General features: G+C 69.0%; 47 protein-coding genes. 29 read left to right on the top strand and 18 right to left on the bottom strand.

Features of this window, described 5'->3' with window-relative positions; translation table 11 throughout:
- Window positions 1-304: 304 nt before the first annotated feature.
- A complete protein-coding gene (locus IF29_RS0138495; RefSeq protein ID WP_030266141.1) occupies window positions 305-1252 on the bottom strand; it encodes an NADP-dependent oxidoreductase in 948 nt (315 codons plus the stop codon).
- A 237-nt stretch (window positions 1253-1489) separates the two neighbouring features.
- On the bottom strand, window positions 1490-2509 hold the full coding sequence (locus tag IF29_RS0138490; protein ID WP_063757713.1) for a LysR family transcriptional regulator: 1020 nt from the start codon (window positions 2507-2509) through the stop codon (window positions 1490-1492).
- Between the two features lie 105 nt (window positions 2510-2614).
- On the opposite strand from IF29_RS0138490, the gene IF29_RS0138485 reads away from it, so the two are divergent.
- Window positions 2615-3022: a carboxymuconolactone decarboxylase family protein gene (locus IF29_RS0138485; protein WP_030266136.1), complete on the top strand. Its 408-nt coding sequence runs from the start codon at window positions 2615-2617 to the stop codon at window positions 3020-3022.
- 22 nt (window positions 3023-3044) lie between these two features.
- On the opposite strand, the gene IF29_RS0138480 is transcribed toward IF29_RS0138485, so the two are convergent.
- A complete protein-coding gene (locus IF29_RS0138480) occupies window positions 3045-3548 on the bottom strand; it encodes a hypothetical protein (RefSeq protein ID WP_030266134.1) in 504 nt (167 codons plus the stop codon).
- Window positions 3549-3716: 168 nt separating this feature from the next.
- Window positions 3717-4319 (bottom strand): TetR/AcrR family transcriptional regulator, encoded by a 603-nt coding sequence (locus IF29_RS0138475; RefSeq protein WP_063757715.1) that lies wholly within the window; start codon window positions 4317-4319, stop codon window positions 3717-3719.
- Between the two features lie 227 nt (window positions 4320-4546).
- Between IF29_RS0138475 and IF29_RS0138470 the strand changes: the two genes are divergently transcribed.
- The 5 genes from IF29_RS0138470 to IF29_RS0138450 are packed head-to-tail and all read left to right on the top strand — an operon-like array spanning window position 4547 to window position 12669.
- Window positions 4547-7213: a glycoside hydrolase family 2 protein gene (locus IF29_RS0138470; RefSeq protein WP_051726591.1), complete on the top strand. Its 2667-nt coding sequence runs from the start codon at window positions 4547-4549 to the stop codon at window positions 7211-7213.
- A gap of 37 nt (window positions 7214-7250) precedes the next feature.
- Complete coding sequence (locus IF29_RS0138465; protein ID WP_051726590.1) at window positions 7251-8789, top strand: ABC transporter substrate-binding protein; 1539 nt, start codon at window positions 7251-7253, stop codon at window positions 8787-8789.
- A gap of 6 nt (window positions 8790-8795) precedes the next feature.
- A complete protein-coding gene (locus tag IF29_RS0138460; RefSeq protein ID WP_030266126.1) occupies window positions 8796-9740 on the top strand; it encodes an ABC transporter permease in 945 nt (314 codons plus the stop codon).
- Window positions 9737-11644, top strand: a complete 1908-nt coding sequence (locus IF29_RS0138455; protein WP_051726589.1) for a dipeptide/oligopeptide/nickel ABC transporter permease/ATP-binding protein — start codon at window positions 9737-9739, stop codon at window positions 11642-11644. Before IF29_RS0138460 ends, IF29_RS0138455 begins: the two co-directional genes overlap by 4 nt.
- On the top strand, window positions 11641-12669 hold the full coding sequence (locus IF29_RS0138450) for an ABC transporter ATP-binding protein (protein WP_051726588.1): 1029 nt from the start codon (window positions 11641-11643) through the stop codon (window positions 12667-12669). Before IF29_RS0138455 ends, IF29_RS0138450 begins: the two co-directional genes overlap by 4 nt.
- Window positions 12670-12724: 55 nt before the next feature.
- Here the strand turns inward: IF29_RS0138450 and IF29_RS0138445 are convergent, their stop codons facing one another.
- A complete protein-coding gene (locus tag IF29_RS0138445; RefSeq protein WP_037598278.1) occupies window positions 12725-13198 on the bottom strand; it encodes a MarR family winged helix-turn-helix transcriptional regulator in 474 nt (157 codons plus the stop codon).
- Window positions 13199-13264: 66 nt separating this feature from the next.
- On the opposite strand from IF29_RS0138445, the gene IF29_RS0138440 reads away from it, so the two are divergent.
- The 3 genes from IF29_RS0138440 to IF29_RS42845 all read left to right on the top strand — a co-directional run bounded on the left by IF29_RS0138440 (window position 13265) and on the right by IF29_RS42845 (window position 16114).
- Window positions 13265-13807 (top strand): YceI family protein, encoded by a 543-nt coding sequence (locus IF29_RS0138440; RefSeq protein WP_084715485.1) that lies wholly within the window; start codon window positions 13265-13267, stop codon window positions 13805-13807.
- Window positions 13808-13940: 133 nt separating this feature from the next.
- Window positions 13941-14966: an alpha/beta hydrolase gene (locus IF29_RS0138435; protein ID WP_030266115.1), complete on the top strand. Its 1026-nt coding sequence runs from the start codon at window positions 13941-13943 to the stop codon at window positions 14964-14966.
- A 680-nt stretch (window positions 14967-15646) separates the two neighbouring features.
- Window positions 15647-16114: a MarR family winged helix-turn-helix transcriptional regulator gene (locus tag IF29_RS42845; RefSeq protein WP_198037672.1), complete on the top strand. Its 468-nt coding sequence runs from the start codon at window positions 15647-15649 to the stop codon at window positions 16112-16114.
- Between the two features lie 430 nt (window positions 16115-16544).
- Here the strand turns inward: IF29_RS42845 and IF29_RS0138420 are convergent, their stop codons facing one another.
- Window positions 16545-17144, bottom strand: a complete 600-nt coding sequence (locus tag IF29_RS0138420; protein ID WP_030266110.1) for a TetR/AcrR family transcriptional regulator — start codon at window positions 17142-17144, stop codon at window positions 16545-16547.
- Between the two features lie 142 nt (window positions 17145-17286).
- Between IF29_RS0138420 and IF29_RS0138415 the strand changes: the two genes are divergently transcribed.
- Window positions 17287-18096, top strand: coding sequence for a class II aldolase/adducin family protein (locus tag IF29_RS0138415; RefSeq protein ID WP_030266108.1), 810 nt, complete (start codon window positions 17287-17289; stop codon window positions 18094-18096).
- A 23-nt stretch (window positions 18097-18119) separates the two neighbouring features.
- Entirely contained in the window at window positions 18120-19157 is a 1038-nt protein-coding gene (locus tag IF29_RS0138410) for a 2-dehydropantoate 2-reductase (protein ID WP_232242811.1), read from the top strand.
- A 54-nt stretch (window positions 19158-19211) separates the two neighbouring features.
- Here the strand turns inward: IF29_RS0138410 and IF29_RS44175 are convergent, their stop codons facing one another.
- Both IF29_RS44175 and IF29_RS0138400 read right to left on the bottom strand, forming a co-directional pair.
- Window positions 19212-20267, bottom strand: a complete 1056-nt coding sequence (locus IF29_RS44175) for a DUF4365 domain-containing protein (protein WP_198037671.1) — start codon at window positions 20265-20267, stop codon at window positions 19212-19214.
- 111 nt (window positions 20268-20378) lie between these two features.
- Window positions 20379-22622, bottom strand: coding sequence for an MMPL family transporter (locus IF29_RS0138400; RefSeq protein ID WP_030266099.1), 2244 nt, complete (start codon window positions 22620-22622; stop codon window positions 20379-20381).
- Between the two features lie 219 nt (window positions 22623-22841).
- Between IF29_RS0138400 and IF29_RS0138395 the strand changes: the two genes are divergently transcribed.
- The gene (locus tag IF29_RS0138395) at window positions 22842-23852 is read left to right on the top strand and encodes an AraC family transcriptional regulator (protein WP_030266095.1); all 1011 of its coding nucleotides are present in this window, start codon (window positions 22842-22844) and stop codon (window positions 23850-23852) included.
- Between the two features lie 88 nt (window positions 23853-23940).
- Here the strand turns inward: IF29_RS0138395 and IF29_RS0138390 are convergent, their stop codons facing one another.
- Window positions 23941-25167, bottom strand: coding sequence for an acyl-CoA dehydrogenase family protein (locus tag IF29_RS0138390; RefSeq protein ID WP_030266092.1), 1227 nt, complete (start codon window positions 25165-25167; stop codon window positions 23941-23943).
- 60 nt (window positions 25168-25227) lie between these two features.
- Between IF29_RS0138390 and IF29_RS0138385 the strand changes: the two genes are divergently transcribed.
- The gene (locus tag IF29_RS0138385) at window positions 25228-26076 is read left to right on the top strand and encodes an SDR family oxidoreductase (protein WP_037598272.1); all 849 of its coding nucleotides are present in this window, start codon (window positions 25228-25230) and stop codon (window positions 26074-26076) included.
- Window positions 26077-26103: 27 nt separating this feature from the next.
- On the opposite strand, the gene IF29_RS0138380 is transcribed toward IF29_RS0138385, so the two are convergent.
- Together IF29_RS0138380 and IF29_RS0138375 are read right to left on the bottom strand one after the other, a co-directional pair.
- Window positions 26104-26940, bottom strand: coding sequence for a MurR/RpiR family transcriptional regulator (locus IF29_RS0138380; RefSeq protein WP_030266089.1), 837 nt, complete (start codon window positions 26938-26940; stop codon window positions 26104-26106).
- 40 nt (window positions 26941-26980) lie between these two features.
- Complete coding sequence (locus IF29_RS0138375; RefSeq protein WP_030266087.1) at window positions 26981-27283, bottom strand: antibiotic biosynthesis monooxygenase family protein; 303 nt, start codon at window positions 27281-27283, stop codon at window positions 26981-26983.
- 94 nt (window positions 27284-27377) lie between these two features.
- Here IF29_RS0138375 and IF29_RS0138370 point away from each other — a divergent pair, with 94 nt between their 5' ends.
- A complete protein-coding gene (locus IF29_RS0138370) occupies window positions 27378-28613 on the top strand; it encodes a metal-dependent hydrolase family protein (protein ID WP_030266084.1) in 1236 nt (411 codons plus the stop codon).
- Entirely contained in the window at window positions 28613-29686 is a 1074-nt protein-coding gene (locus IF29_RS0138365) for an SMP-30/gluconolactonase/LRE family protein (RefSeq protein WP_084715484.1), read from the top strand. The genes IF29_RS0138370 and IF29_RS0138365 overlap by 1 nt, the downstream gene beginning before the upstream one ends.
- Window positions 29687-29823: 137 nt before the next feature.
- Here IF29_RS0138365 and IF29_RS0138360 read toward each other — a convergent pair whose 3' ends face one another.
- The 4 genes from IF29_RS0138360 to IF29_RS0138345 all read right to left on the bottom strand — a co-directional run bounded on the left by IF29_RS0138360 (window position 29824) and on the right by IF29_RS0138345 (window position 33546).
- A complete protein-coding gene (locus IF29_RS0138360; protein ID WP_051726585.1) occupies window positions 29824-30450 on the bottom strand; it encodes a TetR/AcrR family transcriptional regulator in 627 nt (208 codons plus the stop codon).
- A 211-nt stretch (window positions 30451-30661) separates the two neighbouring features.
- Window positions 30662-31231 (bottom strand): hypothetical protein, encoded by a 570-nt coding sequence (locus IF29_RS0138355; protein ID WP_051726584.1) that lies wholly within the window; start codon window positions 31229-31231, stop codon window positions 30662-30664.
- Between the two features lie 67 nt (window positions 31232-31298).
- A complete protein-coding gene (locus IF29_RS0138350; RefSeq protein WP_030266070.1) occupies window positions 31299-32582 on the bottom strand; it encodes an NAD(P)/FAD-dependent oxidoreductase in 1284 nt (427 codons plus the stop codon).
- A 43-nt stretch (window positions 32583-32625) separates the two neighbouring features.
- Complete coding sequence (locus IF29_RS0138345) at window positions 32626-33546, bottom strand: ornithine cyclodeaminase family protein (RefSeq protein WP_030266067.1); 921 nt, start codon at window positions 33544-33546, stop codon at window positions 32626-32628.
- 108 nt (window positions 33547-33654) lie between these two features.
- Here IF29_RS0138345 and IF29_RS0138340 point away from each other — a divergent pair, with 108 nt between their 5' ends.
- The 7 genes from IF29_RS0138340 (at window position 33655) to IF29_RS0138310 (ending at window position 42349) form a co-directional block, all read left to right on the top strand.
- Window positions 33655-34347 (top strand): GntR family transcriptional regulator, encoded by a 693-nt coding sequence (locus IF29_RS0138340; protein WP_030266063.1) that lies wholly within the window; start codon window positions 33655-33657, stop codon window positions 34345-34347.
- Window positions 34348-34371: 24 nt separating this feature from the next.
- Window positions 34372-34674: a sugar diacid recognition domain-containing protein gene (locus tag IF29_RS0138335; protein ID WP_084715482.1), complete on the top strand. Its 303-nt coding sequence runs from the start codon at window positions 34372-34374 to the stop codon at window positions 34672-34674.
- A 337-nt stretch (window positions 34675-35011) separates the two neighbouring features.
- Window positions 35012-36022, top strand: coding sequence for a dipeptidase (locus IF29_RS0138330; protein ID WP_030266057.1), 1011 nt, complete (start codon window positions 35012-35014; stop codon window positions 36020-36022).
- Window positions 36023-36461: 439 nt separating this feature from the next.
- Window positions 36462-38558: an MFS transporter gene (locus IF29_RS0138325; protein WP_030266055.1), complete on the top strand. Its 2097-nt coding sequence runs from the start codon at window positions 36462-36464 to the stop codon at window positions 38556-38558.
- A gap of 424 nt (window positions 38559-38982) precedes the next feature.
- A complete protein-coding gene (locus IF29_RS0138320) occupies window positions 38983-39993 on the top strand; it encodes a dipeptidase (RefSeq protein ID WP_030266053.1) in 1011 nt (336 codons plus the stop codon).
- 117 nt (window positions 39994-40110) lie between these two features.
- Window positions 40111-40917, top strand: a complete 807-nt coding sequence (gene dapB, locus IF29_RS0138315; protein WP_030266052.1) for a 4-hydroxy-tetrahydrodipicolinate reductase — start codon at window positions 40111-40113, stop codon at window positions 40915-40917.
- 148 nt (window positions 40918-41065) lie between these two features.
- Window positions 41066-42349 carry a YhgE/Pip domain-containing protein gene (locus IF29_RS0138310; protein ID WP_051726583.1) on the top strand — a complete coding sequence of 428 codons (1284 nt, stop codon included), beginning with the start codon at window positions 41066-41068 and terminating at the stop codon, window positions 42347-42349.
- A 362-nt stretch (window positions 42350-42711) separates the two neighbouring features.
- On the opposite strand, the gene IF29_RS0138305 is transcribed toward IF29_RS0138310, so the two are convergent.
- The gene (locus tag IF29_RS0138305; RefSeq protein WP_030266047.1) at window positions 42712-44358 is read right to left on the bottom strand and encodes a PucR family transcriptional regulator; all 1647 of its coding nucleotides are present in this window, start codon (window positions 44356-44358) and stop codon (window positions 42712-42714) included.
- Window positions 44359-44484: 126 nt separating this feature from the next.
- Between IF29_RS0138305 and IF29_RS42840 the strand changes: the two genes are divergently transcribed.
- The 4 genes from IF29_RS42840 (at window position 44485) to IF29_RS0138285 (ending at window position 48961) form a co-directional block, all read left to right on the top strand.
- Window positions 44485-45291 (top strand): GNAT family N-acetyltransferase, encoded by an 807-nt coding sequence (locus IF29_RS42840; protein WP_051726581.1) that lies wholly within the window; start codon window positions 44485-44487, stop codon window positions 45289-45291.
- 6 nt (window positions 45292-45297) lie between these two features.
- Entirely contained in the window at window positions 45298-46440 is a 1143-nt protein-coding gene (gene menC / locus IF29_RS0138295; RefSeq protein ID WP_030266042.1) for an o-succinylbenzoate synthase, read from the top strand.
- A gap of 94 nt (window positions 46441-46534) precedes the next feature.
- Window positions 46535-47572 carry a zinc-dependent alcohol dehydrogenase family protein gene (locus tag IF29_RS0138290; protein ID WP_030266039.1) on the top strand — a complete coding sequence of 346 codons (1038 nt, stop codon included), beginning with the start codon at window positions 46535-46537 and terminating at the stop codon, window positions 47570-47572.
- A gap of 318 nt (window positions 47573-47890) precedes the next feature.
- Complete coding sequence (locus IF29_RS0138285) at window positions 47891-48961, top strand: NAD-dependent epimerase/dehydratase family protein (protein ID WP_037598269.1); 1071 nt, start codon at window positions 47891-47893, stop codon at window positions 48959-48961.
- A 73-nt stretch (window positions 48962-49034) separates the two neighbouring features.
- Here IF29_RS0138285 and IF29_RS0138280 read toward each other — a convergent pair whose 3' ends face one another.
- Window positions 49035-50138, bottom strand: a complete 1104-nt coding sequence (locus tag IF29_RS0138280) for an Lrp/AsnC family transcriptional regulator (protein WP_063757712.1) — start codon at window positions 50136-50138, stop codon at window positions 49035-49037.
- A 143-nt stretch (window positions 50139-50281) separates the two neighbouring features.
- Between IF29_RS0138280 and IF29_RS0138275 the strand changes: the two genes are divergently transcribed.
- Together IF29_RS0138275 and IF29_RS0138270 are read left to right on the top strand one after the other, a co-directional pair.
- Window positions 50282-51712, top strand: coding sequence for a type III PLP-dependent enzyme domain-containing protein (locus tag IF29_RS0138275; protein WP_037598267.1), 1431 nt, complete (start codon window positions 50282-50284; stop codon window positions 51710-51712).
- 92 nt (window positions 51713-51804) lie between these two features.
- On the top strand, window positions 51805-53349 hold the full coding sequence (locus IF29_RS0138270) for an N-acyl-D-amino-acid deacylase family protein (protein ID WP_030266025.1): 1545 nt from the start codon (window positions 51805-51807) through the stop codon (window positions 53347-53349).
- Window positions 53350-53683: 334 nt separating this feature from the next.
- Here the strand turns inward: IF29_RS0138270 and IF29_RS42835 are convergent, their stop codons facing one another.
- A complete protein-coding gene (locus IF29_RS42835) occupies window positions 53684-54196 on the bottom strand; it encodes a GlcG/HbpS family heme-binding protein (RefSeq protein ID WP_198037670.1) in 513 nt (170 codons plus the stop codon).
- 273 nt (window positions 54197-54469) lie between these two features.
- Here IF29_RS42835 and IF29_RS0138260 point away from each other — a divergent pair, with 273 nt between their 5' ends.
- Window positions 54470-54949: a MarR family winged helix-turn-helix transcriptional regulator gene (locus IF29_RS0138260; RefSeq protein WP_030266017.1), complete on the top strand. Its 480-nt coding sequence runs from the start codon at window positions 54470-54472 to the stop codon at window positions 54947-54949.
- Window positions 54950-55362 lie beyond the last annotated feature (413 nt).

Genomic DNA, 55362 nt, shown 5'->3' with positions numbered 1-55362 from the left:
GACACAGCCCAAGCCCCACCGGGCACTCCTGGATGACGGACAGCCCCACGAACGAGCGACGCCAAACCATCAAGAACGGGACTTAACGCCCTCTCAGAAGGTCACAGCGCCATAGCGTTTCCCTGACGACCGAGCAGGCACTGCTACCCGGGGCCGCCGTGAATCAGCAGGCACGACAGCCAGCGGACAAGTAGCGCACCGCGGACGTCGGCCCTCGCAGGCCCGTGGTGCAAGCCCCCGACGATCCGGCAACCGGCGAGGCGGTGGCCACCTCAAGCGTCATTTTGATCGGAGTCCTTAGGGCTCAGATGCGTACCGTCGTCTTGCCGCGTGCGCCGCCCGCAGCGTTCCGGGCCAGTGCTTCGGGAGTCTGGTCCAGCGTGACGGTCTGCTGGACAGGGACGGTGATCCTGCCCGACGCGACCTCGGCGGTGATCCGGGCGAGAAGGTCCGGCTTGTCCTGCATCATGAAGTTGCTCACGGCAATCCGCTCGGAGGCGAGTAGTTCCGGCGCCGCGGTGAGGGTCACGGACGCAGCCGCGCCACCGTCGCGGACCAGCCCGGTGTACGCACTGAAGCGGTCCGGATCACGAGTTAGGTCGAGCAGGGCGTCGACCCCGCCGGGGTGGGATTTGCGGACCTGCTCGGCAATGTCGCTGGCGGTGTAGTCGGTTGTCTGAGCGGCACCCAGCTGCCGGATCCACCGGTCGGCATCGGGCCTGGCAGTCGCAATGACCTCCGCGCCCCGGGCAGCCGCAAGCTGGACGGCGAAAACACCCACTCCACCGGTGGCGCCAAGGATCAGGACCGACTGCCCGGCTGTCACACCCATGGCCTCGAGCACACCGAGCGCGGTCATACCTGCGGTCGGCAGCGCGGCCGCGGTATCAGCGGGCATACCGTCCGGGACCATCTGAAGCGCCCCGTTGTCCGGGAATTCGGTGACCACCGTGTAGTCGGCGAACGTGCCGTGCCCCAAGGGCGTGCGGAAGAACTGGCCATGCAGCATGTCGCCGCGCTTGAACCCGCGCACCGCTTCCCCCACCTCCACGACGCGGCCCACGCCGTCCACGCCCAGGACAAGCGGGTACACGCTCGGCATGGACATCCGGCCCTGGGCAATACCTGCGTCAATCGGGTTCACCGACGCCGCCACCAGTTCAAGCAGGACTTCTCCCCGCGCCGGGCTGGGCACAGGAAGCTCCATCAGTTCGGGTGTGCCACCTGGCGTGTGCACTGCGATCGCACGCATCGCGCATCTCCTGTTCGTCGGCTGGTCTGCTGCCCCGCCCAAGGCAACCACCCATATCGGGCAATGCCGGACAGCGGCTGGCGTCAGCCAGTCAACTCCGCATGGCGGTCGACCAGAAGGACCGATCCGATCACCGTTGATACCCGGCAGGTATGAATGAGCGGCAGTGGTGGGCGCAGGCGACCGCGGCGGCCCAGCCGCAGGGTCACCTGCCGGGCAGAGGGCATGTCAATTGCCTCAGGACGCCGTTCCGTGTCCCCGGCCCATCAGCGACCCCGCGCCGCTGTGATTGTCCGGAGTGAGGTGGGTGTTGTCCGTGTTGTCCTGTGTCTCTCGTGGGGCGGCGGCAGCGACGGTGGCGGCCGCGCGAACGAAGGCGGCGACCGCTGGCGAGTGTGAGGTCTGGGGCCAGGCGACGGCCAGCGTGGCCGGCGCCAGGTCGTCGACCGGCAGGTAGGCGACTTCGGGCCGTGCGTAGCGCCGGGTGACCGAGACTGGGAGGAAGCAAACGATTCGGCTGAGTTCGACCAGCCGGAGGATCTGCGGCAGGTCCGAGGCGTCTTGCACGGTGCCAGGCGTGGGTGTGTGGCCCCGAACCGGATCGGATAGCTGATCGCGTACTGCGGTCCGGCTGTGCGACCTGTGGGCGGGGCCTTCCTCAGCAGGAGATCCGTCGGGAAGGGTGCGGCCCGCCAGGTCAGCCAAGCGCAGGGAGAGTCGGGCGGCCAGCGGATCAGTCGCGGCTAGGGCAATCAGGAACGGCTCGGTGAGAAGCGATTCGTAGTCCAGCCCGTGCTGGTCGACAGGGTCGAGCAGGAGCGCGGCGTCGGCGCGGCCGTCGTACAGGGCCGGTGCTTGATCGCCGAACGGGCCGAGGACCAGTTCGACCGCCAGGGCCGCCTCATCGTGAGCATAGGTGTCAAGGATCTGTGCCAGCAGGCCGCCGTCGATGTCGGCCTTGAGCGCCAGGCGTAGGCGCGGTTCGGGTTCTCCGGCGTGCTGGGCGCGTCGACCGGCTGCGCTGATCGCGTCGAGCACATTCCGGGCGTCACCCAGCAGGACCTGCCCGGCCGGCGTGAGCGCGACCTGGCGCGTGGTGCGCTTGAGCAGCGCGACGCCGAGTTGGTGTTCCAGTTCGCGGATCGCCCGGGACAGCGGCGGCTGTGCCATGCCGAGGCGTTCGGCGGCGCGTCCGAAATGGAGTTCTTCCGCCACCGCGACGAAGTATCGGAGCTGTCGAGTCTCCAGCTCATTCATACTTCCACGGTATCAGTGGCCACCGGATCGGTCCTTCAGGTCGACCGCCGCGCGGGGTTGACTGGTGGTGATTGCCCCAACCAGCGCTACCGCAAGGAGAACACCGTGCCTGCCAACGCCGTAGACCCGAACGAGACCACGGCTACCCGGCGGCAGCGGGGTGAGAGGATCGCCGCGGAACTGAGCGGGGACCCGAACCCGGCCCTGCTGGAGTCGCTCGACCGGGACTTCCCCTTCCTGGCCAATGCCCTCACCTCCTATGCCGTCGGTGAGATCCTCGCCCGCACGGTGCTCGATGTGCGCACCCGCCAACTCGCGCTCGTCGCCGCGTTCGCGGCACTCGGCCTCGGCGACTTCATCAAGATCCACGGCGGCTATGCCCTGAACGCCGGGGTCACCGAGGACGAACTGAAGGAGATCGTCTACCTCACCACCATCCCTGCAGGCTTCGCCCGGGCGGTCCAGGCCTCGCAGGCGGTGACCGAGCTCCTCGCCTCCCGCCGACAGGCCTGAAGGTCGTTGCTTGCCGGATTCTTCAGCCGATGGGGTTGTTGATGTTCTCGGAGACGCCGAGTTCGGGGACACCCCCGGTGCTGGGCGACCAGATCGTGCACGCGGCGGCGACCACCCCCTTGGGCGGGGTGTCCGGGATTACCGCGGTGCACTGTCCGAGGACCGCGGGCTCGTTGGTCGTCCCGTCGCTGGCCTTCGCATGGAGGTAGAAGGTCACACTCGCCGTTCCGGACACGCTGCCCTCGTTCACAGACGTCCCGCTCAATGGGCAGCTGGTCTCGCCGCACGGTCCGGTGGCCTGCCATCCCCCTGACAGGGCGAAGTACGCCATGCCGCAATGGTCCAGGATCTTCTGAACGGGGCTGCACGTCGGGCTGACCGCAGCGGCTGGGGTTGCGGTGGGGGCACCGCCGAGCGCGGCCTTCAGCTCCGAGAAGTTGTGGATCCCGAAGAACGCGGCGACCGCGAGCCCCGCGCCGATCGTCCCCACCCAGCCCCAGTCCTTCTTCTTGTCCACGTCAGCCATCGCTCCCCCAGCCATCTCCACTTAAAGTCTGGGCTGGAAAGGCTACTCAAAGGCGGTGTCCGCCGTCTGCCGCCTCAGGAATGTGCCTGGGGAGGACCTCGGCTGCTGCCATCGTCCGGTATGCGCGCAAGAGTGGACGCGCTTCGCGCAGGCATGCCGGAGCCTGGTCTACTCGGCTCCCTGGTCGGTGGGCCGGCCGGCGTTTTCTCGCTGCCGCAAGGCGGGTAGCACCAAGGCCTCGTGGAGGCGTCGCATGTCCTCGACGACGTCGAGGCTCGGATCGCGGAGCCATTGCAGTTGCAGGCCCTCCAGGGTGGCCACGAGGGTGCGGGGCAGCCAACCGTCCGCTCCGGCCTCGCCGAGCAGTGACCGAAGCCGTGCTTGGAGCCGGGCGTTGCGGGCGTTCATGAACGCGTGCGCGGGATGGCCGGTGTTGGCCGAGGCAACAAGCATGTCGACGTAGAGCTTGACTTCGCCCGGCGTCTCGTAGGTGTGCTTGAGCGCCCTGTAGTTCCCCTCCCAGGTGTCCATGTCGAAGAGTTCACGGGCCACCTCGTCTCGCATGGCAAGTACCGACAGGAGCATGTCGTCCTTGCTGTCGAAGTAGTGCAGAACGCCGGCCTCCGTCAGCCCGACGGCATCGGCGATCTGCTTGAGCGAGGGCGCCTGCTGCTGGTCGGCCTCGCCGTAGAGGCGAAGGGCCGCGCGCAGGATCTCCGCGCGCTTGGCGACGCCCTTGGGATACGAGCCACGCTGCTCTTCACGTGCCATGAGGTCGCCACCTGTCGGGGTCGGGATCCGGTCTTCGACGAAAAACCTAGTGTCACTCGGAAACATACGCAAGAAACCTAGTCATCCTCGGGTTTTAGTTCTAGTGTCGCCGTCACGACAGCACCCCGAGCCGTCACCGCGCCCAACGGCCGCCAAGGCCAACCCCCGACCATAAAACCTAGTACTCCTTAGTTTGTTCATCCTGGCGCTCTTCCGAGGAGACACCCATGCCTGATCTCCGCACCCGAAGCTCCGCTCGGGCCAGTTGGCCGGTCGGCACGTTCGAGCTGGCCGGCACTGATCTGACGGTCACCGCACCGAGCCAACTGCCCGCCGACCTGACCTGGCGCCCAGCCGTGGTTCCCGGCGGAGTCCACGAATCCCTGATCGCGTCCGGAGAACTCGCCCACCCCTTTCTGGACGAGAACGAGGTGACGGCGGCCTGGATCGAGGAGCGCGCCTGGTGGTACCGAACCGAGTTCACGCTGTCCGACCGGGCCCGGGAGGCCGACCGGCTCCAACTGGTCTTCCACGGGCTGGACACAGTGGCCTCGATCTGGCTCAACGGCACCCTGCTGGGAACCCACGAGAACGCCTTCCGCCCCGCCGCCTTCGACCTCACCGGAACCGGCGAGCAACGGAACACTCTCGTTGTCCGTTTCGCACCGCCGCTGGTCGGGATCACGGCTCCTGCCGAGATCGCCCGGGTCGCCGAACTGCGCCGGCAGGGCCTGCTGGCCATGCGGACGGGAGACGACGCCGACCCCGAGCGAAGTGCGATGCCACCGGGCGTGCTGTCCACCGGCCCCGAACTCACACTGCGCCGCAAGCCCACCTTCTCCTGGGGCTGGGACTTCGCCCCGCGGCTCCCCTCCATCGGCATCCACGCGCCGGTCGAAATCGTGGCCGAGAGCCGCGCCACCATCACCGCCCACCACGCCTACGCCCGCTCGGTGGACCCGGTCCGGCGGCGCGCCGTCGTCCAGGTCGACGTCGAGGCCGAGACTGCCGTCCCCCGTCCCGAGACTGCCGTCCCCCGTCCCGAGACCGGCGGCCGCGTCTCCGCGACCGCGGTGCTGACCGCGCCGGACGGCCGCCTCTTCACCACCGCAATCCCCATGGCATTGACACCCGAGGGCACCGCGCGGGGAACGGCCCAGGTCACCGTCGAGGACGCCCAACTCTGGTGGACGCACGACCTCGGCGAGCAGCCGCTGTACACCCTGACCATTGCGCTGACCGGCAGCGAGGGGCCCATCGACCAAGTCACCGACCGAATCGGCCTGAGGACCATGACCCTGGACCGCTCAGCCGATACCGCCGCGGGCGGCCGGCTGTTCCGCTTCCTGCTGAACGGCACGCCCATCTACGCACGCGGCGCGAACTGGATCCCCGCTTCGATGTTCATCGGATCGATCCCCGAGAGCACGTATCGGAACCTCGTGGAACTGGCCCGCCACAGCAACATGAACATGCTCCGGGTCTGGGGCGGCGGCACCTATGAGCACGAGTCCTTCTACGACGCCTGCGACGAGCTGGGAATCCTCGTCTGGCAGGACTTCATGTTCGCCTGCACGGACTACCCGAGCGAAGACCCCGGCCTTCACTCCGAAGTGGCCCAGGAGGCGACCTTCCAGGTAAGGCGTCTCCGCAATCACCCGAGCCTGGCGCTGTGGTGCGGCAACAACGAGATCGAAGGCATGCACGCCCTGGTCACCCGCTCCGTCGCACCCGGCAACTGGGGCTGGCACTTCTTCCACAAGATGTTCCCCGAGACCGTAGCGCGGGACTGCCCCTCGGTGCCGTACTGGCCGGGCAGCCCATGGGCCGATGTACCGCTGCAGATCAACGGCGTGACCCAGGGCGATCGTCATGCCTGGGAGGTCTGGCACGGCGCCGACATCGGCGCAGGCGGCCCGACCGAGTTCCCCTCCCCCGGTGCGAAGGTGCACTGGGACCGCTACCGGTACGACCACGGCAAATTCATCAGCGAGTTCGGCATCCACGCCGCACCCGAGCTGGCCACGCTTCAGCGCTGGACCGCCGCAGAAGCGCCGAGCCTGGGCTCGGCCGGCCTGCTGCAGCGGATCAAGGACGTGCCCAAGAACAAGGGCGAGGCGCTCATGTCCTACGAGACGGGGACGCCCAGCAGCATCGAACAGTTCGTCGACTTCTCCATGGCCTGCCAGGCGGAGGGCCTGAAGTTCGGGGTCGAGCACTACCGCCGCCTCCAGCCTTCCAACAACGGGGCCCTGGTCTGGCAGTTCAACGACTGCTGGCCCGGGATGAGCTGGTCGGTCATCGACTACGACCTGGTGCCCAAGGCCGGGTACTTCGCCCTCCAACGCGCCTTCGCCCCAGTCCTGGCGAGCTTCCGGCACACCGACGACGGCGGACTCCAGCTGTGGGTCACCAACAGCACGCCCGGCCCGGTCTGGACGACGGCACGGATCGAATTGGCCGAGTTCGCCGGAGCCCGCCTGTGGGACGAACTGGTCCCGGTGAACCTCGGAGCGATGGAGTCGCGGCAGGTCTGGCACGGCCAGGCACCGGGGTCGCAGGCATACGCCTGGGTCTCGGCCGACGACGGGTGCTTCCCCGCCAACCGGCTGTTCTTCGACCGCCTGAAGAACATCGACCTCAGTGCGGGCCGCCTGAAGGCAGCCGTCGAACGCACCGGCCGGACCACCGCGGCAGTGACCCTCGCCTCCGAGGGCTTCACGTACCTGGCCAGGGTCTCCACCGGCGCACCCGGCTGCCGCTACAGCACCAACTACCTCGACCTGCGCGACGGCGACCAGCACACGATCGAAATCACCGGCCTGCCCGCGGACTTCGACCTGCGCGATCTCCACATCGCCTGCTACGGCCCGAGACCCACCATCCAGTCCTGACCCCGGCCCACCCGTCAATGACGAAGGGAGCCTTCGAATGTTCGCCAAGCGTGCAGCACTCTGCGCAGCGATAGCCGCCCTGACCGCCACCGCCGTGGCAGCCTGCGGCGGCCCGTCCTCCACCCCCACATCCACCTCCGGCAGCGGCGGAACCCGCGCCATAGCGATCGGCCTGCAGTTCGCCACGATCAACTTCAACCCGTGGCTCGTCCCCAACGGCCCGAACTACAGCCTCAACTACACCTCCGCCGTCTACGACTCGCTGACGACGCTGACCGGACCCGACAAGGTGGGCCCCGGCATCGCCACCTCCTGGACCGAGCCGAACCCCACCACCCTTGAGATGACACTGCGTCCGGGGATCGCCTTCGCCGACGGGACACCCCTGGACGCGGCCGCGGTCAAAGCCAACTTCGACTACGCCAGGACCGCTTCACCGGCCGGCAGCCTCGTCACGTACATCAAGAACCTCACCACGACAGTGGTGAATGCGACCACCGTCCGCTTCACCTCGACGGTGCCGGTCACGGACCTGCCCTTCGACTTCGCCACCGGAGCCGGGTTCATCGTGAGCCCGAAGGCCCTGGCCCACCCTTCGAGCCTGAACGACCAACCGGACGGTTCGGGCCCCTACACCCTGGACGCCTCCGGCACGACCTCCGGCCAGCAGTACACCTTCACCCGACGCGCGACCTACTGGAACAAAGCGGCCTTCCCCTACGGCAAGGTCACGTTGCGGGTCTACAGCTCCCAGCAGGCCCTCGACTCGGCCGTCCGGTCCGGCCAGGTGCAAGTGGCGCAGGGCGCCGCGCAGACCAACGCCGCCGACAAGGCCGCCGGTCTGACGGTCGTGCCCGCCCCTCAGATCACCACGGCCGGCATCTGGATCAACGACGAAGCCGGCGCGGCAGTCAAGCCGTTGGGGGACGTCCGGGTCCGGCAGGCGCTGAACTACGCCGTGGACCGCAAGGCCATCGCGGCCCTGGGTTTCGGCGCCGACGGGACGGCGACCTCACTGGTCGTCGGCCCGGACAGCCCCGGCTACCGGGCGAACGCCGCCGCCTCCTATCCGTACGACCCGGCCAAGGCCAAAGCCCTGCTGGCCCAGGCCGGCTACCCCGACGGCTTCACCCTGCCGATGCTCAGCACCCAGAGCGGCGACCTGCTGGCCCAGGCCGTCGCCGGGTACCTGCGCGCGATCGGTGTGACGGTGCAGATCTCGGACCACAACACCGACTTCGTGCAGCAGGCGACCTCGGGACGGTGGGCCAGCATGGTGTTCGAGTGGAGCATGGACCCGGCCGCGCAGAGCATCGCGTCCCTGGTGTCCGCCAACTTCGGCCCGCACACCCCGCAGCAGGACGCGCAGATCCAAGCCCTCGCCGCCCAGGTCCTCGGCACGACGGGCACCGCGCAGTCGACGGCTATCGATCAGGCGGTCGCCACCATCAACCAGCAGGCCTGGTTCGTCATGGTCGGCACCGTCGGCTTGACCTACTCGACCGCGAACACCGTCAGCTGCACCGACCTCGGTCTGGCAACCTGCCTGCTGTCGTCGCTGCACCCGGCGAAGTAGCCCGGCATGGGGAGTCTCGCGCTACGGCGCGCCGCAGGCGCGGTCCCGCTGCTGCTCGTCGTCTGGACCGCGGCGTTCTTCCTCCAGCAGCTGATCCACGGCGATCCGGCCGCGTATGTCCTGGGCAACACCTCGACAGCGGCGCAGCGCGACCAGCTCGACGCCGCCTTCGGACTGCACCGCTCGCCGCTGGACCAGTACCTGTCGACGTGCGCCAACCTGCTGAGCGGCGACCTCGGCAGGTCATGGATCACCAGCGAGAGCGTGGGCCGGCTGCTGTCGACGGCGCTGCCCGTAACGCTGTCGCTGGCCCTGCTGTCGACGCTGGTCACGGCCGCAGTCGGAACAGCCCTCGGCATCTGGGCCGCGCTGCGGCGCGGCAGCAGGGTCGACCGGATCCTGCAGCTGGCGGCCGGAGCAGTGACGGCCGTCCCCAACTACTGGATCGCGGTCGGCCTGGTCTACCTCTTCGCCATCCAGTACCGGGTCCTGCCCGCGACCGGGTACGTACAACTGAACCAGTCCCCGGGGCAGTGGCTGCAATCGCTGATCCTGCCGGTCATCGCCCTGTCCCTGGCCCCGATCGGCCCGATCTTCCTCCAGGCCCGCAGCGCCGTGGCCGAGGCGCTGGACGCCGACTACGTCCGGACCGTCCGGGCACTGGGCATTCCCCGCCGACGCCAGGTCCTCAAGCACGGCCTGCGCAACGCCGCCGCCCCGATCGTCACCGCCGTCGGCTTCAACACGGTGGGGCTGCTGGCCGGAACGGTGGCGGTGGAGCAGATCTTCAACCTGCCCGGTCTCGGCTCCCAGTTGCTGTCGGGTGTCCTGGGCCACGACGTCCCCGTCGTCCAGGGCGTCGTCCTGGTCTTCGCGGTCGGCGTCGTCATCGTCAACCTCGCCGTCGACCTGTTGATCGGGGTCCTGAACCCCAAGGCGAGGCGTGCATGAGCACCGTCGTCCACCATGCCGACAGCCCGGTCGGCCCGGCGGCGCGGGCCGGGCGCGCACTCGCAACCTCGCCCCTGACGCTGACGGCCGTCGCCTGGCTGGTCCTCGTCGTGCTCACCAGCGTCTTCGCCGACCAGCTCGCACCGTTCGACCCGCTGACGCAGAACCTCACCGAACTGCTCAAGCCGCCGTCGGCGACGCACTGGCTCGGCACCGACAGTCTCGGCCGCGATGTCCTGTCCCGGCTGATGCACGGCGGCGACACCCTGCTGTGGGGTGCCGCGGAGGCCACCGCGATCGCCGTGGCCCTCGGGCTCCCGGCCGGCCTGCTCAGCGGATACCGCGGCGGGATCGCCGACGCCGTCATCTCCTGGCTGGTCGACCTCACCTTCGCCGTTCCCGCGTTCGTCGTACTGGTCGCACTCGCGGTCATCTACCCGCAGAACACCGCGGTGATGATGGCCGTGCTCGGCGTGCTGGGAGCCGGAGCCGCGACCCGGCTGGTACGCAACTCCACCCGCACGGTGCGGGACGAGTTGTTCATCGACGCCGCCCGCGTGTCCGGTCTGCCGCTGCGGACCATCCTGTTCCGGCACGTGCTGCCGACCGTGGTCGCGCCGGTCATCATGCTCGCGGCCACCAGCATGGCGATCTGCGTCATCGTGCTGTCCTCGCTGTCGTTCCTCGGTCTGGGCGGATCCCCGGAAGCGCCGTCCTGGGGTCAGATGATCTACGAGGCGTCGCAGAACATCACCGTCGACTCCTGGCTCCTGGTGCCGCCCGGCGCGGTATTGATCCTGACGGTCATCGCCTTCAACCTCATCGCCAACACGGTCCGCGACGCGCTTCCGGGCGGCCCCACGCCCCGTCCCGTCCGGCACCGGCGCACCGTCCTCGCCGAGACTGCCGCCCAGCGGCCGGACGCCGACCCGCAAACGCTGCTGGGCGTCCACGGGCTCGTCGTCGAATTCCCCTCCGGCCCGGTCGTCGACGGTGTCACCTTCGCCGTCCGCAAAGGCGAAATCCTCGGCCTGGTCGGCGAGTCCGGCTCCGGAAAGACCGTCACTGCCCTGGCAATCCCCGGTCTGCTACCCATCGACGAGCGGATCACCGCAGGCTCGGTACGGTTCGCGGGCGAGGAACTGGCCGGCACCACGGAGCGGCGTCTGAGCCGGGTCAGGGGGCGAGGCGTCGCCTACATCGCGCAGGAGCCCATGGCCGCCCTGGACCCCTGCTACACCGTCGGGAACCAACTGCGGGCGGCCCTGCGCCATTTCGGCGCCACCCGCCGCGCCGCGGCCGCACGGACCGGGGACCTGCTCCGAGAGGTGGGCATCAGCGATCCCGATCGTGTGATGCGATGCCGCCCCCACCAGATCTCCGGAGGTATAGCGCAGCGCGTCGCGATCGCCCTGGCCCTGACCGGCGACCCGGCCCTGCTGATCGCCGACGAGCCCACCACCGCACTGGACGTCACCGTCCAGGCAGCGATCCTCGACCTGTTCCGGAACGTCGTCGCCACGGGTGAACGCGCCCTGGTGCTGGTCTCCCACGACATCGGAGTCGTCGCAGACGTCTGCGACCGCGTCGCGGTCATGTACGCCGGGCAGATCGTCGAGCAGGGAGAGACCGACAGCGTCCTGGGCGCACCCCGCCACCCCTACACCCGCGCGCTGCTCCGGTCGATGCCGAGCCTGGACACCGCGGGACGCCTGCCGGTGATCCCCGGCTCGGTGCCCGCACCGGACGCGTGGCCCGAGGGCTGCCGGTTCGCCGCCCGCTGCGCACTCGCCACGGACGCCTGCAAGAAAGGACCGATCCCGCTCATGGACGTCTCCGGCCCATCCCCGCGCACCACCCGCTGCGTCCGCGGCCACGACCTCGCCCCGGAGCCCGGCCGATGACCCCGACACCTGAGGAAGTGCAGCCCCGCACGGATGCCTGGCTACTGGAAATCGACCACCTGCGGGTGTCCTACGGCCGACGCAGGCGGACGCACACCGCGGTGGACGACGTCACGCTGAACGTCGGGGCCGGCGAGGCGGTCGGGCTCGTCGGGGAGTCCGGATCGGGGAAATCGACCATCGGACGGGCGGTGCTCGGTCTGACCGCGTCGAGCAGCGGCCGGATCCGCTTCGAAGACACGGACATCACCTCGGTACCCGCCGAACGGCGCGGAGCGCTTACCGCCGACCTTCAGGTGGTCTTCCAGGACCCGTACGGCTCGCTGAACCCAGCGCGAACGATCAGTCAGACGCTCACCGAACCACTACTGACCCACCGGGCGATGACAGCCGAGCAGGCCCGGGCCCGAGTGCAGGGCCTGCTCGACCAGGTCGGGCTGCCCGCCGACGCAGCGAACCGCTACCCGGCCGCCTTCTCCGGTGGCCAGCGCCAGCGCATCGCCATCGCCCGGGCCCTGGCCAGCAATCCCAAGCTGGTCATCTGCGACGAGCCGGTGAGCGCTCTGGACCTGTCCACACAGGCCCAGATCCTCAATCTGCTCGCCGACCTGCGTGCCGATCTCGGCCTGGCCTACTTGTTCATCGGCCACAACCTCGCGGTCGTCCGCAACCTCTGCGATCGCGTCGTCGTCCTGTACCGGGGCCAGGTCATGGAGACCGGCCCGGCCGCGCAGGTCACCGGCCACCCCCTGCACCCCTACACCGCCGCCCTGGTCGCGGCGGCACCTGTGGCCGACGTGGCCGCCCAGCGGGAGCGACGGTTGGCCCGCGTCACGGTCACCGAGCCCCTGACGGTTGCCCACAGTGGCTGTCCCTTCGCCGGGCGGTGCCCGCACGTCGAGGACATCTGCAGACAGCAACGCCCGGCCCGCGTCAAGGTCGGCGAGTCCGTGGTCGCCTGTCACCTGTTCCCCTCCGGCAAAGGAGACAGCCACACTTCCGGGAGTGTTGACGAGAAGGTCTGATCCCCGGCCCCAATGCCGTGGAGACCTTGCCTGGCCAGTAGCTGATCCGCCCGCGTCAGTGCAGTTGCTTGTTGATCTTTTCTACGCAACTGCGCAGGACTTCGACCTCTGAGTCGTCAAGGACGTCGAAGACGAGCCCGCGGACCTCTTCGACATGCGCGGGCGCCGCCTCCGCCATGTGTGCGAGTCCGGCTTCGGTCATGACGGCTCTGGTGAACCGGCGGTCATCGCCGTCCGTCATGCGCCGCACGAAGCCGCGCCGTTCGAGTCTGCTGATCAGATGCGACAGACGGGAAAGCTCCGCGCTGGAGCGGCTGGCCAAGTCGGACAGTCGCATCTCATGATTCGGCTGCTCCGTCAGGCCCGCCATCACGTAGTACTCCAGGTAACTCAGGCCGGCATCGCGCTTGAGCTGAGCGTCCAACACCGTCGGCAGCTGCCCCATCAAGAACGTCAACTCACGCCACGCACGCAGCTGCGGAGCAGTCAACCACTGCGGTTCCTGACTGTGTTGTTCGACCGTCGACATGCGTGAAGCCTACCACTTGAATTTTCATGTCTTGAATTTTCATGCATTGATGCTAGCCTCGAATACATGAAAATTCAACCGATGACGAAAACGGGCACGCCGGTGCCAGTGACCGTCCCCCCTGCGGGCGCCTACGTGATCGATCCCAGCAGGTCAACCATCGATTTCACGACCAAGCACATGTTCGGGCTCGGCACGGTGACCGGCACGTTCACCCTGCGCTCCGGACGGATCACGGTCGCCACGCCAACCATCGCCAGCGGTGCAGTAGTGGTGGCCGATGCCGCCAGCTTCTCAAGCGGACACCGGGGCCGAGACGAGAAGGTGCTGTCAGGGGCCTTCCTCGACTCCGCTTCGTACCCGGAGATCAACTTCGCGTCGGCCGGAGCAGTGAACATCGACGGTCGCTGGACGCTTCGCGGAACGCTCACGGCACACGGTGAGGATGCTCCGGTCGAGTTCACCGTGATCGAATCCGCCGTCGAAGGCGGCACTCTCCGAGTCGTTGCCACAGCAACCGTCGACCGCCATGCCCACGGCATCACCGCAATGAAGGGCATGGCGGGCCGCTACCTGCAACTGACCGCCACCGTCCACGCCCACCAGTGATCCCAGCCAGGCGCTCGTTCCGTCAGCGAAAAAGCGCACAACCGGCGCTCCCGGGATCGACGGTCCCTGCGGCGACATGACGGCGGCCGCCGAGCACCCAGCATCTACGTGCAGACAATCCAGGAGGTCACCGATGCTGTTGACGATCACGCGAATCGCGTTGCGCAGCTTGTTCGCCCTGCCGGCACTGCTGCGCCGGTGGATCGCGGGCCGGCCAGTTCATCTCGACGGGCAGGAACTGGATCTCGACACCCAGCTGTTGATGACGCTCCGACGTCGGCTCGGGGCTGGCTCGGCCGGCCGCAAGCCCGATCTCGCCGTCGTTCGCCGGCAGTACGCGCTCTTCACGGCCGCCATCAACGCGCCGAAGATCCGATCCGTGCAGACACAGAACGTGGACATCTGCGAAGGCAGCATCCGTGCCCGGCTCTACCGGCCCGCCGGGCTAGCGACCGGCTCGCCGTTGCTGGTGTATTTCCACGGTGGCGGATTCGTCCTCGGCGACCTAGACAGCCACGACCACCTGTGCCGGCTGCTCGCAGTGCACGGCGGTCTCGCTGTGCTCTCGGTGGACTACCGGCTCGCACCTGAGCATTCGTTTCCCGCTGCCGTCGAGGACAGTGCGGCAGCCGTCGAATACGTTATGGCGCAAGCCGATGCACTGGGGATCGATCCGAACAGGATTGCACTGGGCGGCGACAGCGCGGGCGGCAATCTCGCCATCGTGACCGCGCTGCAAGTCAAGGGCCCGATGTTCGTCCTGGCGTTCTATCCCGTTGTGGAGGCCACTACCGCGCCGCCGTTGCCCTCGCGAACCCTTTTCGGCAAAGGGCTCATGCTCACGGAGAAGGACATCGCACTGTTCGACTCCATGTACATTCGCGACACATCCCAGTACGCCGACTGGCGGGTCGCTCCGATCCACGCTCCGAACCTCTCGGACCTGCCGCCGTTGTATCTCGCCACCGCCGGGTTCGATGTGGTGCGCGACGAAGGCGAGTTGTTCGCCCTCAGGGCCTCAGCGGCTGGCGTCCCGGTAGTACAGCATCGACACGAGAGACTCACCCACGGCTTCGCCAATATGACGCAACTACTCCCCGCAGCCCACGACGCGGTGCTTGAGGCCGTCGGAGCCCTTCGCGCAGCCATCTCACTGTGACGATTCCTGTCGGAGCGCGCGAGAGGGAGGGCGAACCCAGTCGACCGCAACCACGGGAGCAGTAGCAGTCTCTGCGAGACGGTCACCGCGTAAGTGGACTGCCCCGGCGATGCTCCACGACTTCTTCGGCCGCCTGGCCGAACGCCGGCACTAGGCGACAGACAAGCCGGACTACTGCCTCTGAACATGTACTGGTGGCCGCCTGGTCAGGTACGTCGGAGCCACCCCGACCAGGCCCTCAAAGCCTTTGGCGTCACTCCGACTCGCCCGGCCTCAAGCCCGCGAGGGTGCTCTCCCACTTGGCCAACCTCCCACGGGCGAAGACCGTCCCCTGGTCAGTACGGCGGGCGCATGAACACACCTGTTGCATCGGTATCGAGCGCCACTCTTCCTCAGCCACCCCTAGCTGTCAAGATGACATTTTTCCTTGTCAAATGGACAGAGACTTGAGGCTTTCCCTGGGCCTGCCCGCGTCTAATCCCAACCTCGTCAGGCAGCTTTGACCGCCAGGGGATCGGGCAGGTGCCCATGACCCTGCCGGTCCTGTCGAACATGTGGATCGTCGACCCGAGCGTGCCGTCGTCGGACTCCACCTCGCATACGATGGCAAGCGAAATCGTACGTACCTCAAACGGTGAAGTGGGTGAACGGTGCCCGAGGTTTCCTTGGTGCCCGGGTCGGTGGCGGACCACACGGTCTGCCTGCTGCTCAAGCTGGGCCAGGTGGCCTTCCGGTTGAGCGAGGACCGACTGGACGCCCTGGGGCTCAGGGTTCGTCACTACAGCATTCTGCAGGCGCTCGCGGACAACGGCCCCCAGCCACAGCTGGGTCTCGGCGCGTACTTGCGCATCGACCCCGCCACGATGGCGAGCAGTCTGGACTTCCTGGAGAACACCGGGTACCTGGCGCGTGCGCGGGACCGGCAGGACCGGCGCAGGTACGTCGTCGAGATCACTGCGGCCGGGTCCGACCTGCTTGCCCGGGCCAACACCGGTCTGGAGGGTCTGGACGCGACAATGTTCGCGGACCTGGCTGCAGCTGACCGCGAAACCCTGCACCGCGTCCTGGGCAAGCTGGCGTCCGAGCCGGGCCTGCCGGCGCTCTACGACGCCGTGCGGGAGCCAACGGCATCCAAGAAACAGGCGTAACACACCTACTTTGGGGGCCGTGGCCAGCTTCGCTGCCATGCGCCGGCATACGGCCTCGGACAAGCTCACCGCCCGGGGCTCACGCGGTGTCGATGAAGATGCCCAGGTCCAGTCGCTCGGACGCGCCCGCGGATGCGTCTGGGCCGTAGGACGCTGAGCGTTTCCTAGGCAGCCTTTTGGCAGGGCGGCTTCGGCCTGGAGGACTACAGAGCGCAGTGACACCCTCACCGTGACCACCATGCCGCACCCGGGCCCGGTCACCCAACCGGTCCAACGACCAGCGAGTCAAAGAAATGCGCCTGGCGGGCGACCCTCCTACGTTCCACAGGCGCATCACCGTCCGACCTGCGCAACCAGGTCACCACTCCCAGCGGGACCACTGACGCTGCCCTCACCGAAGGAACCAGGCTGGCGGCGTGGTTCCTCCCGGTTACCCCTCGGTGGTGAATGCGGTCAACACGCCTGGGAGGAAACGGCGTTCGAGCTGGCCGGGGGGCAGCTGCTCCGGTTCCACGTAGCTCTGGGCCAGTCCGCCCTCGCGGACGGCGATGAGCAGCCGGGCGAGTTCGTCCGCGTCCACGGTCAGGGTGCGGCCTGCTCGGGTCAGGCAGTGGGTCAGGCCGCGGGCGAGGGCAGCGCGCAGTTGTGCGTCGTGTTGGGCCAGGGCTGCGGCGGCCTGCGGGTCGCGGATGGCGTGCAGGGTGAACTCGGTGGTGACCAGGTACCAGTCGCGTTCGGCGGGTTCGATGTCGGCCAGGGCGTCGACCAGGCCCTGCAGGGTGAGTTCGGTCGAGTCGATCAGTGTGGTCATCCGGTCGAGGAGTTGTTCGCTGTGCGCGTCGAACAGGGCGAGGAAGAGCTCTTCCTTGCTGTTGAAGTTCGAGTAGAACGCTCCGCGGGTGTAGCCGGCGCTCTCGCAGATCTGCTCGATCGAGGCGGCGCGGAAGCCCTGCTCGGCGAAGCACTCCAGCGCCGCCTGCAGCAGGGCGGCGCGGGTACGCGGGCGCCTCTTGGTCACTCCCTTGGGCATCGGGATGTCTCTCCTGTGTGTGGTGCGACCGGAACCCCACCCTACCGCTCTGCATACCTACCCGTATCAGATGCATAGACGTATCGGATGCGTCTCTGTATCTTTTGACTGTCCGCATGCCACCACCACCCTGGAGCACGCCATGACCACCGCACTGCCGCCCGCCCTCGCCGCCGCCCTCGGGCCCGCCCCGACGGACCTGATCGTGCCGATGCCGCCGACCTTCGACTCGGTCGAGGCCGAACGGCAGTACCGCAAGGAGCAACTGGCCGCCGGCTTCCGCCTGTTCGGGAAGCTCGGCTTCTCCGAGGGGGTGGCCGGGCACATCACCGTCCGCGACCCGGAGCGCCCCGAGTGGCTGTGGGTCAACCCGTTCGGCATGAGCTTCAGCCAGATCAAGGCTTCCGACCTGATCCTGGTGGACCACGAGGGCACCCTGCTGTACGGCAACCGCCCGGTGAACAAGGCCGCCTACGTCATCCACTCGCAGGTGCACGCCGCACGCCCGGACGCCATTGCCGCAGCCCACGCGCACTCGCTGCACGGCAAGGCGTTCTCCAGCCTGGGCATCCTGCTGGACCCGATCACCCAGGACGCCTGCGCCTTCTTCGAGGACCACGCCCTGTACAGCGACTACCGCGGCGTGGCCAACGAGATCGAGGAGGGCAAGCGGATCGCCGACGCGCTCGGCGGCGCCAAGGCTGCCATCCTGAAGAACCACGGACTGCTGACCGTCGGCGAGTCTGTGGCCGAGGCCGTGTGGTGGTTCATCACCATGGAACGCTCCTGCCAGGCCCAACTGCTCGCGATGGCCGCGGGCACGCCCGAACTCATCGACCGGGAGACCGCGCTGATCACCCGTGAGCAGGTCGGCAGCCACCTCGCGGGCTGGTTCCAGGCCCGCCCGCTGTGGGACCAGATCACCGCCTCCGACCCCGACCTGTTCCACTGACCGGACCACCCGCAGGAGCCACCGTGTCCAGCACCCCCACCCCCCGCCTTCGCATCGCCGTGCTCGGCGCCGGCAGCATCGGCTGCCACCTGGGCGGCATGCTGTCCCAGGTCGCCGACGTCACCTTGATCGGCCGCCCCGCCGCGATGGCCGCCATCGAGCAGGCCGGGCTGACCCTGACCGGGCCCGGCACCGCGCGCCACCAGGCCGCAGGGGTGGGGCTGGCCACCGACGCGGCAGCCGCGGCCGCCGCGGACTACGTGCTGGTGTGCGTCAAGTCCGGTGACACGGCGGACGCCGCCCTCGCGCTGGCCGCGCACCTGGCTCCGGAGACAGTGGTGGTCAGCTTCCAGAACGGCCTGCACAACCCGCGGGTCCTGCGCGCCGCGCTGCCGAACCAGGTGGTCCTCGCCGGTATGGTCCCCTACAACGTGGTGCGCACCGGGACGGCCTCCTTCCACCAGGGCAGCGGCGGGCAGCTGATGCTCCAGGACGCTCCCCGCGCCGACACCCTGGCCCAGGCCGCGCGGGCCGCCGGTCTGAAGCTGGAGCTGCGCCGGGACATGCCGGCCGTGCAGGCGGCCAAGCTGCTGATGAACCTCAACAACGCGGTCAACGCCCTGTCCGGGCTGCCGTTGCGCGAGCAGCTCGGACAGCGTGCCTACCGCAGTTGCCTGGCGCTGTGTCAGCAGGAGGCACTCGCGGCGTTCCGGGGTGCGGGTATCGAGCCGGCCCAGCTCGGCCCGGTCCCCGCCGCCTGGATGCCGCGCGTCCTGCGGCTGCCCGACTCCCTGTTCCAGCGCGTGGCTGGCAACACCCTGCGGATCGACGGCCAGGCCCGCTCCTCGATGTGGGAGGACCTGCAGCGCGGGCGCCCCACCGAGATCGACTCCCTCCAGGGCGAAGTCCTCTCCCTCGCCGAGCAGCACGGCCTGCCCGCCCCGGCCAGCCGCCGGCTCATCAGCCTGGTCCAGGACGCGGAGACACAGCCCCCCGGCAAGGCCCGCCAGTGGACCGGCCCGGCCCTGCTCGCAGAGATCACCCGCCCCAACGGCGGGTGAACCATGGCGGCAGGTATCAGCATCGGCACACAGCGACGAGCCGTACGCCGGTCCTCAGCCCTCAGCCCCTACCTCCCGGGTCGCATCACCGTACGCTGCCGCGAGCCGTCTGCGGCGTGCCCTCTCCCGGCCGTACAGGCAGAACATGATCTTCAATAGGGCGAACTGGGCGAGAACCGGCACCTCCACCACGAAGACCCAGCAGAATGTGCGATTCGGAGACCAGCCGTGCAGTTCGGTTCCTAGCGCGACGTACCACCCGGAGAGGATCAGGACGTATGCGGCGTACCGCACCCACTTGATGTGGCGGGCTTCGCCGACCTGCTCGCCCACGCGCAGCATGTAGCCCACCATGCCGAAGTAGGCCGGGAACCACAACGGCCACAGGTGCGGGTACTGGCCGGCAACGACCGTGTAGAGCCCGGGAATCATCATGGCCAGCACGGCGGCGGTGACCGTGCGCACGAGCCACTTCATGGTGTTGTCGATCAGGTGTGGGTGGCGATCGATGAACTCGACCTGCGCCGCTGCGTGCGGCATCGCCTTGCCACCCTGGGCTGGGCTCTCGATCTCGTTGGAGTTGCGGTTGCGGTAGCGCCTGACCGCCGCCGCCAAGCCGAGGGCAGGGCTCGGCCCCTGCCGGTGCGAGTGGTCATCGCGCGCGATATAGCGGCGCATCTCCTGCGTGACGGCCTTGATCGTGTTCTGGTCCAGGATCGCGTGCTCGTCGATCGGCACGCTGCGCGGGTGTTTGCCCTGCGCCAGTTCCTGGCGGAGGTACCGGGTCAGGTTGACCCAGTACAGCTTGCGGATCTCGGGGTCCCACACGACGCCGATCACGGGGATCCGGCTCTGCGACCAGTCGTTCACGTGGTCCCGGCACGGTATGGCGTAGCCCGTGTCCCTGCGGTAGGTCACTCCGCTCTTGATCTGCACCGCCGCGATGTCGCCGGTGCGCTGTCCGTACTCGGTGAAGCTCAGGTAGCAGTCCTCGCCGTAGTCGTTCCCGCCGTCGATCTCCTGGACGATGTGCCCAGCAGATTCCAGGAGTGATCGGAACTGGTTGACGCCCGCCCGCTCGGTCTTCTTCGTCGGGAGAACCTTGGCCATGCCCACCCCCACCGTGTCCGGCCTGAGGCCAGGGTAGAGCCGGGCACTGACAACAGCGGCGGCCTCTTCCGGCATGCCCGGCCCCGGTGTTCGTCCGGGGCCGGGCTCGCTTCAGCGTGTGGAGGCGCCGGCCGGCTCCTGGTGCGTGCCGTGCGGGTCCGCCGATTGCGTGGCACGGTCCTGTTCCAGGCTCGTGCCTTCGATGTCCAGGTTCGGCAGCGCGCGGTCCATCCAGCGGGGCAGCCACCAGGCGGCGCGGCCGGTGAGTGCCAACACGGCCGGCACGAGCGTCATCCGTACAGCGAAGGCGTCGATGAGCACACCCACGGCCAGGGCGCAGGCGAGCTGCTTGAGGATCATGTTGTCGCTGGTGACGAAGGACGCGAACACCGAGAACATGATCAGGGCTGCGGCTGTCACGACCCTGCCCGCCGTGCGCGCTCCCGCGTGCACGGCCCCGATCGGCGAGCCGTGGTGCACGTAGTCCTCGCGCATCCGGGAGACGAGGAACACCTCGTAGTCCATAGCCAGGCCGAACAGCACTGCCATCAGGATGATCGGCAGGAAGCTGGTGACCGGCCCGGTGGCATCCACGCCGATCAGCTTGGCGAGGTGGCCCTGCTGGAAGAGCGCGACCACGACGCCGAAGGACGCGCCGACCGACAGCAGGAACCCCAGGGCTGCCTTGACCGGCACCACCAGGGACCGGAAGACCAGCAGGAGCAGGACGAGCGAGAGCCCGACCACGACGATCGCGAAGGGCACGATGGCCGATCCCAGCTTGCTGGAGACGTCGATGCCCACGGCTGTGGTGCCGGTCACCGCTATGGTCGCGCCGGTGCCGTGCTCCAGCGCCCCGGCCTGGTCGCGGATGCCGGTGACCAGGTCCTTGGTGGCCTGGTCGCTCGGCGCGCTCTTCGGGACGAGCTGGATCAGCGCAGCCTTCCCGTCCGCGCTCAGCCGGGGAGCGGTGACCGCCGCCACGTCCGGCAGGGCCCTGAGTGAACCGGCGATCTGCTGGGCCGCAGCCGCCGGGGCGGAACTGTGGGAGGTGTCGGCGAGGACGAGCAGCGGACCGTTGAAGCCGGGGCCGAAGTCCGCGGTGACCTCCTGGTAGGCCGCGCGTTGCGAACTGCCTGAGGGGGCGGTGGCGTTGTCCGGCAGGCCAAGGCTCATGGAGTGCGCCGGCCAGGCGAGCCCCGCGAGCGCTGCGACCACGATCAGCACGGTGGCCAGCGGGCGGCGGATGGCGATGCGGGTCCAACGCTCTGCGCCGTTGACCGGGCCGGAGGCGGCAGCCGTGTCGGTGATAGCGGCTTCCCGACGGGCCGTGCGCGATCCGGGCTTGGGTGTCAGCCGCGTGCCGGCGAAGCCGAGGAAGGCAGGCAGCAGGGTCAGCGCCACCGCCACGGCGATGAATACGGCACCGGCCGCGCACAGGCCCATCACGGTCAGGAACGGGATGCCCACCACGGACAGGCCCGCCATCGCGATGACGACGGTGAGTCCGGCGAAGAGCACCGCGCTGCCGGCGGTGCCCGCGGCCGTGGCCGCCGCCTCCTGCGCGGCCATGCCGCGCGCCAACTGGGAGCGGTGCCGGGTCACGATGAACAGGGCGTAGTCGATGCCGACGGCCAGACCGATCATCAGCGACAGCGTCAGCGCGGTGCTGGAGATGTCCACCGCGCCGGTCAGTGACAGCACCGCGGCGACGGCGACCACGACCCCGAACAGCGCCGACAGCAGCGGCAATCCGGCGGCCACGAGGGATCCGAAGGTGATCGCGAGGACGATGACGGCGACGAGCACGCCGACCAGGTCCTCCGCTCCCGGGTTGGCCGCGCCGTTGTTGAAGGCCGGCCCGCCGACCTGGACCTGCAGGTTGCCGTGCGGGGCGCTCTGTACCGCGCTCTTGAGCGCGTCGAGCGTCGAGGTGGACAGGCTTGCTCCGCTGACCTGGTACTCGACCTCGGCGATGGCCGCGGTGCGCTGGGGCGAGACCGCACCGGTCTGGGAGGGCGAGAGGACCTGGGCCACCTCGGGCGCCTTGGCCGCGGCGGCCAGCACCGAGGTGATCGACCGCTCGGCGGCAGCGGTGGTGACGCTCTGCCCCGCGGGGAGGGTGAAGACGATCTGCGCGTTGGTGCCCGAGGAAGCCGGGAACGCCTGCTTCATCCGGTCCAGCGCCTGCTGCGACTGCGAACCGGGAACGGTGAACGTCTGGTTGATCTTGCTTGCGCCACCGAACACAGCCATGCAGGCGATCGCGACGGTGGCCGCGAGCAGCCACAGGGCGACCACAAGTCGCCGTCGACGGAAGGCGAACCGGGCGATCCGCGCGAGCAGTGAGGCCACTGAGGGCTCCTCAGGTCAGCGGAGCGGACGGCTGCCGACGAGGCGGCGGTACGCCGTCGGCGCACGCCGAAGCGGCCCGTGCCGGTCACGCTCCAACGGGTAGTGAGTGGGCCGTGTACGGAAGGCCCACTGCCTCACCCTAGGCGGCCTCACCTGCACAGCCTTGACCTATTGCGCCACAATTTTGACTTATCGCGCCACTGCGGCAAAGCTGGCCGAATGGGATGGGTGAGTTCGGCGACGCTGGGTGAAGTCCGCTCGACGATCGAGCAACTGGGTGGCGACGCCGAGGCGATGGTGTGCCGCGCCGGTATCCCTGCCGCAGCGCTGGACGGCGACGAGGTGCCGGTGCGCGACACCGCGGTCGCGGCGATGCTGGAGGCGGCCGCCCGGGAACTGCACTGCCCGGACTTCGGAATGAGGGTCGCGCTGCGCCAGGACCTGGGACACCTCGGCCCGCTGGCCGTCGCTCTGAGGAACGCGCCGACGGCTGCGGACGCCCTGGGATACACCGCGAAGTACTGGATCAAGGGTGCTGCCGGCTTCACCCTGACCCAGGTCCCCGACCCGCTCAAGTCGAACATCACCATCGGCCTGCGCTTCGGGTACCCGGAGTTCCTCCAGGCGGCGCCGCAGAGCATCGACCGGGGACTGCTGTTCGTGCACCGGGCGATGACGTACCTGTTCCACGGCGGCTACGGCCTGCGCACCGTGGAGCTGCCGCATCCGCCGCTGGCCTCGCGGGCACGGTACGAGGAACTGTTCGGCGCGCAGGTGAACTTCGACCGGCCCGGCGCGGTCCTGCGGGTTCCAGCCGACCTCCCGCACCGTACCTTCGGCGAGAGCGACCAGCTGAGCCGGGACCTGGCACTGTTCTACCTCGACAGCCAGGTCTCGACCGTCGGCCATCCGATCACCGGACGCGTGAGCGTCATCGTGCGCCATTCCCTGGGCACCGGCCCGACCACGATGGCCGGTGTCGCAGGCCTGCTGGCGATGTCGCCGCGCACCCTGCAACGGCAACTGGCCGACGAGGGAACGACCTTCAGCGACGTCCTGGACACAGCCCGCCGCGATCGGGCGCAGACGCTCCTGTCGCAGTCAGACCTGACCATGGCCCAGGTCGCCGCATCCATCGGCCTGCACAGCAGCGCCACACTCAGCCGCTACGCCCAGCGATGGTGGAGGACCACCCCCAGCGCAGTGCGCCGCCGCACGAACGACGGGTGACCGCAGGTCCCCACGGGCGCGCGGCGTGGACACCTGCACGGCCCGGCGCGCCCGCCGGTCCGCACCGACGGTCTGCTCGCGAAGGGGGTCAGCCGGTGATGTCGCGGCCGAAGATCTCGCGGGCGATGACCCACTTCTGGATCTCGTTGGTGCCCTCGTAGATCTCCCCGATCTTGGTGTCCCGGTAGAGCGCCTCGATGGGGCAGGGGCGGTCGTCCGCACCCAGTTCCCGGGCGAACCCCAGGCCCCCGAATGCCTGGACGGCGTCGCGGGCCATGTCGACCGACAGGCGCGTGGCGTGGATCTTGGCCATGGCTGCCTCGGGCTCCGGGGAGGGGCTGCCGGCGTCCAAGCGCAGCGCCGCCTTCGTGTAGAGGGTCCGGGCGGTCTCCAGTTCCAGAGCCCGCTCGGCGAGCAGGAACTGCCAGTGCTGGTTGGCCGCGACCGGCTTGCCGAAGGCGTGGCGGGCTGTCAGGTGTGCCACGGTGTAGTCGAAAGCCGCCTGCGCCATGCCCACTCCGGCGGCTGCAATGCCGATGCGACCGTGGGCCAGGGTGCGCAGCGCGTGCCTGAGGCCTTGTCCTTCGACGCCGCCGAGGAGGTCGTCGTCGGCGAGCCGGACGTCGGTGAAGTGGACGTCGGCGGTCAACTGGCCGCGGTTGCCCATCTTGCGGTCGGGAAGGCCCACCCGGACCCCGGGCAGCGTGGTGTCGACGATGAACATGCTCAGCCGCTCGCCGGTGCGCGCCAGGGTGACGATCGCCCCGGCGACGGGCGAGTTGGAGATCCACCGCTTGTGGCCGTTGAGTACCCACCCGGTTCCGGTGCGGAAGGCGGAGGTCCGCACTGCTCGGGGGGACAGGTCGCTGGAGGCGTCGGGCTCGGTCGTGGCGAAGGCGCCGACCATCGAGCCGTCGACGATCCTGCGTTGCCAGCGCTGCCGCTGCACGTCGGTTCCGTTGCTCAGGGCGTTGCCGGCCAGCAGGCAGTGCACGTCGAACACGGCGGCCACGCTGCTGGAGTAGTAGGCCAGTTCCTCGATGGCGACCGCGCTGGCGGCGATGGGGTGCTGCAGCCCTTCCCCGCCGACCTCGGCCGGGAAGGGAATGCCGTACAGGCCCGCGGCGGCCAGCTCGTCAAAGACCTGCCGCGGGAAGCCCTCGGTGCGCTCGTCACCGTTGGCGATGGCCGCGGCATGCGGGGCGACCGCCTTCTCAGCCAGCACCCGTACACGGGCACGGACGTCCTGGACCTCCTGGGGCGCAAGGAGTTCGTGGTAGAGCCGGTCGGCCTGACGTTGCGGGAAGGAGTTCATGCGTGCAACATATCATTAGCTCTACATACGATTTGCGACGCACATGATTGTGAGCAAGAGATGACAAGGACACTGGCTGACAGGACGATCGTGATGTCCGGTGGAAGCCGTGGCATCGGCCTGGCGATCGCGCTGCGCGCGGCACGTGACGGCGCGAACGTGATGCTGCTCGCCAAGACCGCGACGCCGCACCCCCGGCTCGAGGGAACGGTCTTCACCGCCGCCGAGGAGATCGAGACGGCGGGCGGAAGGGCTCTGGCGGTCGTCGGCGACGTACGCAACGAGGCAGATGTCGCCTCGGCCGTGCGCCAGGCGGTAGACACCTTCGGCGGCATTGACATCGTGGTCAACAACGCCAGCGCCATCGACGTGTCAGGCACCGAGGCACTGGACATGAAGCGCTACGACCTGATGCAGGACATCAACACGCGAGGCACCTTCCTGCTCAGCAAGGCAGCGATCCCCCACCTGCGCGCCTCGTCGAACCCGCACATCCTGACGCTGTCGCCGCCGTTGAACTTCGAGCCGCACTGGGTCGGCAGCCATCTCGGCTACACCTTGTCCAAGTACGGCATGAGCCTGTGCACCCTCGGGCTCGCCGAGGAGTTCGCCAAGGACGGCATCGCTGCGAACTCCCTGTGGCCGCGCACCCTGATCGACACCGCCGCCGTACGCAATCTTCTCGGCGGCGCCGACCGCGCCCGCAGCCCGCAGATCGTGGCCGACGCGGCGCACGCGATCCTTACACGCCCCTCGCGCGATTGGACGGGCAACCTCTTCATCGACGACAGCGTCCTGGCCCAGGAGGGGGTGTACGACCTGTCCGGCTATCTGCCGGCGGGCTCGCCCGCAGGCGTGAAGCTGGCGCTGGACATCTTCGTAGACCCCCCGGCAGCAACCGCGCTGTAGGTCCGCTGCCCGTTCTGCTGCGCGGATTCAGGGTTGATCGTCCATCAGGTCCAGCTCTTGCCAGAGTTGTTGGACTCGGCCGGAGGCGCGGGCGGCGTCGTCGTCGGCGAGTTCGCTGAGGACGGCCTGGACGGCGGCGACCACGCCCGTAAGGGACGGGCCGGGGTGGGTGGCCTCGATCGGGGTGATGATCAGATGGTCGGCGTCATCCGCGAGCGGGGAGGAGCGCAGGTCGGTCAGAACACTGACGGTGGCGCCGCGCTCGCGCGCCAGTCGGGTCAGGCCACGCAGGGTTCGGGTCAGGCGCCAGTTGTTGATGGTGACCAGGCAGTCGCCTGCTCCCAGGCGGGCGACCTGAACGGCCTGACTGGTGGCCGAGTCGAGGGCGAGCTGGATGTCGTGGCCGGCGATGCTGCCCAGGTAACTGAGGATGTGGGCGGGTCCGGCTCCGCTGCCGGAGCTGATGACCAGGGTGCGGCGCGCGGCCTTGATGGCCCGGGCGGTGGCGCGGATGGCGGCGAGGTTGTCGGGGGTGGCCAGGGCGGCGATGTTGTTGGCGTCCTGGCGCAGCATCTGTGCGGCGGGCTCGGTGGCCGCCGAGTCCAGCGTGGTGTCGCCGGAGGAGACCGAGGCGAGGTAGAGGGCCCGGAGGTCCTCGCGCAGTTGGGGCCAGCCCTCGAAGCCCAGTTGCTGGGCGGTGCGGACCACGGTGGAGACGTTGACCGCGGCGCGTTCGGCGATCCCGCGCGCCGAGGCATAGCTGGCGAACTGGGGCTGCCTGGCCAGGATGTGGGCCACGCGTTCGGCCTGGGGCCCGAGCGTCCCGGGGGCGGTGCGCTCGGCCAGCCATGACTCGATGGTCACTGACGTCCTTTGCTCGGTTCTCAGGGTCCGGGTCGCGGCCTCACTGCGCCGCGTGGTGCTGGGCGACGCGGAAGCTGCGGGTGCTGATGCCGTCGGCGGAGTCGAAGAACTGCTCCATTGCCAGCGCGTACTCCTGGCGCCTGGGGGAATTCTGCCAGGCCGTGTAGGCACCCGCGTCCGCCCACAGGGCCGTGACCACGACGGTGTCCGGTTCGTCCGCGGGGATGAGGACCTGCGCCGCGAGTGCGCCCGAGGCCTCGAGGATGCCGACCGAGCCGTAGTAGTCGACCAGTTCGTCACGGCGGCCGGGCGCCGTACGAAGGGACAGCGAAGTAAATTCCATGGATCAATCATTGCATGGCAACAATCCATGCATCTACTGTTGCGCTCGCCTTCTCCGCAAGTTGGATCCTGGAACCATCGGAAGGAACCAGACGATGACCTCCCCGAACCCCGCACGTCTGTTGATCACCAACGCCCGACTGCTCCACCCGGAGACCGGGGAGCTGACCGACGCCTCCTGGCTGGAGGCCGCCGACGGCCGCATCGCGGCCCACGGCACCGGACGCCCTCCCGCCGCACCCGAGGACGCACGCGTGCTCGACGCCGCCGGCGCGACCGTGCTGCCCGGGCTCATCGACGCCCATGTGCACGTCATGGCGACCACGTTCGACGTCAACGAAGCGGCCAACTGGACCCTGGGATACGCCACGGTGCGCGGCCTGAGGGAGGCCGAGCGCATGCTCCGGCGCGGCTTCACCACCGTGCGCGACGTCGCCGGGGCCGACCACGGCGTGGCCCGCGCGATCGAGGAGGGCCTGGCAACCGGCCCCCGTCTGATTTTCGGTGGCAGGGCCCTGACCCAGACCGGCGGCCACGGCGACCACCGCGCACGGGAGGACGACTCCGTGCCCTGTTGCCAGCACCGCTTTTCCGGTCTGCGCGTCGCGGACGGCGTGGACGCGGTGCGCACCGCGGCCCGCGACGAGTTCCGCAAGGGCGCCCAGCACCTGAAGGTGATGGTCTCCGGCGGGGTCGCCTCGCCGCACGACGACATCGCCGCCGTCCAGTACACCGAGGAGGAGATCCGCGCCGCCGTCACCGAGGCCGAGAACCACAATCGCTACGTGACCGTGCACGCCTACCACCCCCGCGCGGTCAACCAGGCCCTGCGCGCGGGTGTGCGCTCCGTCGAGCACGGCAACCTGCTCGACGAGGAGACCATCAGCCTGCTGCTGGAACACGACGCCTTCCTGGTCCCGACGCTGGTCACCTACGATCAGATGGCCCAGTTCGGCCGGCGCGTGGGCATGTCCGAGCGGACGTACAAGAAGAACGCCGAGATCCGCGAAGCTGGCCTGGTGGCGCTGGAGCACGCCCACAAGGCAGGCGTCAACATCGTCTACGGCACCGACCTGCTCGGCCCGCTGCACGTCGCCCAGCTGGAGGAGTTCACCATCCGGGCGCAGGTCCAGCCCCCCGCCGACATCCTGCGCTCGGCGACCACCACGGCGGCCCGGCTGCTGCGGATGGAGGGCGAGATCGGCACCCTGGCCGTCGGCGCCCACGCCGACCTCCTCGTGGTGGACGGCAACCCTCTTGAGGACATCGGCGTCCTGACCCGTCCCGAGACCGCCCTGATGCACATCATCCAGGCGGGTAAGGTCATCTGATGCACAGTCGAGCAGCAGCAGCGAGCGTGACCGGTCAGCCCGCTGCCGCTGCGGCCGCGACGCGTCGCCTGATCTCACCCCGCCGTTGGACCCCGCCCACAGCGCCTGCGGACCGCGGGCGGACTGCCCTCACCAGCCGCTTCACCGTTGCCCGCCGCCTGGCGACCGGTGACCACGGTCCTGAGGACGTGGCCTTCGACCGCGAGGGCCGCGTGCTCACAGGTCTCAGCGACGGCAGTATCGTCCGCTTGGACCCCGGTACCGGCGCCCGCACGGTCCTGGGCAACACCGGGGGTCGGCCATTGGGGCTCGCGCCGTCCCGCGACGGCAGCGTCCTGGTCTGCGACCACGACCGGGGGCTGCTGCACTTGGACGCGGACGGGTCGGTCAAGGTACTCGTCGACACCGCTGCGGGACGGCGGCTCACCTTCGCCAGCAACGTGGCCGAAGGACCGGACGGCACCATCTGGTTCACCGTCTCCTCACGCCGTTGGACTGTGGAGAACTACCTCGGCGACGTCTTCGAGCACTCCTGCACCGGCATGCTCATCCAGCACGACCTCGACGGCACGGTGACGGTCCTGCACGATGACCTCAAGTTCGCCAACGGTCTCGCCCTGGCCCCCGACGCCTCGCACCTGCTCGTGGCGGAGACCTCCGGGTACCGGGTGAGCCGCCACTGGCTCACCGGCCCGAAGGCGGGCACCCTGGAACCGTTCGTCGAGAACCTCGCCGGAGCACCCGACAACATCAGCCTCGGCAACGACGGGCTGGTGTGGGTCGCGATCGCCGCGCCCCGCAACGCACTGTTCGACCGCCTGCTCCCGCTCCCCGGATTGCTCCGCGTCCTGCTGTGGAACCTGCCGCAAGCCCTGCGCCCCAAGCCCGCGCCCGTCGCCTGGGTCATGGCCTTCGACCTCTCCGGTCACACGGTCCACGACCTGCGTACTGACGACGGCTCCTACGGCTTCGCCACCAGCGTCGCCGAGCATGAGGGCACAGTCGTGGCCGGCAGCATCGCCGAAGACGACATCGTTGTGCTCATGCCGCCCGCACCGCACGGCCTCAGCTAGCCGGTCACCGACCCTACCTCGCTGGACCACGGCGTCCACGCCGACCTGCTCGGCGTGGACGGCCACCCGGTTGAGAACCGGCGTGACCCGAGTGAGGCCGGCGGCTCTGCCAGGCAGCCGTCGCGGGCGGCGGCGAATTACTTCTGGTGAATGGTGCGGCGCCGGCGTGCGGTCACGCCGAGATGTGCATGGACGGCGGCACGGACCCGGTCGGTAACAGCCTGCGAGGTCGAGGTGTCGAATTTGGCGTCGGCGTGGAGGACTGCGAGGCCGTGCGCCAGAGCCCAGACGGCGATGGCCAAGGCTTCGAGATCCCCTTGTGGGGTTGAGTCATTGTCGCTGCCGTGGAAGGCGCGTTGTACCAGGGCTTGGACGTACGCGGAGACGGCGGCGCTCGCCGCGGCCCGTTCGGCGTTGCCCGGGGCGCAGGGCTCCGAGAACATGGCCCGGAACAGAGCCGGGTGCGCGAGGGCGAACTGCACATAGGCTACGGCGATGTCCGCGAGTTCATCCGATGTCCGGGGCTCGGGATGCGCCGCCGCGAGGCATTCTGCAAGCTCGCGATACCCCTGCGCGGCGACCGCGGACACGAGTGCTTCCCGGTCGGGGAAGTGCCGGTAGGGAGCGGTCGCGGACACTCCCGCCCGCCGGGCGACGGCGCGTAGCGACAGCCTGGCGTCCCCCTCCTCCAACAACTCACGCGCCGCACGCAGACAAGCGGCCCTCAGGTCGCCGTGGTGGTAGGAATCGCCCGCCCTTGTCACGACAGAATCTCCAAATTCACTCGGCTCGGCATCACGGGAACCGGCCCGGTTGCCGAACAGTCGCGACGGCGGTCTCATCGGGCTGATGCTCAGTCTGTTCCGAGGCCACGGTTCGCTGAGGGCTGGCCGGGATGGGGCAGCCGTCGTCAGGCGGCGCAGTTCTAGCAGATCAGGCCGAAGGCTCCAGCACACGCGCGCATGTGCCCTGCGTTCACTTCTGTTGCGGCCAGTCGACTGGTGGCACCAGCCGTCCGTCGCGGACGGTGAAGCCGAGCTCCCGCAGGTACGGGCGTGCTTGTTCGAGCAGTGAGGAGACCCGGAACGAGGTACGGAAGCACAGTGCTGCGATCGGCAGTTCCACCAGGACCGCCATCACCAGCGCCTCGACCATGTCGTACGTCGTGGACGCCAGCATCACGTCGAACCAGGCGTCGGTGACCAGCAACGCACCCGCGGCTGCCGTCACGGCCGCTGTGCGCGACGACAACCGCAGGATACGAACCGCACAACCGGCGAAGACGATGATCAGCAGGGCGTCGAAGCCGCCCCAGGCAACGGACCAGTGCGCGGCACGCTCCTGCCCGGGGAGGGTGAGGAAGAGCACCACTGTCCACGGGACCAGGACCACGGCCGAGCAGACATAGAGCAGGGCCAGCCTCGGGCGCACCAGGTACTCGTTGTGCTCCAGTGCAGTGGCGAGGATGGCCGGCGGCTGCAGGAAGCGCGGCAGATGGCGCTCCCAGCGGTCCCAGCGTGAAACTGATGGACTTTCAGCAGGCATCCTCGGGCTCCTTGAGTGTCAGCGAACGGCCATGGCCTTGTGATCGGGTGTCCGCCAAGCTCGCTCTTCAGCTGTGTGCCGCAGTCCGGGTTCGGCCGGAGGCGAAACGCCGCGGGTCGAAGGGACGGGCCATGCGGGTCACGGGTGATTCCTGCCGACCGCCCTTGATCTGTGCGGAGATGACCTCCGCAGTGACCGGGGCCAGGGTGACGCCCAGCATGCAGTGCCCGCTGGCGACGAGCACGTTGTCCTTGCCGGGCAGCGGGCCGATCACCGGCAGTCCGTCCGGCGTCATGGGGCGCAGGCCCGCCCAGCCGGGCGGCTGGGCATTGGCCGGCAGGGCCGGCAGGTACTCGTGGGCGGAGCGAACGATGCCCCGCAGGCGGTGGCGGTCGACGCCCGTACCGGTGCTGCCGAACTCCATCGTCCCGGCGAACCGCACCCGGTCGGCCAGCGGGGTGACGGCCACCTTGGCCTCGCCCAGGTAGACCGAGTGACGCAGTGTCACGGCACCGGTGGCGTCGTCGAAGCCGTACCCCTTACCGGGCTGGATGGGCAGGCGGAACCCGGCCTGCCGTGCTAGCACACCGGTACTGACACCCGCCGCAAGGACGAAGACGTCGGCGGCGAGCTCCCTCCCGCCGGCGACCACGGAGGTCACCACCGGGCCGCGGTGGCGGATGGCGGTGACCGGGCTGTCGAACAGGAACCGCACACCGAGCTCCGTGCAGCGCTCGGTCAGTCCCTGCAGCAGGCTTACCGGGTCCACATGCCGTTCCTGTGGGCACTGCAGCCCCATCTGCACGTGCGCGCCCAGGGCGGGTTCGAGGTCCCTGAGCTCGTCACCACTCAGCTGGACGGCGGTGTGGCCGATGCGCCCCACTTCCTCTGCCGCCGCCTGGTAGCCCTGCATGGCCTTGCGGGTGTGGAAGACCATGAGCTGGCCGGTGCGGTGGTACTCGAACGGCACGCCGTCCTTCTCGTAGGCGTCGAACAGCTCGACGGTCCGCTGGTTGAGCGTCGTCAGGGCTTCTAGGCCGTGCTGGAAGTCCTTGGCGTTGCTGTAGCGCAGCATGCCGGTCATGAAGCGCACGTGCTCGGGGCGCGGGGAGAGCCGGACGCTCAGCGGACTCTCCCTGCGGCCCATCCACTTCAACGCTGTTCCGATCATGCCGGGTGCCGGCACGGGGGCTGACATGATCGGAACGACCCACCCGGCATTGTGGGCGGAGGCGCCCGCTTCGCTGCGGGCGGCGTCCACGACGGTGACGTCCAGGCCGTCGCGGGCGAGCCGGTAGGCGGTGGCCAGGCCGATCACGCCTGCACCGACGATCACTGCGCTGTCTGTCATGTCTGGGGCCTTCCAATGGTGGTCCGGAGCGAGCTGCATCGGTTCAGGGCAGGAACTTCTGGGCGAGCAGCCGGGCGATGGCCCAGTCCTGCACGGCAACGCCGACGGTCTTGAACACGGTCCGCTTGCCGAAGTCCGCGGTAGGGGTCTTCAGCGCGGTGCCGAGTTCGGTGAGGGCATGCGGGGTGAGAGCACCGGCTGCGATGGCGTGGATGATCTCGCCGGACTCCTCCAGGATCGCGGCGAGGTCGTCGACGATCACGGTGCTGCTCCCGAGCAGCTCATCGGGCAGCTCGCGCATGGTGGGAAGGTAGGCGCCGATCGCGTTGACGTGCACCTGTGTCGGCAGCGCCGACTCCGGGAAGAGCGGGCTGGTCGCGTTGGTCGCGCAGCACACGATCTCCGCTGTCCGCACGGCCGCTTCCGCGTCGGTCGTGCGGAACAGTTCCACCCCCTCCAGCTCCGGTTCCAGCGTCTCCAGCAGGGACTTGGCGCGCTGCGGGTCGAAGTCCACGACCGTCAGCTGGCTCAGTGGCCGGACCGCGTGGACGGCGCGGACCTGGTCGGGGGCCTGGCCGCCGGCTCCGATCAGGGTGAGGCGTCCCGCCCCGGGAGGGGCGAGGAGGTCGGTGGCGACGCCGACCGCGGCGCCGGTGCGCAGGCAGGTCACCGCTCCGGCGTCGGCGACCAGGTGGTCCGGGCGGCCGGTCTCGCTCCAGACGACGGTGCCCGTGATGGCGGGCTTGCGGTCGAAGTTCACGCTCAGCGTCTTGACGATGGCCGAGGAGGTCGGCCGGTGGTGCGCCGACATGACCAGGAACTGCCCTTCGCGAAGGGCGGTGCGGGTGGGCATCTCGAAGTGTCCGTCGGCGAGGTCGACGAAGCCGCCCCGTACTGCCTCGATCGCCTCTCCGATCGTGACGGCATCGCGTATCTCACGTTCACCGACAGTGATGGTGTTCATGGCATCCAGCCTTCGAGTAGGCACAACTGCAAGTAAGGTATTACACCTTATACGGGCCCGATGTGGAAGTGCGTCGACGCTGTGGGCCTTTCGTGTTATGTATGAGGCGTGACCAACTCTCGCCCGGCGGCACCGGCCGCCCGCACTCCCCAACTCAAGTCGATCAGCCTGCGCGAGCAGGCCCGGGAGGCTGTGCGGACGCAGATCGTGCTGGGCCAGATCGAACCGGGGCAGGTGACTAGCGTCATCACCGTGGCCGCGGAACTCGGCGTCTCGGTGACCCCGGTCCGCGAGGCGGTGATGGACCTCGCCAACCTGGGTATCGTCGAGGTCATCCGTAACCGGGGGTTCCGAGTCCCGGTGCTCACCGACCACGACCTCGAGGAGATCTTTCGGCTGCGCACCATGCTGGAGGTGCCGGCCATGGCCGAAGTGGTCCAGGCCCTGGACGGGGCGCCGGTGCCACGGTTCCGGCAGCTCGCGCAGGAGATCACCGATGCCGCGCGCGAGGGCGACCTCACCGCCTTCCTCGACCTGGACCGACAGTTCCACCTCGGCCTGCTTGAACTGCTGGGCAACCGCCGCCTGGTGACGATCATCGGACAGCTGCGCGACCAGGCTCGGATGCAGGGCCTGCAGAAGCTGGCCGACCAGGGAGAGCTGACCCGCTCCGGCGAGGAGCACCTCGACATCATCGACGCCATCGAGTCGGGCAACGGCGAGTTGGCCTCCCAGCTCATGCGCAAGCACCTGGCGCACACCCGCGGCATCTGGGCCGGGCGCTCCGAAGCCGACTCCTGAACCGAGCGCTGGTCACCTGGATGAATGATCCAAGCAGGGAACGGATCGGGCACGGTGCCTGGTGACGGGATCGAGCCAGCGCTGACCCCCGCACTGGCTCAGGAGATCGCGACCGACATCGGTGCCATCATCGGGTTCCACGTCCTGATCACCGACGCCGAAGGGGTGGTCACCGGAAGCGGTGACCAGGCCCGCGTCGGAATGCCGCACAGCTCCTCGCTCGACGTGATGACCACGTTGTCGCCGGCGACCACCACGGCGCACCAGGCGCGCGCCTGGGCATCAGGGATGCGGCCGATGCTCCCCACGAGCGTCATACGGCCCTGACACATACACCCACACGCGGCACCCCGCCCACGGCGTTCCTCGGCTGCGGCGCCGACGTGCACCGGAAGCCGCAGCACACGGCTCGTCCGACGTCCCGGGACCTTCAGGGCCGTCATGACTGTGCCCAGGTTCGGAACAACGACGAGCAAACAACCAACCTCTTGACAGTGGACTGGAATCGGCCAATCCTCTGCGTAAGGCATTACACATCACACCGCAGTTGGATCTCACCTGCGACTCTTCGGGACCGGCCTCGTGCACGCGGACTTGGTCCGACGTCGGGCCAGCGCATGGGACTGCGTCGTGATCACCTATCAGAGCGATTGAAGGAAGCCAGATGACCTCCGCAGCTGAGCTCCACCGGCAGTCCATCGTGATCGACGGTTGTGCGCCGTTGATGGCAGAACCCAAGGGCGTACTGGACTACATGGCGGGCGGATTCACCGCCGTTGCCGCAACGGTCAGCGACAATGTCGAAGGCGCGGCGGGCACGCTGCGGAATCTGGGCCGGGTCCACAACCTGATCCGGTCCGCTGGCGGGGCGCTGAGCGTCATCCGGCGCGCCGCGGACATCGAGGCGGTGAAGGCCGCCGGCACGATGGGCGTCATCCTGCACTTCCAGGGCGGGGACCCGATCGAGAACCGCCTGGACTACATCGACGCCTACAAGTCGATGGGCGTCAACATGATCCAGCTGACCTACAACGTCAAGAACCGCATCGGCGACGGCTGCGAGGAGCGCACCGACGCCGGTCTGAGCCGCTTCGGCCTCGACGTCGTCAAGCGCCTCAACGAAGCGCGCATCGTCGTGGACTGTTCGCACACCGGCTTCAGAACGACCATGGAAACCATCGAGGCCTCCGAGCGCCCTGCGGTCTTCTCCCACGCCGGCGTCCGGGCCGTGCACCCCTCGCCGCGCAACATCGTCGACGACCAGATCAAGGCCATCGCGCAGAGCGGCGGCCTGGTGGGTGCCAACGCCTACCCGCCGTTCGTGTCCGGCGACCGGCAGCCGGGCCTGAACCAGCTCATCGACCACATCAAGTACGTCGCCGACCTGGTCGGCGTCGACCACATCGGCCTCGGGCTGGACTACTTCAGCGGCCAGCACCCGTACTCCAGCGATGAGGACGCCGCGGCGTTCTACCAGAAGTACCTGGAGACCGGCGAATGGTCCCCGGCCTCCTATCCGCCCCCTCCGTACCTGTACCCGAAGGGCATCGAGACCCCCGACAAGGCCGCCAACCTCACCGAAGCCCTCGTGCAGGCTGGTTTCAGCACCGACGAGGTACAGAAGATCATCGGCGGCAACTGGATGCGCGTCTTCCGTGAAGTCTGGGGCGAGTAGCACCTCCCGAGGCTCCACCCCTCGAACACCGCTCCGCTCCGCGCACCCGCAGGTCCTTACCGAGGACCTGGTTCCACACGCCCTCCGGCGCCGGCGGTGGACACAGAACGCAGCACCTGCGGCCACCGTGCCGACACAACCGGGACGTCGATCGCCTCCTCCCCCGCGCGCACTGATCGCGAACCTGCCGCGCTGAGCCGACTCGACGTCACATGCCCTGGAACGCAACGGCTACAGGACGGGCGCCCCTCCCTGGCGGCCCAGCGAACCACGTCCGCCCCGCGCCTCGATGCGGAGCCCTCCACTACCGCTCCCGCCTACCGGTCACGCGTTCATCGCAGGCGGCAGAGCGGTGCCCGATCCCAGCACGTGGCCGGGATGCACCAGACAAGGAAGTACCGCACAACCGTTCCCATCTACTTCAGAGAGACGGTTCCACATGTCAGCAAGCACCGCAGCGGACACAGCTCCGCCGCTGATCGGCGTCAGACGCGGGATCTGGGGGCGGCAACTGGACCGCTATCCCGACAACGGTCCGCGGTCGTTCTACCTGGGCATCGTGGTGCTGGCCACCGTGGTGCTGTACTACGAGCTCTACGTCGGCGGCTCGGTCGGCACCAAGCTCACCAGCCAGCTGCACATGTCACTGACGTACTTCATCTTCATCTCCATCGTCGGCAACGCCGCGGGCGCCCTCGCCTCGGTCCTGGCCGGCCTCGCCGACCGGTGGGGTCGGGCGAACCTGGTCGTCTACGGGCTCGGCGCCACCGGTGCACTGGTCCTGTTCGGGCAGGCCAACGCACACAGCAAGGAAGCGTTCCTCGTGCTGACCGTACTGGTGAGCTTCGTCGAGGGCATGATCCTGGTGGCAACGCCGGCACTGATCCGCGACTTCTCCCCGCAACTGGGCCGGGCGTCGGCGATGGGCTTCTGGACACTCGGCCCAGTGGTGGGCAGCCTGGTTGTCTCCGAGGTCTCCAGCCATACCCTGGCCTCGCACCCGGACTGGCAGTTCCAGTTCCGCGTCTGCGGCGTGGTGGGCCTGGCCATGTTCGCCGTTGCCTTCGTCGGACTCCGCGAGCTGGCACCGCCGCTGCGCGACCAGCTGATGGTCAGCCTGCGGGACAGAGCACTGATCGAGGCCCGCGCCCGCGGCATCGACCCCGAAGAGGCCCTGCGAGGCCACTGGCGGCAGATGCTGCGCCTGAACATCGTCGGGCCGGCGTTCGCGATCAGCATGTTCCTGCTCTTCTACTACATAGCCGTGGGCTTCTTCACGGTGTTCTTCTCCACGGTCTTCAGCTACCCGCTGGCCCGGGCCAATGCGCTGGCCAACTGGTACTGGGGCATCCAGGCGATCGCCCTGATCGTGGTGGGGGTGCTGTCCGACTGGACCAAGGTCCGCAAGCCGTTCATGATCGTCGGAGCCCTGACCAGTGCCGTCGGCGTCACGCTGTTCGCCGTGGCGACCACGGACACGAGCACCGGCTACTACCACTTCGTCGCGATCATCGCGTTGATCGCGGTCGGCGGCGCGATGGCGTTCGCCGCGTGGATGGCCGCCTTCACCGAGACCGTCGAGGCCCGCAACCCGGCCGCCACCGCGACCGGCCTCGCGGTGTGGGGCGGCACCCTGCGCACGGTCGTGGTCCTCGCACTGGTCGGCCTGATCCAGGTCATCCCGGCAGCAAGCACCCTGGTGGACAAGGGCTCGCAGGTCGTGGCCTCCGCCTCCGGGCAGGATCCGGCCCTGTCGACCTCGCAGAACGCGGTCGTCAAAGCGGTCGCAGCCGATCCCACAATCGTCACCAGAGCCAAGGCACTGGGCAACCAGTACAAGTCCGAACTGGCCACGGCCGCGAAACTCAAGCCCGCCACCTCCGCGGCCCTGACCACCTCGCCTGGCAACGGTGCCACCCAGGCCGAAGCAGTCTCCGAGATCTCCGGAGTCGCCTTCCCTGACGTCGAACAGACCATGGCGCTGTCCGCGCAGTACAAGGACCAGCTCACGACCGCATCCGTCATCGCCCCCGCCGTCCAGGCCGCGCTTCTGGCCAACCCGAAGGACACCGCGGCCCGGACCAGGGCCGTGGGTGAGATCGCGACCGGGCTGCGTCTGAGCCCCTCCCAGGCAGCCGCGAAGCTCAAGGCACTGGCCCAGGTGCCCGCAGCTGACCTGGTTTTCCTGTCCGCGCACGCCAAGCCGGTGCAGAACGCGGCGAGCCAGCTGACCGCGCTGGCCGCCGTCCCGTCGGCCGATCTGTCCTTCCTGTCGACCTACGGGCCCGGCCTCCAGGACCCGAAGGTCGCGACTGCGCTGGAGCGCCTGCAGTCCCAAGCGCCGGAGGTCAGGACAGCGGCCAAGGACGCCCCGTCGCAGTGGCAGACCTGGTGGTGGGTGTGCCTCGCCGGACAACTGCTGTTCCTGCCGTTCATCTGGCTGATGGCCGGACGGTGGAGCCCGGCCAAGGCCCGAGCTGACGCACGCGCCCATCAGGAGTCGCTCGACCAGCAGGCCCCGGCCGCCGCGGCCTGAACCCCGCCGGGAGGGCTTCCGTTTCTCAGGGAGCCCTCCCGGGTTACAGGCAACGGCGTATGAACGCGTGCCCTCTTGACAGTGGACGGAAATCAGCCAATGCTCTATGTAAGGTATTAAGCATCACACCGCAGTCAAGACCCACTGTCGGCCCGTGCCCGCTCCAGGAACCGGCTCCGCACCCCGCAGGGCAGGGGGCGCGGAGCCGAATCCAGGCCGGGATGAGGCCGACGAGCTCTGCGCGCCCGCCGGCGCGGCTGCCGTCCGCGACTCGGACGTGAACCTTCCATCTCCGCCAGCCCCACCAGTGCTGACGGCCCGGCAGGCGGCCCGGCTACCGGCGCGGGCAGCGGGCCCGGGGCCGCAGGGCCCCGGGCCCGGGCGGCACCCCGGCTCACTCATCACAGCGATTAAAGGAAGCCAGATGACCTCCGCAGCTGAACTCCACCGGCAGTCGATCGTGATCGACGGCGCCGCCCCGCTCGCCGCCAACGCCCAGGGCGTGCTCGACTACATGGCCGGCGGATTCACCGCCATCTCCGCGACCGTCAGCGACAACCTCGACGGCGCACTGGGAACGCTGCGCAACATCGGCCTCGCCCACAAGATCATCCGTGCCGCCAGTGAAATGATCACCGTCATTCGCACCGCCGCTGACATCGAGGCTGCGAAGGCCGCCGGGAAGATGGGCATAATCCTGCACTTCCAGGGCGGGGACCCGATCGAGAACCGCCTGGACTACATCGACGCCTACAAGTCAATGGGCGTCGGCATGATCCAGCTGACCTACAACGTCAAGAACCGCATCGGCGACGGCTGCGACGAGCGCACCGACGCCGGCCTGAGCCGCTTCGGCCTCGACGTCGTCAAGCGCCTCAACGAGGCGCGCATCGTCGTCGACTGCTCCCACACCGGGCACCGGACCACCATGGACATCATCGAGGCCTCTGAACGGCCCACGGTGTTCTCCCATGCCGGCTGCAAGGCCGTGCACGGCTCCCCGCGCAACATCCTCGACGACCAGATCAAGGCAGTCGCCCAGTCCGGCGGACTGGTCGGAGCCAACGCCTTCCCCGCCTTCGTCTCCGGTGACGCCGAGCCCAGCCTGGAACAGCTCATCGGCCACATCAAGTACGTCGCCGACCTGGTGGGGGTGGACCACATCGCCCTCGGGCTCGACTACTCCGAAGGCCAGCACCCCTATTCCAACCTGGAACAGGCCCGGGCGATCTACGACAAGTTCGTCGAGACCGGTGAGTGGCTGCCCGGCACCTACCCGCCCCCGCCCTACCACTACCCCAAGGGCATCGAGACGCCCGCCAGCGCCGTCAACCTCACCGAGGGCCTGCTGAACGCAGGCTTCAGCACCGAAGAGGTGCAGAAGATCATCGGCGGCAACTGGATGCGCGTCTTCCGAGAGGTCTGGGGAGAGTAGGAACGTACTTCCGGCCCACGCCTCGTTCCACACCACGAACCATTGAGGACCAACCGCGGCCCCGAACGGCCGCAACACCAGTCGAGCGACGGCGATGAGCCGCGCCTTGGAGGAGCTGTGGCAGTACGTCTGTGCATTGCCGGTGCGACGGGCTGGACGGGGTCCGCGGTGGCGCGGGCCGCTGCAGAGCGTGAGGAGTTCACGCTGATCTCCGGTGTTGCACGTACGCACGCCGGGACGGACCTGGGAACCGCCCTGGGGCGCGGCCCGATGGATGTGCCCCTGTACCCGACCGTGCAAGGGGCGCTGGATGCCGGCGAGGTCGACGTGCTGATCGACTACACCTCGCACCTGAGCGTGAAGGACCACGTGCTCACCGCGCTGCAGCACGGCGTAGCGGTGGTCGTCGGGTCCTCGGGCCTGTCCGCCGACGACTTCGCCGAGATCGACGCCGCGGCGACCACGGCAGGACGCGGCGTCGCCGCCTCGGGCAACTTCTCGATCACTGCAGCGCTACTGCAGTACACGGCGCTGCTCGCCGCCGAGCACCTGCCGACCTGGGAGATCGTGGAGTACGCGGACTCCGCCAAGGCGGACGCACCCGGCGGAACGGCACGCGAACTGGCCGAACGCCTCGCCGGCGTCCACAGGCCGCACCTGGACGTCGCCCTCGCTGATACCGGAGGTGTCCCGGGAGCACGGGGAGCGACGGTCGCCGCCACCCAAGTGCACAGCATCAGGCTCCCTGGCTACACACTCAGTGTCGAGGCGGCGTTCGGCCTGCCCGGCGAACGGCTGACGATCCGCCACGACGCCGGACCGGACGCCACACCCTACGTGGACGGAACACTCCTGGCTGCCGTCAAGGCAACGCAACGCACCGGCCTCGTGCGCGGCCTGGACGCGCTGCTGTTCGAACACTGAGAACGTCCGGCTGGCCCGCTCACCCGTTCACCCGTAGAGCGCCACCAGCCTGCAACACGGCAGGGGCGCACCCACTGTGGAAACGCCGGTCGCCTGTCCGCACCTCGGCACCCCCTTCGCCTCCCTTGTACCGCCCGAAGAGGAATTCATGTCTGCCGATCAGCCTCCCAGCCGCCCCCTCATGCAGGCGAGCGCGGCCGCACTGCTGCGCCGCCCGCAGCTGTGGCTGGCCCCCACGGTCCTGAGCGCACTGCTCGCACTGTTCATGTCGCTGCTCTACATGGGCGGCATCGTCAACCCCAGCGGCAACCTACGCCACCTGCCCATCGCCATCGTCAACTCCGACACCGACAAGCCACTGACCGGCCAGGCACAGAACCTGGGCACCCAAGTCGAACAAGCCGTCCTCGCCGACACCTCCGGCAAAGCCCAATGGCGCCAACTGACCTACGCCCAGGCCCAGCAACAACTACGAACCGCAAAAATCTACGGCGCACTGATCATCCCCGCCCACTTCACCACCTCGGTGGCCGCGCTCACCACCACCCACGCCACCGCCAAGCCGACCCTGACCGTGGTGACCAACCCCGCCCTGGGCAGCCTCGGCTCCTCCCTGGCCTCCCAGATCACCACCACCGCCGCCCACACCGCATCCCAGAACATCGGCAAACAGCTCACCGCAGCGGCCTCCGCCCAGGGCACAGGAACAACCACGCAACTCCTGCTCGCCGACCCGGTGCAGGTCACCACGCAGGTCGGGGTCCCCATCGGCCAGCACAGCGGGCTGGGTCTGACCGCGTTCTACTACACCCTGCTGCTGGTCCTGGCCGGATTCATGGGAGGCAGCGTCATCACCACCGGCGTGGACGGCGCCCTCGGCTACGCCGACATCGAGGTCGGCCCCTGGCACTACCGCCGCCCGACGGTACCTGTCAGCCGCACCCAGGGCCTGCTGCTGAAGATGGCCATGACCGCCGGCATCAGCCTGCTCACCTCCACGCTGGTGATGGTCACCTGCATCGGCATCCTGGGCATGGACGCCTCCCACCTACCCCTGCTCTGGATCTTCTCCTACTGCGCCACCCTGACCGTCGGCCTCGGAGTCCAGGCCATCAACGCCGCCTTCGGCGGAATCGGCCAACTCGTGTCCATGTTCGTGTTCATGGTCCTGGGCCTGCCCTCCTCCGGAGCCACCGTCCCACTCCAAGCCGTACCCGGCTTCTACCGATGGATCTCCCACATCGAACCCATGCACCAGTTGGCCGAAGGCGTCCGCGCCATCGTCTACTTCGACGCGGTGGGGGACGCCGGCCTCACCCAAGCCTGGATCATGATCGCCGTAGGCTTCGCAGCCGCACTAGCCTTCGGCTTCACCATGACCCGCTACTACGACCACAAAGGCCTCAAACGCCTCACCCCCCAACCCACATGAGGAGGAATGCCACCGTGAGCGGGGAACGGCTGCTCATGCCGGGCCCTTGATGCGGTCGCTGCCGAGCTTGGCGATGCCGAGCTCGGCTGCATTCAGTACGTAGGGACGCAGGTCGGCGATGGTCCGGTGGTGGGTCGAACGGGTCAGTCGGCCGGGCTGAGTCGCTGCCCGAATCGGGGGCCGAGGTAGCGGTCTGCTGTGGGAACCGTGCCGGGCGGGGCGACGCAGCGATCCGGCCGCCGGTGTCGACCACCACGTCGGCCGCAGTCTGCTTCGCCGCTGCCGTCGGCTACCAGCCCGCCGCGGGCCACGCGGCTGGAGCCGGGCTCGGAGGTGCGCCTCCGTGGAGGTGGCTCTCGCAGCTATGACGCCGTCAGCCGGAGTTCGATCTGGGCGAGCAGCATCGCGTCGGCGTCGGCGAAGTCCAGACCGCTGGCTTCTCGTACCCGGCGCAGGCGGTACCGCATGGTGTTGACGTGGATCCGCAGCCGTTCTGCCGCGACCTCGGTGCTGCCTGCAGCAGCGAAGTACGCCGCCAGGCTTTCGACCAGGACCCCGCGCCGCCCCTCCCGGGCATCCAGCTCGCGCAGCAGGCGCACCGGTCCGGAGCCGACAGTGAGGTCGAGTTCACGCATCTGGTCGGCCAGGCCGTCCAGCAGCACCGGGAGCATGGTCTCCGACACGGTGGCAACGGTCGGTGGGCGCGTCGCGGCCTGCCCGGGCGGCGAGTCATACCGGCCCCGTAGGACCCGCAGTACCGCGTCTGCCTGCCGGCGGGCCGTCGGCACGGCGCCCACCTCGGCTACCGGCCCTCCGACGGCGATGGCGAATCCAGCGCCGGCCGGGGAACGTGTGAGGAAGTCCGCAGCCAGCGCACGGGAGCGGGCTACCGCCTCCTCGGGCGTCCGTTGCGGCCAGGCCAGCAGCGCGTATACCGTCGGGCCGCCCGCCATGGCGACACCGGACGGATGCATCGCGCACAGGTAGCGGTCCAGCTCCTGGTCCAGGGCCTTTCGTCGGGCCTTGGCGAGCGCCGTCGCCGTTTCGGTGTCCGGCTCCGTGAACACTTCAGCGTCCCGCCGAGGAGCCGCCGCCAGCACGCACAGCGGTCCCGCCCCCAGGCGAAGCCGGGCAGCGGCCTCGACGGCCGCCGCACCCCCGCCGAGAACGACGGCGGAGAGCTCCCGGCGGTGCTCACGCTGCCGTTGCCGGTCCGCCCGGGCGCCCATCAGATGCAGTGCCGCCATCGGCATCAGCTCGCGCAGCCCGGCTGCCAGTTCGGGGGCGAGCGGCTCAGCAGTGACAGCCCATACGTACCCGATCACCTCCGAGCCGGCTCGAACCGCGATGGCCACCCGCGGCATCATCCCCGGCGCCACCGGCTCGATGAACACCGGATCATCGCTCGCCCGCAGCCGTGCGAAGTCCCCGCGGGCGTTCAGTACTTCAAGCTCCTTCTGCTTCACCGCCCGTCCGAGCACTGTCTCTATCCGGCTCGGATCGGTGTCGTCCTGCCCCGATGACCAGGCCAGCACCGCCGAGGACGGGTCCTCGATGGTCACCGGGGCGCCGAGCAGCGTTCCGATCGCCTGCGCGAGGCCGAACAGATCACCGGGGCCGGCGTCCGGCTCCACCCGGGCCCGGGCCCGGGCCAGCAGCAGCTCCCGCACCGTGGTGGCCACGTGCAGCCAGGACGCACCGGAGTTCACCTCGATGACGGGAAGCGGGCAGCTCTCCCATGGATCGGGCAGCGGGCCCTTCACCGCCAGCGCGTGCACTCCGGCACCGGCCGCACGTTCGGCAAAGGCCAGCAGTTCCGCGTGGTCGCGCACTCCCACGACGAGCACCACTCCGCCGGGCTCAGGGGCCTCCTCGGCACCTGGTGCGTGAATGGAGACACCGCCGAGCACCCGGTCCGAGCTCCCTGCGCTGCCAGGCTCCACGGCCAGCCGCAGTACGGCCGGCCCCAACTGCTCGACCAGTTCACCTATGGTCAGTTCGGCTTGCATGGCGGCATGGTACGGGCTCGATCCAGACGTCCGGGAGGCTTGATTGTCGCGCAGCACAATTCGGGATCACCCTCATTGACGCAGAAGACGAGGCCGCGCAGACGGCCGACAGGGCACGCTGCGGCCATGGACAACGGACTGCGGATAACCGACCTCCGGCGACGGGACGAACTGGAGGCACTGGGCACCCTGCTGGACGGCATCTGGGGCGCCCCCGCCCCACTGGTGCCCTTCTCCGTGCTGCGCGCTCTGGCCCACTGCGGCGGGATGGTGCTGGGCGCCTACGACGGCCAGGGGGCGCTGGTGGGTGGCGCGGTCGGCTTCCGGGCTCCCGACCAGCCGTCCCTGCACTCCCACCTCGTCGGCGTGGACCCGGCCCACCAGCGCTCGGGGATCGGGCGCGCCGTCAAGGAGCACCAGCGCCAGTGGTGCCTGGTGCGCGGCGTCACCAGCATGACCTGGACCTTCGACCCCTTGGTTCACCGCAACGCGTTCTTCAACATCAACCGGCTGGGTGCTCTCGGCACGGCCTACATCCCCGACTACTACGGGGAGATGACGGACCAGCACAACCGCGGCCTGCCGAGCGACCGGGTGCTTGTCCTCTGGGACCTCACCGACAGCGGGCACACGCGCGCGGACCCGGCGCCCCACGGGGAACCCCTGCTGGCGCCCGGCCAGGACGGGGCACCGCTCGACGGCGGGGGCTCGGCGCGGCCGCCGGCGAACGCCCCCGTGACCCTTCGACTCCCCACCGTCGTGCACTCCCAGCATGCACTCGCCTGGCGCCACGCGCTCCGGGCGCGTATGGCTCCGCTGCTCGACACGGGGTACCGCTGGACCGCAGTGGACCGCGACGGTACGTGCACCCTCGAAGCCGGCCCCACCGTGCCAGTCACCCCCGAAGCCAGCCTCATGAGCACAGGAGAGTAGAACCGCATGAAGATCGACTGTGTTGAGCTGCTGCGACTCGACATGCCGTTGGTGACCCCCTTCCGCACCTCCTTCGGTACCCAGACCCGCCGTGACGTGCTGCTCGTCCGCGTCGTCGCCGACGGTGCCGAGGGCTGGGGCGAGTGTGTGGCGCTGGCCGACCCCCTGTACTCCAGCGAGTACACGGAGGCCGCTCACCGGGCGCTCGTCGACCAGTTGCTGCCCCGGCTGCTCGCGCTCCCGGACGTGACGGCAGCCTCTGTCGCCCCGGCGCTGGCTGCAGTGCACGGACACCGGATGTCCAAGGCTGCACTGGAGACGGCAGTCCTGGACGCCCAGCTCCGTTCCGCCGGCATGCCGCTGGCCGAGTACTTGGGGGCCGTCCAGCCCTCGGTCAGCTCCGGCGTCTCGGTCGGGATCCACGACTCGATCCCCGAGCTGCTGGACGCGGTCGACGGCTACCTCGACGCCGGATACGCCCGGATCAAGCTCAAGATCGAGCCCGGCTGGGACATCGAGCCGGTCGCCGCCGTCCGCGATCGCTTCGGTGACCAGACCCTCCTCCAGGTCGACGCCAACGCCGCCTACTCCCGCAACGACCTGCGCACCCTGCGTGTCCTCGACCGCTTCGACCTGCTGCTGATCGAGCAGCCACTGCCGGAGGAGGACATCGCCGGCCACGCGCACCTGGCGGCCGCCGGCCTGCAGACGCCGATCTGTCTGGACGAGTCGATCACCTCGGCTGCCGTAGCACACCAGGCGATCACGACGGGCGCCTGCCGCATCGTCAACATCAAGCCGGGCCGGGTGGGCGGCTACCTGGAGGCGCGTCGGATACACGACGTCTGCGCTGCGGCCGGGGTGCCGGTCTGGGCTGGCGGGATGCTGGAGACCGGCATCGGCCGGGCGGCCAACCTGGCGCTCGCCGCGCTGCCCAACTTCACCCTGCCGTCCGACATCGCCGGCTCCGACCGGTACTTCCGCCAGGACCTGACCGATCCCTTCACCGTCGTCGACGGTCGGATCGACGTCCCCGCTGGTCGCGGGATCGGCGTCACCCCGATACCCGAGGTACTCGCCGAGCTGACCGTCCGCCGCGAAACCGTCCGGCGTGCGGAGGCCCGCGCTGCTCCAGTCCCCTCGACATGAAGTCCGGTGTCATCCAGGGCACGATCTCTGGGAATCAGTCAGCCAGTGTTCCGGCCGGAGCGCCGGAACGAGCGAGAAGTGGCGGGTCGAACGGATGCGGGCAGCGGTGTTCGAGCGGTATGGGGAGCTCGCCGAGGTACGGGAGGTGCCGGACCCGAGTCCGGCACCGCACGGTGTGGTGGTCCGGGTAGAGGCCACCGGCCTGTGCCGCAGTGACTGGCACGGCTGGATGGGCCACGACCCCGACATCTCCCTGCCCCATGTGCCCGGCCACGAACTCGCCGGCGTCGTTGAGGCGGTGGGCAGCCGGGTGGAACGGTGGCGCCCGGGAGACCGGGTCACGGTTCCCTTCGTCTGCGCCTGCGGAACGTGCCGGGCCTGCGCGGCAGGCCAGCAGCAGGTGTGCGAGCGGCAGACCCAGCCAGGATTCACCCACTGGGGTTCCTTCGCCGACTACGTGGCTCTGGACCACGCCGACGTCAACCTGGTCGCGCTTCCCGAGGACCTGTCCTTCGCTACCGCGGCATCGCTCGGCTGCCGGTTCGCCACAGCCTATCGGGCGGTCGTCGCGCACGGCCGTGTGGCCGCGGGGGAATGGGTCGCGGTGTACGGATGCGGCGGAGTCGGGCTGTCCGCCGTCATGATCGCCGCAGCTTCCGGAGCCCGCGTCGTCGCGCTCGACCTCTCCCCCCAGGCGCTGGACCTGGCGCGGAGCTTCGGCGCCGCGCACTGCGTCCAGGTGACCGCCTCAGACGTCGACGATCCGGCAGCGGTCGTGCGCGAGCTCACCGGCGGCGGCGCCCATGTCTCCCTCGACGCCCTCGGATCGCCGCCTACCTGCGCCGCCTCCGTCCGCTCCCTTCGCCGCCGCGGCCGCCACGTCCAGGTGGGGCTGCTGCCACAGGACGCGCTCGTCCCGATGAGCCGGGTGATCGGCCTCGAGCTCGAACTGCTGGGCAGTCACGGCATGGCTGCTCACGCCTACCCCCCGATGCTGGACCTGGTCGGCTCCGGTGTCCTGCGCCCCGACCTCCTGGTGACCGCCGTCATCCCGCTCAACGCCGCTCCAGCGGCTCTGGCCGCGATGGGCCGCGCGGGTGGCACGGGCGGCGTCACCATCATCGCGCCCTGATGACGTTCTCCTCATTCGCCCTGGACCGGAGGCGCGTGACGGTGCAGGTGAGTGGAAGAACGTTCATTTGACAAGTGGGCTGGAATCAGCGAATCCTTCACGGTAAGGCATTACACCTCACTTCTGGAATGGATGAGCTTCGGGCACGTCACGGCGGTCCGCCGGCCCCGCGCCGCATACGCCTCAGGTGGCATCGGGCCTGGGTCGCCGATGGCTCCGCAAGCCCAGCTGAGCCGCCGTCGTCATCGGCTCAATCCTCTTCCGAACCCGACCTTGAAGACAGTCTCAATCCATCGCAAGAGTGAAAAGAAGCAGCACATGGACACTCGGATCGAACTCGGAAACCTGCCCATCGCCGCAGGAGCCCCGGTGCTGGTCACCGGTGCTACTGGCTACGTCGCCAGCTGGATCGTCAAGAGCCTGCTCGACGCCGGGGTCACCGTCCATGCCGCCGTCCGCGACCCACGCAACGCCGCTAAGGTCCAGCATCTGCTCGACGCGGCCGCGGCTTCTCCCGGCAAGCTCCGGCTTTTCGAATCCGATCTGCTGCGCGACGGCTCGTACAAGGAAGCCATGCAGGGCTGTCGGATCGTCCTCCACACCGCATCACCGTTCGTCCGCTCGGTGGAGGACCCGCAGCGCGACCTCGTCGACCCGGCCGTCCGCGGCACGCACAACGTGCTGGAAGCGGCGAACCAGGTGGAGAGCGTCGAGCGCGTCGTCCTCACCAGCTCGGTCGCCGCCATGCTCGGCGACGCTGCGGACATCCTCGGACTCCCTGGCCAGATCGTGACCGAGGAGAGCTGGAACACGACGTCGTCACTGGCCCGTGAACCCTACAGCTACTCCAAGACCTGTGCGGAGCAGGAGGCATGGCGCATCGCCGGGGCCCAGGACCGCTGGCGCCTGGTCACCGTCAACCCCGGCCTGGTCATCGGCCCCGCGCTGAACCCCGACCCGACCAGCGAGAGTTTCAACATCGCCCGTCAGATGGTCGACGGCCGGGCGCGGTTCGCCGCCCCCCGCGTGACCCTGACGGTCGTCGACGTGCGCGAGGTCGCCTACGCGCACCTGGCTGCCGCGTTCCTGACCGAGGCCCAGGGCCGCCACCTCCTCGTCGCGGAATCCACCGACATCGTCGACCTCGGCCGCCGCCTCATGCCCTCCTACGGATCCCGGTACCCGTTGCCGCGCCGGGCGCTCCCGAAGCCCCTCGCAGTCGCGATCGCACCGGCTGCGGGCTTGGACCGCTCCTACCTGCGGAGCAACATCGGCTTCCCGTTCCGCGGCGACACGACCAAGAGCCGCCTGGTCCTCGGCGTGCGCTACCGGCCCGCCCAGCAGTCCATGGAGGACATGGTCGCGCAGCTCGTCCGGCCGAGCCGCTGAAAGTCCGGGCGAAGAGTTCCCGGGGCGGTAGGTGACCGATGCCGAGCCGATGTGCGTGGGGCACGCCGGTGGTTCACGCCGGATCCGCCGGGCTCAGGCCGGTGTCCCCCATTTCCTGTTCCGCCCCCTGCTGTGCGGCCGCTGGAGCAAGAAGGGCTGGGGCGAAGCCCACGGCACGCCCGTCGGCATCCAGTAGCCGGTCCATCTGCTTGACCGTGCGCAGGCACACGGCCCGGTCGACCACCACCACACCGTGCTGACGGGCTATGCGCGCTTCCAGCGCAGGCAGTTCGTCCAGCGTGCGCAGCCACACCACCAGCATCAGATTGCGAGGCCCCGTCAACGCACAGCAAACCCGCACATCAGGCAGCACGGTCAGCGCACGCCCGGCAACGTCCAGCTGCTCCGGGGGCACCGTCGCCCACAGCACTGCGGTGACCGGCCAGCCGGTCACCGACTGGGCGACCTCACAGCGCAGCCGCAGCAGGCGCTGATCGAGCAGCAACTTGACCCGACGACGGACGGTGGGCTCGCTCACCCCGGAGCGCCGGGCCAGCTGAGCGAACGGCATGCGACCGTCCTCCTGCAACAGCTGGTAAAGCTCCTGGTAGGCACCCTCCGAACCCAGCGCTGGCGGCGACTGCCCCGCGGAGCCGCCGCCGCGCCTGTCGACCGCGCCGCCCGCGAGCAACCCGCGCTGCGCCGCGTCCAGACTGCGCAACCGCCAGCGGCTGGACTCGCCGAAGCCGACGGTGCGCAGCTCTGCGCGGTAGGAGCGCACACCGGGGGCAGCGGCGAGGACCTGGGCGAGATGGCCGGAGACCTCCGCCGGAGTGCGGTGCGAGGAAGCCACCAGCAACTGGTGGCTTCCGGTCAGGTGGTAGACGTAGCGCACGGAGCCGTGCCGGGCCAGGAAGTCGCCGGCCGCGTCCAGACGAGCGGGCTCGCACGCCACCTCGGCGTAGGCCATGCAGAAGTAGGTGTGCAGCGCAGGACCGAGCACGCAGGTCACCCACGCGAGCCCGACCTCGCGCAGCCGCTCCCAACGGCGGGCCGCGGTGGCGGGATCGATGGCCAGCGCCTTGCCCAACTGGGCCCAGGACGCCCGCGGGGTGACTTGCAGCGCGTTGATCAATGCAAGATCGACCTCGTCGACTGCGCTGAAGGATTCCTGCATTCAGAACACCTGGGTCCATGATCATCGATCACCATTGCAACCTTGATCCGCTGACACGACGGTTTCCTGCATCCTGGTTGAGGTAGCTGCCGTTGATCCAATGCTAGCGGTGAACTGCACGACGCCACCGGAAGGACCTCGTCATGGATGAGCGGGCACAACGGGAGGCACCGGAGACGAGCCTCGACCGCGCGGTGCGCGCGGCAGCGGCCGCCGGGCTGGTGGGCCCCGAGCACCCCGTCGCCGGGTTCCTCGACGCCGATGCCGTGCTCGAAGCCGTTGGTGACCTGCACGAGGCCTTCGACGGCGTCGCGACGCTGCACACCTTCGCAGTGAAGGCTGCGCCACTGGTCCCCGTCCTGCGCTTGCTCGGGAGCGCAGGGATGGGATGGGAGGCGGCGAGCCCCGGCGAGCTGGCGCTCGCACTTGCGGCCGGCGCCGCTGCCGACCGCGTCGTACTGGACTCGCCCGCCAAGACCCGCGCCGAACTCGCGTACGCGCTGAAGCTGGGCGCGGGCGTCAACGCCGACAATCTCGACGAACTGGAGCGGATCAAGGAGCTGCTGGCCGACCACGAGACCTCCTCCGCACTGGGAATCCGGCTCAACCCGCAGGTCGGTACCGGGGTGATCGAGGCGATGAGTACTGCCGGCGCCTCCTCGAAGTTCGGCACGCCGATCGGCGATCCGGGCGACCGCGAACGCGCTGTTGACGCCGTTCTCGACTTCCCGCAGCTGAGCCGCGTCCATGTGCACGTTGGTTCGCAGGGCTGCTCGCTCGAGCTGATGGCCACGGGGGTCCGGGCCGCGTACGAGTTCGCCGAGGAGGTCAACAACCGCGCCGGGCACCAGCAGGTGCGCGCCATCGACATCGGCGGCGGACTGCCGGTCAACTTCCAGGACGACCAGCGCCGACCAGCCTTCCGAGAGTATGCCGACCTGCTGCGCACCCGCGTGCCGGGGCTCTTCAGCGGCCGCTACGAGCTGGTGACGGAGTTCGGCCGCTCGCTGGTGGCCAAGGCCGGATTCATTGCCGCGCAGGTGGAGTACACCAAGGAGGCCGGCGGCAGGCGGATCGCGCTGACGCACGCCGGAGCGCAGGTGGCCACCCGCACGGTGCTGATGCCCCAGGCATGGCCGCTGCGGGTCAGCGCGTACGACGCGGCGGGGGCCCCACACCAGGGCGAGCCCGTCGTGCAGGACGTGGCCGGGCCGTGCTGCTTTGCCGGCGACCTGGTGGCGCGCGAGCGGGTGCTGCCGCGGTTGTCCGCGGGCGACCTGGTGGTGCTTCACGACACCGGCGGCTACTACTACTCGTCCCACTGGGCCTACAACAGTCTGGCCAGGCCGGCCATCTACGCCTTCACCACCCGTACGGACGCGAATGGCGCGCAGGACAGGCACCATGGCCCAGGCACCCAGGGCGGCGGGGGCCAGGTGCGGTTCGCCGTCGTGCGCGCAGAGCAGAGCATCCAGGAGATCCTCGCCGAGAGCGGCGCCTGCCAGCGCGACGCGCTGACAGGGCTGCTCGACGGCGACCGCGTCAAGGACCAGGGAACGCACAACGTCCTTTGACAGGGGCAACACAAGTCCCCGGCACCCCCTGCGGTTCGCGCACACAACCGAGCACACGGACAGCAGACACCCACCACTGAGAGGGACATTCCGTGCCTGTATTCGACCTTCTGCTTCGCGGCGGCACCGTCTACGACGGCACCGGCGCCCCCGGGCGGCGCGCCGACATCGGCGTACGGGACGACCGCATCGTCGCGGTCATCCCAGCCGACGACACCGAAGTGAGCACCTGTGCCGAAGCCACCGAGGTGCTGGACTGCGAGGGCCTGGCCGTCGCACCCGGCTTCATCGACCTCCACTCACACGGCGACCTGACCGTCAACATCACCCCAGCGGCCGAAGGCTGCCTACGCCAGGGCGTCACCACGCTCGTCACGGGAAACTGCGGGACCTCGCCCTTCCCGTCACCGTTCTGGCGAGACTTCACCACCTACGCCGAGGGCATCCAGGCCTGCGAACCCGCCGTCAACATCGCCGCGCAGGTCGGACACATCGCGCTGCGCCAGAGCGCGATCGGCGACGACCGCCGCCCGGCCACCGACGAGGAGGTCGCGCGGATGCGCGCCCTGCTGTCCGAGGCCGCAGAGCAGGGCGTCTTCGGCTTCTCCACCGGGCTGATCTACGCCCCGGGATCCTTCGCCGATGCCGCCGAGATCACCGCTCTGGCCAGCGAGGCGCACGCGGCCGGCCTGTTCTACAGCACCCACATGCGCGATGAAGGGGATCAGCTGATCGAGGCGGTTCAGGAGGCGATCTCGACGGCCCGCGCCAGCGGAGTAAGCCTGCAGATCTCGCACCTCAAGGCGATGGGCCAAGCTAACTACGGCAAGGTCACCGAAGCGTTGCGGATCATCGACGACGCCCGCGCCGAGGGCCTGGACGTCGCCTGCGACGTCTACCTCTATACCGCGGCTTCGACTGTGCTCACCTCACGCATGCCGGACTGGGCCATGGACGGGGGCCAGCAGGCCCTGCTGCGCAGACTGGCCGAACCCGAGACGCGGCAGGCCATCGCGGACGAGCTGCGCTCCCGCACCGGGGGCACATTTCTTCCCGAAGGCATCGTCATTGCCACCCTGCCGGAAGGCCGGTACAGCACATGGGTGGGCAAGAGCGTCCAGCAGATCGCCGACGCTGAGGGCCTCGACGCCGCAGAGACAGTCCTCGACCTGCTGGCCGAGCACCAGGCCAACATCCTGATCATCGACCATGCGATGGCCCAGGAGGACGTGGACGCCGTACTGCTCCATCCGACCAGCGCGGTGGTCAGCGACGGCTGGGCACTGGACGTCAACCTCGGTGGCCAGCACCACCCGCGCAACTTCGGGGCCTTCGCCCGAGCCCTGACGGACAGCCGCGAGCGAGGACTGCTGGACCTGGCCGAGACGGTCCGGAAGATGACCCAACTGCCAGCCACCCGCGCAGGCATGGGCGACCGAGGCGTGATCGCCCAGGGCAACATCGCCGACCTGGTCGTCTTCGACCCCGATACGGTCGCGGACACGGCCACCTACACCGAGCCGCTGTCCTATGCGACGGGCGTGCGGCACGTCGCCGTCAACGGCCGACTCGCCATTCGCGACGGCGAACTGACGGGCCTGCGCCTGGGCCGGGTGCTGAAGCGCCCGCGGGCCTAGCCCTGCGGCTGAGAGGCAGGCCAGGGAACAGGCGAGGGCCCCGCTCCACTTTCGTGAAACAGGGCCCTGAGCTGCGACTTGGAGCTACCTCCCAGTCGGGGCGACGGGACTTGAACCTGCGAACCGTCACCTCCCAGCCACGACGCACATCAGCCAACGATCAGAACGGAAGCCGCCCAGTTCACCTCTTGGCATGGGCCACTCCACCATTCAGCACTCCTGATCCAGGCCGGCGGGTAAAGCGATCGAAGACTCGCCCGTTGCCTCTTTACGCGCCGTCGTCGGTGAACAGTGCCGCGGCTTGCGGCGGTCGCGGCGCCGGTGACATGTGTCCTCACAGTGCCTTGAGGGCGGCGATGGCGACCTGGTCGTCCACGGCCGGGTTGATGGATCCACCGGCGCCGATGGCGCCGATGACCACGCCATCCTGGACGATCGGCCGTCCGCCGGGCAGCAGGCTCATTCCGCCGGCGGTGAGCGCGGCGATCTGTCCAGGGTCCTTGACGCCGGCGGCCAGGTCCGCGGTAGCGGTGCCGAACCTGCAGGCGGTATACGCCTTGGCGGGAACCAGGTCGAGGGACGCGAGGGCATTGCCGTCCATCCGCGCCGAGGCTGTGGGCTGACCGACGCCGTCGACGACCAGGACGTACATCGGAGGAAGGGAATGCTCTTTGGTGTACTGGATCGCAGCCTGGACGATGCGGTGCGCCTGGTCGAGGCTGATCGTCTTGGTGGTCACCGGGGCTGTGGCGCCGGCGGCGGCCACAGCGGTATTGGCCAGCAGTCCGGTAGCTGCCAGCCCGCCGGCCAGCACCCCGCCCGCGGCCATCACGCGCCGCCTGGTCATGGGTCCCTGGCTCTCGTCGGCTTGCTCTGACGGTTCCTGCGTCATCTCAGATCTCCTTGGTCTCCGTGTGGTGCCGGATCAAGCCGGCGCGAGACGGCCTCACGGCGCGCCCTGCCCGGTGGGACGGACGGTGCTCGCTGCCTTTCGGCAGCTCATGCCAGGCTCACCCGCCTCTGCGAGCTTCAAGCTTGAACATGAGGTTAGTGCCGATCACTTGAATCAGCAACCCTTTCCGTGGCGTGACAAGGTTCACGCTTGAAGTACACTCGGGGTATGAACGATTCACAGCCGCGCTGGCTGGACGCCGAGGAGCAGCAGACCTGGGTGACCCTCGCACATGTGATGCTGCGCCTACCCGCCGCCCTGGACACTCAGATGCAGCGAGACGCCGGGATCACCCACTTCGAGTACCTCGTGCTGTACACGCTGGACTACGCGCCCGAACGCGCCATGAGGATGAGCGAGCTGGCGCAGTTCACCGCCAGCAGCCTCTCCCGGCTATCCAACGTGGTAACTCGCCTGGAGAAGCGCGGCTGGCTGCGCCGCGCCCCGGACCCCGCCGGACGCCATACCCTCGCGATCCTGACCGACGAGGGCAGTGCCGAAGTCCAGGCCTACAGACCCGGGCACGTGGACGAGGTCCGCCGCCTGGTCTTCGACCCGCTGACCAGAGCTCAGCAGCGACAGTTGCGTGAAATCGGCCGGCGCATTCTGCGAGCCATCGACCCCGGCGAGGATACTTCGGGCGATTAGGCCCACGGTCACCGACATCGCACGAAGAGAGCAGGTTCGATGACCAGTCCGGTTTCGGCGAGGCAGACATCGACCAAGTGCGCGGTACTGGATTTTCCTGAGCTTGCGCTTCATGAAGCGGAGTACCCGGAACTGGCGGGCCGCCTCGGCGCGGTGCTCGACCTCGGCCCTCGCTGTGGGCTCCTCCAGCTGCTCAACCGGGTGCACGAGCCGCTCGACGCGGTGGTCCTAAGCCAGGGCGATGACGGCCGTGGCGACCTCCCCACGAGTACGAACGCCGGCAGCACCCAGCTAAGATCACGCTCGCCACACTCACTGAGGTTGAAAGCGTGATGGCCTTCGTGGCGGTCACCAGGGTTCGATGATCAGTCCGGTCTCGGCGAGGCAGGCGTCGATCAGGTGCGGGCGGTACT

It is taken from the genome of Streptacidiphilus jeojiense, from assembly GCF_000719095.1.
GTDB classification, from domain to species: domain Bacteria; phylum Actinomycetota; class Actinomycetes; order Streptomycetales; family Streptomycetaceae; genus Streptacidiphilus; species Streptacidiphilus jeojiensis.
This window is presented reverse-complemented; position numbering and strand designations above follow the sequence as displayed.

What these genes read in the sequence shown, in the direction of transcription:
- IF29_RS0138440 (WP_084715485.1), top strand. Translation starts at nt 13,265, where the DNA reads ATGAAAATTCAACCGATGACGAAAACGGGCACGCCGGTGCCAGTGACC.
- IF29_RS0138320 (WP_030266053.1), top strand. Translation starts at nt 38,983, where the DNA reads ATGACCTCCGCAGCTGAACTCCACCGGCAGTCGATCGTGATCGACGGC.
- IF29_RS0138395 (WP_030266095.1), top strand. Translation starts at nt 22,842, where the DNA reads ATGGGATGGGTGAGTTCGGCGACGCTGGGTGAAGTCCGCTCGACGATC.
- IF29_RS0138390 (WP_030266092.1), bottom strand. Translation starts at nt 25,167, where the DNA reads ATGAACTCCTTCCCGCAACGTCAGGCCGACCGGCTCTACCACGAACTC.
- IF29_RS42840 (WP_051726581.1), top strand. Translation starts at nt 44,485, where the DNA reads ATGGACAACGGACTGCGGATAACCGACCTCCGGCGACGGGACGAACTG.
- IF29_RS0138305 (WP_030266047.1), bottom strand. Translation starts at nt 44,358, where the DNA reads ATGCAAGCCGAACTGACCATAGGTGAACTGGTCGAGCAGTTGGGGCCG.
- IF29_RS0138460 (WP_030266126.1), top strand. Translation starts at nt 8,796, where the DNA reads ATGGGGAGTCTCGCGCTACGGCGCGCCGCAGGCGCGGTCCCGCTGCTG.
- IF29_RS0138480 (WP_030266134.1), bottom strand. Translation starts at nt 3,548, where the DNA reads ATGGCTGACGTGGACAAGAAGAAGGACTGGGGCTGGGTGGGGACGATC.
- IF29_RS0138490 (WP_063757713.1), bottom strand. Translation starts at nt 2,509, where the DNA reads ATGAATGAGCTGGAGACTCGACAGCTCCGATACTTCGTCGCGGTGGCG.
- IF29_RS0138260 (WP_030266017.1), top strand. Translation starts at nt 54,470, where the DNA reads ATGAACGATTCACAGCCGCGCTGGCTGGACGCCGAGGAGCAGCAGACC.
- IF29_RS0138455 (WP_051726589.1), top strand. Translation starts at nt 9,737, where the DNA reads ATGAGCACCGTCGTCCACCATGCCGACAGCCCGGTCGGCCCGGCGGCG.
- IF29_RS0138350 (WP_030266070.1), bottom strand. Translation starts at nt 32,582, where the DNA reads ATGACAGACAGCGCAGTGATCGTCGGTGCAGGCGTGATCGGCCTGGCC.
- IF29_RS0138450 (WP_051726588.1), top strand. Translation starts at nt 11,641, where the DNA reads ATGACCCCGACACCTGAGGAAGTGCAGCCCCGCACGGATGCCTGGCTA.
- IF29_RS0138345 (WP_030266067.1), bottom strand. Translation starts at nt 33,546, where the DNA reads ATGAACACCATCACTGTCGGTGAACGTGAGATACGCGATGCCGTCACG.
- IF29_RS0138335 (WP_084715482.1), top strand. Translation starts at nt 34,372, where the DNA reads ATGATCCAAGCAGGGAACGGATCGGGCACGGTGCCTGGTGACGGGATC.
- IF29_RS0138445 (WP_037598278.1), bottom strand. Translation starts at nt 13,198, where the DNA reads ATGTCGACGGTCGAACAACACAGTCAGGAACCGCAGTGGTTGACTGCT.
- IF29_RS0138495 (WP_030266141.1), bottom strand. Translation starts at nt 1,252, where the DNA reads ATGCGTGCGATCGCAGTGCACACGCCAGGTGGCACACCCGAACTGATG.
- IF29_RS0138275 (WP_037598267.1), top strand. Translation starts at nt 50,282, where the DNA reads ATGGATGAGCGGGCACAACGGGAGGCACCGGAGACGAGCCTCGACCGC.
- IF29_RS0138285 (WP_037598269.1), top strand. Translation starts at nt 47,891, where the DNA reads ATGGACACTCGGATCGAACTCGGAAACCTGCCCATCGCCGCAGGAGCC.
- IF29_RS0138365 (WP_084715484.1), top strand. Translation starts at nt 28,613, where the DNA reads ATGCACAGTCGAGCAGCAGCAGCGAGCGTGACCGGTCAGCCCGCTGCC.
- IF29_RS0138310 (WP_051726583.1), top strand. Translation starts at nt 41,066, where the DNA reads ATGTCTGCCGATCAGCCTCCCAGCCGCCCCCTCATGCAGGCGAGCGCG.
- IF29_RS42835 (WP_198037670.1), bottom strand. Translation starts at nt 54,196, where the DNA reads ATGACCAGGCGGCGCGTGATGGCCGCGGGCGGGGTGCTGGCCGGCGGG.
- IF29_RS0138420 (WP_030266110.1), bottom strand. Translation starts at nt 17,144, where the DNA reads ATGCCCAAGGGAGTGACCAAGAGGCGCCCGCGTACCCGCGCCGCCCTG.
- IF29_RS44175 (WP_198037671.1), bottom strand. Translation starts at nt 20,267, where the DNA reads ATGGCCAAGGTTCTCCCGACGAAGAAGACCGAGCGGGCGGGCGTCAAC.
- IF29_RS0138280 (WP_063757712.1), bottom strand. Translation starts at nt 50,138, where the DNA reads ATGCAGGAATCCTTCAGCGCAGTCGACGAGGTCGATCTTGCATTGATC.
- IF29_RS0138370 (WP_030266084.1), top strand. Translation starts at nt 27,378, where the DNA reads ATGACCTCCCCGAACCCCGCACGTCTGTTGATCACCAACGCCCGACTG.
- IF29_RS0138330 (WP_030266057.1), top strand. Translation starts at nt 35,012, where the DNA reads ATGACCTCCGCAGCTGAGCTCCACCGGCAGTCCATCGTGATCGACGGT.
- IF29_RS0138325 (WP_030266055.1), top strand. Translation starts at nt 36,462, where the DNA reads ATGTCAGCAAGCACCGCAGCGGACACAGCTCCGCCGCTGATCGGCGTC.
- menC (WP_030266042.1), top strand. Translation starts at nt 45,298, where the DNA reads ATGAAGATCGACTGTGTTGAGCTGCTGCGACTCGACATGCCGTTGGTG.
- IF29_RS0138470 (WP_051726591.1), top strand. Translation starts at nt 4,547, where the DNA reads ATGCCTGATCTCCGCACCCGAAGCTCCGCTCGGGCCAGTTGGCCGGTC.
- IF29_RS0138415 (WP_030266108.1), top strand. Translation starts at nt 17,287, where the DNA reads ATGACCACCGCACTGCCGCCCGCCCTCGCCGCCGCCCTCGGGCCCGCC.
- IF29_RS0138435 (WP_030266115.1), top strand. Translation starts at nt 13,941, where the DNA reads ATGCTGTTGACGATCACGCGAATCGCGTTGCGCAGCTTGTTCGCCCTG.
- IF29_RS0138475 (WP_063757715.1), bottom strand. Translation starts at nt 4,319, where the DNA reads ATGGCACGTGAAGAGCAGCGTGGCTCGTATCCCAAGGGCGTCGCCAAG.
- IF29_RS0138355 (WP_051726584.1), bottom strand. Translation starts at nt 31,231, where the DNA reads ATGCCTGCTGAAAGTCCATCAGTTTCACGCTGGGACCGCTGGGAGCGC.
- IF29_RS0138375 (WP_030266087.1), bottom strand. Translation starts at nt 27,283, where the DNA reads ATGGAATTTACTTCGCTGTCCCTTCGTACGGCGCCCGGCCGCCGTGAC.
- IF29_RS0138290 (WP_030266039.1), top strand. Translation starts at nt 46,535, where the DNA reads ATGCGGGCAGCGGTGTTCGAGCGGTATGGGGAGCTCGCCGAGGTACGG.
- IF29_RS0138465 (WP_051726590.1), top strand. Translation starts at nt 7,251, where the DNA reads ATGTTCGCCAAGCGTGCAGCACTCTGCGCAGCGATAGCCGCCCTGACC.
- IF29_RS0138385 (WP_037598272.1), top strand. Translation starts at nt 25,228, where the DNA reads ATGACAAGGACACTGGCTGACAGGACGATCGTGATGTCCGGTGGAAGC.